Raw genomic sequence first — 57,671 nt, forward strand, 5'->3', positions numbered from 1 at the left:
ATGGAAATCGTTCCTGATAATGACATGCTGATTGTCACCGCGCGGGTTAGTCCGAAGGATGTCGACCAACTGTTGACGGGCAAGGATGTCATGCTGCGTTTTTCGGCATTTGAAATGCAAACAACCCCGGAAATAATGGGAACCCTGTCGAAAATTGGCGCCGACCGCACAACGGACGCGCAGTTGGGAGTCGCATATTATCCCGTTGAAGTCAGCATTTCGAAACAACAGATTTCGAAATTGGGTTCGCTAAAACTTCGCCCCGGAATGCCGGTCGAAGCCTTTTTTAAGACGGGTGACCGCACTTTATTCGCATATTTGTTCAAGCCGCTCATGGACCAGATTGCTCGCGCTTTTAGATAGAAAATCATAGGGTTAAATTCCCTAACGCATTTTTTATTTCCGTTAAGCATCACGTCGGTATAAACAGATTGCTCCCATAGACGTAAAACATCTGGGATTTATGTGCGAATTCCGATATGGTAACCCAAAATGGATAACAAAAACAGGTCAGAGGTAAACGCCAATCTTCGGCGCGCTCCATCTCAAGAACCTGTTAAAGGTTCGAAAATTGCTGGAGAGGAACGGAATATGCAGGCCATTTCCGATATATCATCGCTAAATGACACCCAACGTCCGGTGTCGATTGTGGGATGGACTTTCGCGTTCATCGTCGGCGCCGCAATTTGGGCCGCGATCTTTTACGTGATTTAGAATTTGGACCTGGGTTCTGGACCTAATATGATCCCTTGGCCCCTAATACAGCGGGCACCGTTTTAAGAACGATAGTCATATCAAACAGAAATGACGCTCTGCGCCGATATTCACAATCCAGCTGAACGCGCTCATCGTAGCTCACATCGTTACGACCATTCACTTGCCAAAGACCGGTCAACCCGGGTTTTACCGCGCAATAATCCGAAAAAAAGCTGCCATATTTCAGAATTTCCGCACGCACGATCGGGCGTGGCCCGACAACACTCATTTCTCCCGAAAGAATGTTAAGCAATTGAGGCAATTCGTCGAGGCTCAGCTTGCGAATTATGCCGCCTAACCTTGAAACGCGTGGATCATTCCGCAACTTATGGTCCAAATCCCATTCGCGTTTCGCTTCAGGAGAGGACGCCAAGAGTTCGTCAAGTAACCGCTCTGCATCTTCGTGCATGGTGCGAAATTTGTAGCAATTGAACATCCGTCCACGCTGCCCCACTCTCTGCTGTACAAAGAACAGGCGTCCGGGGCTATCAATCTGAAGCGCAATGGACAGTAAAATAAGCATCGGGAAAGAGACAATCAGGAACATAGCAGCAAACACAATATCAAATGCGCGCTTCAATATTTGTTCGTGCTTACCAAGATGATCCCCTTTTGGATCACCGCCGACTTCTGGCATAAAGTTGTCAGCGGAACGATTCTGGGTCGATGGTGCTATCGCAATTAAGCTACGGCAATAATCCACATCGGTTTCAAGCAGAACTCTCTGATTGAGCTGGTCAGTCGTCAACATTAACCTAACTTCCCCATTTGATATTCGGCCCATTCGTTTTTTTGGCCGATCTAATTTTCAGTCGTGTTTTTGAAGAGCCGCTGAAGTGCTTTCAAGGTCGAGCATGATCGCCGCCATTAAGTTTCTATTAACTGGGGAGTGTTGCGGTATTTTTACAAAGCGCAATTTAACAATCGAAGTTGGAAATTAAATATTCACTATATTCAACATACTAATTTTAATAGAAAATAAAAAGGTTCGGTCCCAATAAATGAACTAGGCCGTGAACTCATAATTATTCGAATACAGACTTAGGGTCAGGACCCGACTCTAGAACACCCGATCAGGTATGCGCACGGTGTCCCCCGGTTGAACGGCCGTTGCGCTGGTCAATCGGACGGCTTTCTCTTCGGTTTCATCTTCACGACGAATGAATGCGTAAGACTGGTTTGCGCGGTATGTGAATCCACCGGCCTTTGCGACCAATGCGAAAACGCTCATTCTTTCCGAATAATTGAACTCGCCCGGTTTGGCGACTTCGCCTAATATGTAAACGGGCCGGAAATTCACCATTTCAACCGATATCCGAGGATTGCGAAGATATTGCGATCCGAGCCTCTGGGTTAAATCATCTTTGAATTCCGTGACAGTTTTCCCGCCAACAGGAACATCGCCAACAAGGGGAAAGGCAATGGTTCCTTCCGCGTTCACCGCGAATTCGCCGGATAATGTTGATTCGCCAAAAGTCTGAATTTTAAGCCGGTCACCCGATCCAATCCGGTACACATAATTTGCTACGCTCGGACCTTCCGTCATGGCCACGGGGGTACATGCTCCAAACAGAATGAATAACAACACTACACAGAAACGGGTCATTGGTGATTCTCTCAAACAATATCAAAATTCCAGACTGTTCTTCTATGACAGCTATATGTCATTTGTCTGACACGTGCCGTTTCCAGCGAGCTTCAGGCCCTGAACTTTTACAAATGTCGCGGTTGAATGAAGTCGCATCTTTCGATGCGATGTCCACAAAATGTCATCATGACGTGCCATTTGGCGGAGGCAGCAAATAAGGATTTTGCGTGTTTCTCAAGAGTTTCAAACTTACGACCCTTTTTGCGGTTTCACTCTCCACGTCGCCGGTTTCGGCCCAGACCGCAGGTGAAAATGGCAACACTCCGCCTCCTTCTGTCGGATCAGATTTGGAGCGTGCGTCCCATTGCCTCTCTCTAGCTATAGCCTATGAGGCTGGATTTGAGCCCGCTGCGGGCCAACAGGCCGTTGCCGAGGTCATACTCAATCGGACACGGCATCCGGCCTACCCGAAAAGCGTTTGTGGCGTGGTTTTTCAGGGTTCTTCACGCAGAACGGGTTGCCAATTCACGTTCACATGTGACGGCGCGATGAAACGCGCACTGTCTGCAAAAGTGATGCAGAATTCGCGCGCGATAGCCGAGCGCGTTCTTACAGCAAACTTTACCCCCTATGTAGGTGGGGCGACCCATTACCACGCCAATTATGTCTCGCCCTATTGGGCGCCGAGCTTGGTTAAAGTGGGCCAGATTGGCGCGCATATATTCTATCGGGCGCCCGGCAGTTCGGACCGACCCGCACGATATAATGGGGGGATTGAACCTTTAGTGGGTGGATTGGGGAATTGGGCCAACGCACCAGATTCGCTTACCCAAAAAAGCACGAGCAAACCGGTCCAAGTCGCACAATCGGAGAGCAAACCTGCCGCGTTCGCGCCTTGGGGCCTTCCCGCCCTGCCTTAGGGTCAGGACCTATTCAAAAGCACGAATGATATATGGCCGTGCATCGGCGCCAGTTAGTTCGACGATAACTTGCCGTTTTGAACGCGCGCCATCGGGACGCACCGCCTCGGTCGTTATTGTTAACGGACGTCCGACCAGATCAACGGCATCGCCCAGTTCGATTGCCGTTCGTTGCCCGTCAAGTTCACGCTGCCGGTTTATGGCTGCCGGGCTATCCGCGCCGCCATCAAGCATCACGCCGATCGCACGCGGATGGGCATAACGCGCATCAAAGCCACCCGTGCCGAAATTGACGGTCACAAAGGGCTTCAACTTCTTCACCATTTCCGGATTAAACCCGCGTATCGTCGCCAACTCGTCTATCGACTGAAGCGGGCCATTACGTGGACGGATTCCCCGTGATTGATAAAATTCGACCTCGGCTCCATCGGGCCGCGGTTCCTCGTCATCGTCAATCCAATCCACCAACGAATCTGCGGCGGTTCGTGCAGACCCGCCGTAACCCAGGCCGATTGCTTCCATCAATCGAGCCGCCAGTTCGTCATCCAGTAAATTGATCGGAACCTTTCCGCGTTCATCTTCGATCCGGATTTGCAAACGCGCTCCGTCAAAGTTGGCCGTTCGCGTCCTGCCATCGATGGACCATCTATTTGCCCTGTCTTTCACAAGCAGGCCATTCAGGGCAATTGCCAAACCCGCATCGGCCGCCGCAGCAGCCTTAGCCTGACCGACTTCGGCATTTACGAGGACAATTTCATTCTGGTTCGCTTGAACCAAGGCCAATGCCATTAAAGCAAATACAGCAATACCTGCAACTGCAGCGACCATGGCATAGCCTTGCTCGCTGTCGGGCGGTGTCACGGAATACGGCCTTCGGTTTTAAAAGGTTCCAATGTGCGAATTTTTGCGCGCAATTCTTCTGTTACCGCACGCGCATCATCCGCAGTCCGCAAGACATGAGGCTTAATCAATATGATAAGCTCAGTGCGGTTCTGGACATTTTTCTGATTCCCGAACAGCAAACCCCCCAAAATAGGAATGCGCGACAATATGGGCAGTCCATTTTTACCGAAACTGTTCGAATCCCTGAACAGCCCGCCCAACGTAATCACCTGCCCGTCTTGCACCGCGATTGATGTCGAAACGCGGCGCGTCGAAATGATAGGCGAACTGATGCCTTGAATGGACCGGCTGGAAAGGTCGCTTACTTCTTGTGCGATATCAAGGAGCACGAGTCCGCTTGCATTTACCCGCGGCGTGACTTTCAGAATAACGCCAGTATCGCGATACTCGATCGCATTGACTATTGGTGCATCCGGATTTTCGATGCTTTGTGCCGACTGCGTCTGGATCGGCACCTGATCGCCGACTTGTAGCGAGGCGGTCTGGTTATTCAGAACCACCAGCTTGGGCGCTGAAACAACCTTCACATTGGTACGTTCCTCAAGCGCGTTTAAGGTTGCGCTGATATCATTGCCCGAAAAGAAATAGGAAAATCCAGGCAGAATTCGCGTGGGATTGGCCCCAGTTCCCTGCGTCAGGGCGAAGTTACTGTCGCCGGTTTGGAAATTCCATTGTACACCAAAGCGCAAGTCGTCCGTCAAAGCGACTTCGGTAATCGCTGCCTCGATTAACACCTGATACGGCGCAACATCCAATTTCCTGAGTGCTTCTTCGACCACAGCATAGTCGCGTGGGCTGCCGAAAATGATAACGGCATTGTTGGTTTCATCACTGGTGATCGAAACAGGCGGGCCACGACGGGCGGCGTTGCCCGCCTGCTCATATCCACCCGATACCGTTCCTTCGCCGCTATTTTGTCCGGCGGTCGGCTGTGCCACGCTATTCGCATTACGCGCACCCGTTGAACCAGATGGGCTGACATTTGAATCATTGTCACTCCGGTCTGTGCCACTTTCCTGACTGCTATTTCCGAATGCGGAATTTATAGTCTTGGCAAGGTCGCGGGAACGGCCGTTTTGCACTTTGTACACAAAAATGCGGGGCTCGTTATTGGCTCCTTCGCGGTCGAGAACCTCGACCCAGCGGCTGACGTCTTCCAGATATTGTCGCTGTGCACTTACCGCGATTATTCCGTTCAAGCGCTCCATCGCGATTAGCCGCACGAGATTCCGGGTCGGCGCATCAGGCGCGTTTATAAGTTTTTCAAGCTCGGGAACAATCAATCGAGCATCAATGCGTTGCGGCGTAAAATACGCAAATGTCATGTTGCGAAGCCAGTTGACGTCGAATTGTTCGATCAGGTCACGCGCACTTTTCCGCTGCCCGGCTGTTCCAGCAATCGTCATCGTATTTCCAGCTGGATCGACCGACATCACGACGTTGGGTATGACGGAATCCAGCAATTTTTTCAGCTCGGTGGCGTTGATAAATGCAAGGCGGATAATCTCTGTGCTATAGCCCAGATTTGTAGGCCCGGTTACACCCGATGATTGCGCTGCCTGCACAGTCATGATTGTAAACCCGCCATTTTGCGGCACCAACGCAAGATTGGCCGATGCCAAAGATTTTTCGAAGACGCCCAAAACGGAACTGCGGGCGATCGGGCCAGGCGTGACCAATGATATCTGGCTCGTCACCCCCGGTGCAACCGTATAGGGAACACGCAACAAATCACCCAAAACGGCCTTTGCGACAATTTGCACATCTGCCGACGGAAAGTTTAACCGGATATCACCCGGCTTTGTCGGGTCGAGTGACGTAACCGGCGCGACCGGTACCGGCGCTTCACCACCTATGATCGTTACACCCGCCTGGTCATTGGCGTCGGTATCCCCAACGAAAACTTCGGCGGCAGCAGCACTTGGCAAAGGTACGGGGGGGCGTTCATTTTGCAGAGCGCAACCGTGCAGCAAAAGCACTATTACAGGTGTCGATAAAATTGGTTTGCAGACAGGCATTTTCATTATTGTTCTTCCTCATATTCTGCGGATTGTGGCGGCCCCTGAACGGATCTGGCGCCGAAATTCAGGATCAACTTCTGCGCGCCCTGATCGAAGTGCGCGGCATTTGCCGTTAAAGCACGCAGTCGCCATCCTTCGAAAAATCCACCAACACCTAATCTGGTGATCCGTCCATCGGGTCGTTGTATAACTGCATAACTGCGACCCTTTATGGAAACAGCGCCGGCGACCACTGCTCCCCCCAATGGCGCTGATGCAGCTTCGCCGGCTGCGTCTAACGCTGTGCGGCCGGGCGAAAAAATGGAATTTGCGCGCAAAATGGGGGGAAGAGGCTGGCCACTAATCGAGGGGAGAACTGCGCGTGCCTGCCCTCCGGTCGGGCTATCTTCCGGTATTTCAACGCCGCCAGTCAATGTGAGTTGCAGCACCAGGCATAGCGCAAGGCCGCCAGCACAAATCGCCGGAAACAAGGCGCGGTTAGCGCGTGTTGGTCGGGCTAATGATAATCGAAACTTCAATTTTCACATCCATTAAATCTAAACGACCTGAGTTAAGCGCGCGATCCGCAACAATGTTCAACGATTCCACAACGAGATACGGTTGCTCATTGTTGAGGATCGTGAGCCACGCCATGAGTTGTTCATTTGATACCAATGCAGTTGCGCTGGCCTGTGCCCAGCCGGATTGGGCCGTGTCACTTTCGGTTGAGCGAAGTTCCCCACCTACTTTGGACAGGCTTGTTTCCAGCCGCTCTTTCAATAATTCACCGGCCTGTTCGGCATTTGCGGCTTTGATTGTATATTGCGACTGAAAACTTCGCTGTTCTTCGGCAGTGCGACGAAGAGACGTAATTCGCGCAATTAGTCGCTCATTTTGTGTGTAATTCTGTTGCAACTCGGCCCGCCGTTCAGCGTTGGCCGAAAAAATGCCGTAGATAGGCGAAACCAGCCCGAGCCAGAATATCGCGAAGGCCGCGAAAAGCAGCCCTATTGCGACCAGCTTGCGTTCGCGTGCCGTCAACGGTTTCATTTTGCACCTGCGTAAAAAGTCGCACTTAGGTCGAACGGTTGCCCGGTGGGGACCTCCGCCAACGCCTCCGCATTGGCTGCACGGACATCCTTCAAATAAGGCGATTTTCGCAGCGCGCCGATGACATCTGTGCCTTCTCTCTTGTAACCCGACAATCTTATGCTGCGTCCATCCCAAGAAAACCGCTGAATCCAAGCGCGTTCCGGCAAAGCCTGCGTGACCGCAGCCAGAACGGTAAAAGCATTCCGATCTACGCGCCGGTCGGCAAGAAGCTGCGCCGATTTTTGAGTGTTGGAAATTTTCTTTGAAATTGAACGCGCAACATTCACCGCAGGTGCTTGCGCCGCAACAAGAGCCTCGAGATTGCGGACACTTTCCACATCACGCCATACAAGTGCGCCAATGTTGAGCGCGAATAGAAATGCAACCACCGCCCAATAAGCTGAAGCCACGGGCCGGATAGCCGCGGTCAAACCGGCTGCAGCACAGCCCGGTGAAAAATCGATAGCAATACGGCCCGGCAACGCGTGATCAAAAAGGCCAATCCGCTCTGGCGGCGCAAAACCCCCGGCGCGCGCTTTTTCGAGCAATTCGGCGACTGTCTCCTTACGTAAGCCTGCAACCGTTACGCTTGTGCGATTTTTGGCATCGGCTTTGGCCCCGACTATCAATTGTTCGGCGGGAATTGGCATTATCCGGTCCGCGTCAAGCGCAACCACACGCGCAAGATCGGCTTCACCCAGCGCAGGAAGTGCAATCTCGCGTACAAGGCACATCGCCGGGTCGACAAGAATAGCTTCGGGATTTCCCCGCCCATGCGAGGCTAATGTGCCGTCCTTTTGGTAATGGAGATAGCACGCGAAAGCGCGGTCCCTTTTGGCAAATGCAAAAGGCACGATATTGCGCATTTCATCAAGCCACCAGGCAAAACCAGACCGGAACCATCCCGTTAAAGTCGCCATATCTGCATCAAGAATCGAACCGGTTGCCATCAAATCGCCTCGCACCGGCCCGACGAACGCTGGATCCGGCAAGCGGCATTTACGGTCGCACGAGGGCGAATAACCAGATCAGGCCATTGCCGCGTATCGCCTTGCCCGAACCGGAGGCGAATCCGTATCAAAGCAGGGGGCTGTGGACGATCAATCCAGAATTTCTGCCAACGTCCGGACGCACTAAAACGATCGGGGCCGAAATAGGAAATTTCGATGTCTTGTACGCCGCGCAAAAGGCGATTGGGTTGCCATCCAATCAGTGCGCGGTCGCGTAAATCAATACGATCATCAAGGCTGCTCGCGGTATAAAGCATCAGGTCGCCCGCGGGCGTAACGATCAAGCGATATTTTTGCAGCGCATCCGGGCCAAGTCGCGGCAAAGGCGGCGCGGCAAAGCTCAATATTCGCGAATCGCCTTGCGTATCGACAATGGGTTCGGAAGAATCCAACCGCACCGCCGCAGAGAGTCGTTCGATCCTTCCGCGCAACACAAGCTGCGCGGCCACGACACTTTGGTCGTCATTCCCGCGCTTTTTTTGCGGCATAGCGAGCCAGGCACTGTTCAAGGTGGCCGTCATCATTGCGGCGGCCATTCCCAAGACTGCCAAGGCTACGAGAAGTTCGATAAGTGTGAAGCCGTTTTTCGCAGGCGGATTTAAGCGCAAGACGGAAATCGGCAGGAAAATGTTACGGGAAATTTGGGTCATAGGATCAGCGCGCCAACCGCAAGCTTTGGAGCGTGACGATAATTTTTCCGTTTGCGGAATCGATAACGGCAACGCTTATCTTCTCAAGACCTTTGCTATTTTCTTTGGCTGATTCAGCCAGTCGTTCGACATTCGATCGCCAAATGAAGCGCCCGACACGACCATCTTGTTGCAAGGCCCCCACGCTTTCTTCGTCCTGCAATTCGGAAAGTGCGGATTGGGCGATCATGATTGCGCGTCTGCTATCGGCCAGATGCCTTTTGGTGAGCGCAGTCGAATGGACGGTCTGGAAAAGTAACGCGGACATGACCGCAAAAATGGCAAGAGCAACCATCGCGTCGACCAACGCAAATCCGTTCCGATTTTGTGTCGGTCTTGTCGGGTTCATCGGTTGCTGCCGATAAGGCCGGTTGCAGAATCAACCGTAAAACTTGCCTTACGGGGTCCCATCATAACTTGGATGGCACCGCCACTTGCGCTTCCGTCGCGATAAAAGCGAATGCCATCACGGGTCGTCGTCAGGGTAACGTCATCCGCCAATTGCGGCGGCACGAACCGGGTTTCTTCACCTTTGCCGATGGCGTTGGCCCGCGCCCCCGTCAAAGCAGACTCTACTGCGCCGACCGCCATGTTAAACCTTTGCATCGCCAAATTGCGCTCGATCGCGGGAAAAGCAATTCCCGACAAAAGGCCCATCACCGCCAGAACAACCAGCATCTCGATTAGCGTGAAGCCGCTGCGTTCACCCTTTCCAGTTGCCGACATCTTGCGCCTCTCCGCTCCCACCAGTTACGCCGTCAGAACCCAGCGAATACACATCAACTTCGCCATGCTGACCCGGAACGCGCAGCAGATAGGGCTTTCCCCAAGGGTCGGTGATCGCCGATGCGTCGGGCAAATAGGGCCCATTCCAAATCGGGACCGACGCCGGTGCCTTGACCAGAGCCGTCAACCCTTCGGCATTTGTCGGGTAACGCCCTGCATCGAGGCGGAAAAGTTGCAGCGATGCTGCAATGTTTTTCACCTGAACCTGGGCTGTTTGTGTTTTTGAACTGCCGAGATAGCGGATCACCTGCGGCCCAACGATCGCTGCCAATAGCCCCAGAATTGCAAGAACAACGAGCAACTCCAAAAGCGTGAAACCATTTTTTTTGATTTTATTTTTCATGATGAAATAGCCAATTCGTTAAAGCCCATAATCGCGGACATAATTGCGGCGATAATTGCCGCAACGCTTGCGCCCAAAATGATCGTGATGATGGGGGTAAGAATGCCGATTAAACGTTGAATGCGGATTCCTACGTCACGATCAAGAACGTCCGCCAACCGACCCAGCATCGGCCCAAGTTGCGACGTTTCCTCGCCGGTTCGCAAGAAGCCGATTGCAAGTTTGGGAAACACATTGGCCGCAGCCAGCGGTGTGGCAAGACCGCCGCCTTCCCTCACCCCGTCAGCAACCTGCGCGATTGCGTTGCCGATATGGCTGTTGGCGACAGTCTTGCGCGCCAATGCCAACGCATGGGGTAGCGGAACATTACCGTCAATCAACACGCCAAGCGTCCGCGCAAAACGGGCGGTTTCGATATAGCGCACGAGCATTCCAAGCTGGGGAACGCGCAGAACAATCCTGTCGATGACCAATTTCATTGCCGGACGCGCAAACAATTGGCGGACCATGAAGCCCAAGCCGACCATTGCGGCAAGAAGCCACCAGCCCCAATCGCGAACAAAACGGCTGGCGCCCATGACGAAAGCAGATGCGGGCGGCAACTTATCCTTGGCCTGACCAAACAGACTTTCAAACTGCGGAACAACAAACAACAACATGAGCAGGATAACACCAACAGCAATAATCGTAAGCGAAATTGGATAGATCATCGATGTTGCGATCAACCGGCGCAATGCTTCGGCCCGCTCCAGCATTTCTGCAAGACGGGTCAGGGCAAGGCCGAGCGCCCCATTCGCCTCACCTGCTTCCGCCATGGCTGCGGCTGCGGGTGAAAAGATATCTTGCCTTCGCTGCATTGCTTGCGACAAGGGAACGCCGGTTCTGACTTCATCCAGCAACGCGGTAAACTGGGCCGCCGCGGCTTTGTCCTCGACATTTGCAATTGCAAGTGAAAGCGATCGATCCAAAGGCAATCCGGCATTTAACAAAACGGCAAGTTCACCGATTAAATTGATGGATGCCAGCCGGATCTTTCCGTTGACCTTGAGTTTAGGCTGCGTCGCTGCTTTTTGATCAACAGCGGTGACCAATATCGGGCGGGCGCCGCCACGCCTGAGCGCCTGTATCGCCCCTGCGTGATCCGTCGCCTCGACAAAGCCGGTCCCGACTGTGCCATTTGTCAAAATCGCACGATAGCTAAACGTCGTCGCCACGTTCAATCGCCGACCGTGACGCGCACGGCCTCCTCAATCTCGATTATGCCCGACTTGGCTTTTGCCAATCCATCGCTCCGCAAGGTTCGCATCTTCGCGGCAAGGGCCGCATCGGCGATTTCGCGCGTGTCTGCCCGCTTTAATATCAGCTTTGAAATCCTGTCATCAATTGTCAGAAATTCCAGCAAAGTTGTTCTTCCGGAATAGCCCGAACCTTCGCAACTCGCGCACCCCTTTGCACGATAGAATGTCACGGTTTCGTCAGAAGAAAGCCCCAGCTCCACCAGCAATTCAGGCGATGCGCTATATGGTTCACGGCAGGACGGGCACAGTTTGCGGACAAGGCGCTGGGCCAAAATTCCGCTGAGTACAGAGCTTAAAAGAAAGGGCTCAACCTCCATATCGATCAAACGGGTCACCGCGCCCGCCGCGCTGTTTGTATGGAGCGTCGAAAGAATCATATGGCCGGTAAGCGCCGCCTGAACCGCGATCTGGGCGGTCTCTGTATCGCGGATTTCACCGACCATCATCACGTCGGGATCAAGCCGTAGAAATGACCTTAAGGCCGATCCGAATGTAAAGCCGATCTGCGGATTGACCTGTGTCTGGATGACACCGGGCAATCGATATTCAATAGGATCTTCAACCGTCAGCAATTTGCGCGAACTGGTGTTTAATTCGGCCAATGCGGCATAAAGAGTGGTAGTCTTCCCGCTGCCCGTCGGCCCTGTGACCAGAACAATACCATAGGGCCGGTTGACCGCGTTGCGCAGTTGCTGCGTTAATTCCGGGTCGAACCCCAAGGCCACAAAATCAAGCGCCAGCTTTGATCTGTCCAAAATCCGCATGACGACACTTTCGCCATGAATTGCCGGCGTTGTTGCTACACGCAAATCAATATCATGGCCGCGAACCGCAATCTTCAAACGGCCGTCTTGCGGTAAACGCCGTTCGGCTATGTTCAGGCCCGCCATGACCTTTATTCTGGAGACAAACGGCCCACGCATGGCCGATGGCAAAGGCTCACGATCTTGCAGCACACCGTCAATCCGGAACCGGATGGCCAACCTGTCTTCGGTCGGCTCTATATGAATATCCGATGCACGCGCATCTGAAGCAGCCGCGATCAACCGGTTTACGGCCCTGATAACGGGAGCATCGCTGACCAGATCCTTCAGCCGTTCGATATCGTCATCGTCGGCGAACTCGTCGATCCCGTCGCTGGCGGCAACCGAGCCATATAGCCGGTCGATAGCGACATCGATGTCGCTCGCCCTTGCCAAACGCACATCGACCTGACGGGCAAACACAAACCCGATCGATTGCCGGACAAATGCGTCAAAAGGATCGACCAAAGCGACAACAACTGCAGAATCGCTGATCGACAAGGGGATCACCCGATTATCCCGCAAAAAGGCCGTGGATAGCATGTCAGCACCAACGGGATTTTCAGGAAAGTCGTGAAGTTCGGAAATTGCCAGCCCGGTAACAGCGGCCAGCTTTTGCTGCAAAACCGCTTCGGAAATCAACCCGAGACGGGTCATCACGACGTCAAAGCGTTCGCCGCTTTCCTGCACCGCCAAACGCAGCCGTGCCATTGCCTCGTCGCTTAATAGCCCGGTACTTTCAATCACGGACTCAATCGTCAAATGAGCCGGATCCACAGCCATCGTCAACACGGATGACGTGGCCGATCGTGTCGCAATTGCAGGCATTATTTTCTCGGGCACCTTTCAGCCTGTTCGATAGACTTCGAATGCTACAGTTTGTTTGCAATCACCCCTGACAATGCATGGGCCGCGAATTTTCCGGAACAAAAAGACGCGAAAAATAATTGTTGAAAAATTCGCGGCGGAATTAAAGCGCAGGCAAATTTTAATCATATAATTTAATATTTTAGGTCGGAATTCTGCGGTTTCCAGCGACTTTTACCAACCGCCACACTTCACAATTCTGTCATTAAATATAGATAGCAGCGGAGTCGACGAAAGCACAATCAATTGCTCGAGTCTATTCTGAAATATTAGTGCAATATTTGATATTTTCAGAAACACAGATTTATAATCATATTGTAACTTTTACAAATGTTTCAGTGTTATTACATATTTGTGTAACAAGGCAGTACAAAAATCAACAATACTTAAATATTATCATGCACTTTGATAATATACTTTTTCTTTTGGCGAAATACGAATTCTATTGTGTTTTTACTCAAGAACAAAGTCTCCTTTTTGTAATATGACCTAATTTTCAACCACTCGAAGGAATATTTTTCCATGAAAATTTCACGCATTCATCTTTTAGTGGCCTGTGCCGCTTCAAGCTTTGTTGCCACTGCAGCTAATGCACAGGTAGCAATCCCCGCCGTAGAACTCCGCGGCGCTGGCGCAACCACCGTTGGTGACGTCGCCGTTCGTTCGCTGAACTGCATCGGTAACCCAGGTGCTGGCCTCAACCAATATGGTACGAACTCGAACCAGCTTTTGACAATCTCGACTGGTCTGTATTCGCCAACAACACCTTCGGCAACCAACCCAGTGCTCGATTGCGCCACGCAAGAAATCCAGCCTAATTTCGAAGGCAAGTATATCGGTACAGGTTCGGGCGCAGGTCGTCAGATCTGGCGCACATTTGCAACCAACCCACCTTTGACCGGCGCTGCTGGCAACATCAACCCATTCGGCACCTGGACCAACACACAGTTCGCATTTTCGGAAGCTCCTGCTGCCGTTAGCGATATCACCGCCTATAATGCGGCTGCAAACAATACAACCAACGGCGCTGGTGCTGCTATCCAGGTTCCTTTCTACGTCATTCCAATCGCGTTTGCCTATAACCCAGTTTATGGCAAGAACGGCGCAGCTGACATGACGTTTAACGTTAAGGTTCCTGCTTCGATCAACGGCGTTGTATCGGGCGGTCTGCGTTTGAACCGCTCTGCATATTGCAGAATCTTCAACGGCGAAATCACCAACTGGAACGATGCTGCTTTGCGGATACTGAACAGCAACCAATCATTGCATGACACTGTTGATGATACGCTCACTCGCTGGAACGCTGAAGGCGCGCCAATCCGTCTTATCGGACGTGCCGACCGTTCAGGTGGTAGCGACGTGTTCACACGTGCAATGGCTGCACAATGCGATACCTTTGTTGCAACCAACAAGTTCGACAGAGCTGCTGAATCGTTGCCATTCGACAACACCAGCGCAATCGACATCCGTCGCCTGCGTCCTGACGCACGTTATTTCCCAACGTCGTCAGCCTCTAACTTCTCGGGTACTGTTCAGTCGCTTGGTGGTCTGGTTTATGACCGCGTAACCGACAACATCTGCCTCTGGAGCGAAGTAAACGCGACAACTGCTCGTTGCGATGCAACACTTGCACCAGGCGGCGTGTTCACCAACACACCAACTGCTGGTTTGTTCACAGTTGCTGATGGTTCGTCGGGCGTTGCTGAAGCAATCGAAACAACCGTAAACAACTCGCTGATCAATTCGACAACAGCCGGTATCACGCTTAACGGTAAGTTCGGTTACATCGGTGCTGATTTCGTGCGGCCAGTTGCCGGACGCAATCTGTTCTCGGCCGCTGTACAAGTTGCTGCATCAGCCGCTTATGCAATGCCAAGCGCAGCTAACGCAGCAGCAGCATTCGGTACGATTCTGCCACCGCAGGCTGTTGCTGGTTCAGGTGCATACAGCTTGTTGGACACACGTACACTTGGTGGTAACGATCCTTACTTGATCATTGATCCAGTAACCAACCCCTCCACACCGATTAACCGTGCAAACCCACTTCACTGGGCAGCTACACTGTATAATCCAAACGTGCCAATCACATCGACACTTGCTTCGCCTGTAAAGGGTTATCCAGTAACCGGCGTTGCATTCATGCTGACATACACCTGCTTCAAGGCTCCTGTCGCTGCTGTACCTGGCGACAACCCAAGCCGTTTTGGTATCGTCCAGTTCATGGCATCGACATTTGGCAAGATTACCCGGAACAGCACAAATGGGTCAGTAAGCGCCAACACGTTCAAGGGCACAGGCGCAACTTCGCTCGGCATTTTGTCGCAGTCGAACACCGCGCTTCCATCGGCTGGTTGGCAGAACGCCATCACCGATACATTCCTCAGGAAAGGCCCAACCGCTGTTGGCGCCCTTAACTTGTGGATACAGGATACCTATCCAACAACAGCTACCGATGTTGATGCTATCGATCAGGCAACTGACTCGAACAACAACCCAGGTTGCGATCCTACCAAAGGCGCATAACTTTCGACCCCCGAAAGTAGACTTTCGGCCCCGGAGCAATCCGGGGTCGTTTTTTTATCGCATCACCATGCGATCACCTTTGATTTGCAACGACTCAAGCTGCGACAGCCAGCTTTGGCCCAGCAATGAAACGCCTAATCCTTCGCTGGCAATCACGGCATCAACATCACGCCGTTCCGTCGCGGCCGCCGTCAAAGACGCAAGCTTTGTGCGCGCCATCGCAGTTTTCCCGCCAGCGGTATCCGCACTTTCATTGTATGCATCATTATCCGGCAACACCCCTGCCCGCGCGGCATCATTCTTTGTGAGCACGATTGTCGATGCCCCTGTGTCGACCAAAAAGCGCACCGGTGTGCCGTTTACGCGGGCGTTGATGTAGAAAAGACCATCGGGTGCACGCAGGATTTCGCCGGTATCCAGAACCGCCCGCGGGCTAATATCCACAAAACCCATATTCCTGATGGCAACGGCACCGCTTGCCACCGAAGGCGGAACTGCGGCTGGTTTAACATTTACAGGTGATAATGCAGGCAATGCGAGCAAAGCCCATTTGCCCACCTGCCCGCCAGCAAGCATCCAAAAACTCATAGCATACCCCCAATTCAGGGGAGCATGATTAACGCGGCAATTACCAAAGCCAGGTTATGCAGTATCGTTAACGCCGCAGAGCATTTGCTATTTTTACTCCGGTGTGCACTGCCCATTTGCATCGGGCTCTTTTCCATCGGGACATGTGTCACTGCCACCGAGATAGCCAAGAACGTCAACGAAAATCCGCGATTGGCGATCCGCACCTTGACCGGCAGCATCGTTCGCCCGGAACGCATTGGCCGCGATAGCAGATGCCGCACTTGCCGGAGCCGGCGGCGCGGCCGTAGCACCAATGCTGGGTACACCCGAAACCGAACCACCCGCTTTGAAGTTGTCGGCGTTGGTCACCCGCGCGGCAGCCACGAAAACATCGCCCGATGCACGAACACCCGCATCACCTGCGTCCACCGTTCCAACAGGCGCGATCAACCGGACCGATGAAGGCTCGATATCCAACGAGGGACGGAATGCCGCGATACCAGCGCCAGAAACGCTGCCTGCACTGTCGACTTCGGAAAATCCGTTAGGATTGAACCGCAGCGCGACGGGCGGGAAGTTCGACGAACTTTTCGGACCCTGACCTGCGTTCAAATCGCCATTGGATGACCACAAAGTGATGTCACCACCGCGTTGTGTGAACAACCGGCTTTGATTGAGTACGAAGCTTCCGTCTGTAAAGCCCCTGACTTCGCCACCGCGCAAGGTCAAAATGCCCTCGGCGCCCAGCGGAATGCTGCTTATCCTGCGGGCAGCGGTCAGTAATTCGGCTTGATTTATGATGCCCGTACCGCGCGTCACCGCGCCACGTCGCGACAATTGCGATTCCGTGCGAACTACCGAGCCAGCGATGAAATTGCCGCCGGGACCAACAAGGGTGATGTTGCCACCCCGTGCTGTCTGGATAGTTGCAAGACGTAAATCCACGTTGCCGGTTTCGATTGCGGTTGCAACCAGAGGCTGGCCATTGACCAATATTTTGGTGGGCACACCCGCCGGATGATCGGCGCTGATTGTTGAAGGATCTGTTTCATAGGTCGATAAGTTATCAGTATATCCCAGCCGCGCCGGGAACAATGTTTCCACCGCGCGATAGCCGCGGATAAATTGATTGAACGACGCGCTATTTGGATCGGACGCGGCCGCAAGTTCACCGAAATACAACTGGTCGATCAAGAACCGGTTGCGGGTAATTTGGCCAAGAGCGGAAAACGCGGCATAAACGTCCGCATATCGGCTGTATATATCCGCACTCGTCGGTGCAGTCGTGCCAAAGACCGAGGCGAAAGCTGCTGGCTCATTCTCTTTCAACCAGGCAGCAAGAACGGGCGCGTAGGTAAAGCGAGAACGATCCGCTGACATATTGCCAAGTTCGTCTTCAACTTGTTCGAACAAATCGCCGTCAAGCCGGGCAAGGTTAGCCGGGTCAAGATATGTGCTTTGCAAAGCGCCATATTGGATGCCCTTGCCTACCCCGAAAAACGCGTAAATGTCTGCGCCTTGCGGATCAAGCCACGGGTTTGCTTCATTGCCAATGGTGCGGATGCCGCCCGCTTCATTTCCGGTCGATGTCAAAAACGGACCGAGATCACGCCCTGCTTCGACAAATAGCGCGCCTGCGCCGCCGACAAGAATGGAGTTGCCCTGAACAATGCTTCTGCCGCTTGTCGTCGGGTTGGTCCCGACCAGGGTTGATCCGACAATATCGCGACCCGCGGTAATGCGCGTTACGTCATTAGCGCGGACATTTTGCCCTTGGAAATAAAGGTCGATTATATCGCCACCAGCGGTAATCCGTGCCTGTTTCGGCAAGGAAATATCCGCAAGGTTTATCGTTCCGGCTGCAAATATACGCACCGGTTCCGGATCCGATAAATGTGTGATCCGGCGATTGTGCAAAAGCCTGAGTTCATTATCGCTGCTTGAGTTGCGGAAAGTCGGGAATCCGGTTGTCAAATTGGTGTCGCCGCCGAAGAAGACGGACGGCACTGCATCGCTCATTGCCAGAACGAGATTGGAAATATCTCCGCCCGCGAAAAGCGAGAGCTGACCATATTCGCTCGCGTACATAACATTTGATGTGAACAGATTTTCGCCGGCAATATTGCCAAAAACGATATCACTATTGATCGAATTTAACGCAAGTGATGGCGGCAGGACCATGCCCGATACGTTGTTTATCACGGTCAATGTCTGGTCGACTCGGTTACCGACAATTGTCACATCGCCTGATCCTGTTAGGCGCACTCCGGCTATCGATGAAAAGAAGCCCACATTGGACAATTGCGCGGTCTGCAATAGAGCGCCGGAAACACCGAGTGCCCCAAGACCTCCAATTGTGACGGCTCCTCTTGCTGTCAGATCAAATGTAGCATCTGCAATGCGAACACGTAAAAGGTTGCGATCATCAAGCTGGAACGATCCCAATGTCGATGTCGTGCCAGCCGCATCAACATTCCCGCCAACATTTGCGAATGCGCTTCCCGATGCGATGTCGAACTGACCACCATTGATGTTTCGGCCGGTGACGATCGATAGGTCTCCGCCGCCCAGTGTCACAAGAGTCTGGGTTCCATCGATCGATCCCGTTACGAGGCTATTGTTCAGCGCAACCGTTAAGTCGGAAAGATCGCGACCGGCACGGATACTGACATCTCCACCACCAAGCGCGCCAACGCCCGATGTGAAAAAATTCGGTGCAATCGAGGCTATCGTGTTCGTGTTGGTTGCAAAACCATAGCGCCAGCGTTGATTTGGCGAATTTGACCCGAATGATGTCGGAACACTTCCGCCGATCGAAACATCGCGCAACGAAGGCGAGAGTAACGATCCATTTTCGCCGTTGATTTCGTTCCATACATCGCGTCGGCCCAGGATGTCATTCCCTGCCTCTAACGAAATGCTGCCACCGTCTTTTGAGAATACCGGTGTGATGCGAAGTCCACTGAATGGACCAGGTACATAATTTGTGACCAATTCTTGTGGTTCGGGAAGAATTGCCCCCGCCAAATCATTTGCCGAAGCCCTTACACCAGCAGTATATACCGCTGTTCCGCCCACTTGTGCTGAAACAGCGTTCTGTGCTTCAGACCGCAGCACGGCGCCTATCGTTTTACGAAGATCAATATTATTGGCTGCAGCAATGTTTATCGTGCCATCGCCGGTTCGCACTTTGGTTCCGACATAAACCGTTTCGGACCGCAACGCGACGGTCGGCGTCAGGATATTTGCGACGGACGTATAGCCCGGGAGTTTCTGCGTGACACCTTGGCTATATGCTTCCGCAAATCCTGAATCTTTCAAAAACGCGACTACATCTCGCAACCGGGCCTGAACTCCGGTCGGGTTAGTGCGTGGCCCCAGGAACAGATTGCCGCTTTGAAATGCCGCATAATTGCGGGCCCGTGTCCGGGCTTCGGCTGCCGCGCCCGTCGTACCTGCACCCCAGTTCAAGACCGTATAGAAATCTGCGTTGAATTCAGGGTCCGTCCCGCTGTCCAGCAGATCGAGCAATTCGTCGAGCGAGTAAAGGGCGCGATCGGCATTGCCGACTTCAGGGCCGTTGAACCCAAGTTGAAACGCGCCGGCCAAGCTACCCGTGCCGCGCGTGCCTTCGATTTTATAGCTTGTCTCGCCGGAGATCGTCACCGAACCTGTGCGCGACAGGCTGATTTGCAAAGGATTGGCCGACCCGGTTGTTGCTCCCGAAACGAAGTTGATGCTGGACGAATGCGCTGCGGTTCCATCTGAAAACAGGGGGAACAATTCAGCGATACCAAACGGATCGCCCGTACCCCCTGCTGCGGCTTGGTTAGCCAGCGGATTGTAGGGCGCATTGATATAAGACGGGGTGGTTTCAGAACCTTGTTGGGCAGCACCAATCTGAATGGTTACCCGCGTCGCAGGCGGCCCTGCAATAATAGTGGGCGTGATATTGCTAAACAGTTCCGAGTCAGAACACAGCGCCGCTTCCCCGGCCCCGCAACCCAGATTGAGCGACGGGCTGTATGTCCGGTTTCCGCCACCCAGTTGATAGTTGATGTAATCCGGGTTCGTTGCATCGTGGAACGCAAAGAACCCGTCACTGACGCTATTGCGGATGTCGAGATTGCCTTCCGAGCGCAGGGTGACAACGGGTGCCTCACCGCGGACATCTCCGTTGACCCGATATGTCATGTCGATAAATCGTTCAAAAAGCTCGGCTTCTTTTCCGAAAACAACCTCATAACGCGGTTGCCCGGCCAGCGGTCCGGATGTGTAATTGCCAAGCGGAGATTCAACAATCAATCCCGCTGCAATGGCGTCACGATAACCGGGTGTTCCGTCAGCATTTACAATCTGCCCCGCACCCAGGTTCCAGTTGCTCAGCAAGCGGACATCATTGAACGAATTTAACTCGACACCAGGACGTAAGCGATAGTCTTCCAGCGCTTCGCCATTTGGACCGGTCACCGAGAAATTCCGGATGAAGTCAGGGATTGTCCCCGGCGCAACATCGCTCAGGAAGTTTGCCTTACCCAGCCTGATTTCACTCGCATCAAGGGTAATTACATCGGCAGGGAATGCCAGCCTTAGCCCCACGCCTGAATAGACGTCGCTGTTGAAAATGGCATCGAGGTCGAACGTGCGATACGCCTCGATAGACAGATCCCGCGCGCCCGAAATTTGCCCACTGTTAATGAAATTGATGCTGTTGTCAGAAAGTAGCGGCGCACGGAATGAAACTAGCCCACCACGGTCGCCCTTCGCCAACCGGTAAACCGTTGACTCGATCCGGGTAAGTTGATCGGTTATAAATTCACTGACCAAGCGGTCATTGGTCCGGGCCGCACCCACATTTATCTTCGCGCCATCGGCAATGGATAAAAAGGCTTCAGTTCCGGATGTTTCGGGTATGCCAATGCCAATCGTGACATTACCGCCACTCGCTTGGCGCGCATCACGTGCGCCGTAACCGGTCGTGGTCGACACAAGCGAAGCGGTTGCCGCTAGCGAGACTCCATTACGGCCAAAAATCGAGATGTTCCCACCATCAATCCGCGCATTTTTGTAACGTGGATCGGTCAGTGCGATGTTGGTAACGTCATCGCCGGATGTGTCGATCAATCCCGCGATTGAGACAACGCCACCGTCTGCGGTCAGGCTGACACTGTCCGCAAAGATCGACTGCCCCGACGCTAGGTCAAGATTACCCGAGCCTGACCGAATGGCGATATCGCCCTGAAAGCGGGTTCCATAATTTGAAACAAACTCGCCCAGCGCGAATGCGGATTGTCCCGCGTCGAGGAATAATGATGCGCTGCGTCTCGTTCCCGCAACAATTGCAGAATTGAGATTGGCCAATAAGGTCACCTCACCCTCAGCCGCCGAGATTTTCAAAGTGCCCGCTTGACCGACGCCATTATCAACGATCAACGAACTGGTCGCCGATGTGTCAATGACCGTACCAACTCCGGTCGAGATCAAGCTGATCGTCCCGCCATTTGCCGAAACAATGGTTTTGTCGATACCATCGTCAAATGTACGGGTATATCCAGGTGTCTGGATGGACGCTTCGCCCTTTAAAAAGATTGATCCTTCCGCAGTGACATCGACAGTACCGGCGGATGCGCGAATGATCGTCCCGTCAATGGTAATGTTCGATGAAATGGCATTGAACGCATTACCGGCATTGAACGCAATCCGCGCGCCAGGTGCAGCGTCACCCTTGAATGCAGACCCGGTTCCGGCAAGCTTTGTGATATTGATCGCACCGACAGTGGAGAAGCTATAATCGGGGCGGATGTAATTTTGCCGCGGATCCGCGACGTTTGACCGGTCAATGATGAACGGCGTTATCAGATTGATCGGTGTCTCAAGATTTTCGTCAAAATTGACCGAACTGAACCCACCTGCGCCGGTAATATACATCCCCTCGCGCGCCGCCAAGGTAACACCCGTTTCGGCAAGTCCAGCGTCAAAGCCCCAAGTCCTGAATTGTCCGCTGGCGAACGTGATGTCAGTTGCGTCTATGGTGAGAGTACTAAGCGCGCCACACAGACGGGCGCCTGCATCTTTGCATGCCCCCACGTCTTTGGATGAATTCCCCAGAGTTACGTTGTCGGCAAATATCGCCACATCACCGGTCACTGCATTCAACGGGATCGGTTGCGACAAACCGATGCCGGCGGCATCAATAGTCAAATCCTTGTACCGATAGGTTCCGGGATTAAAATTGATAATGTCAGGTGACCGCAAAGTTAGTCGGCTTGCCAAACCAAATTGCGCCTCAATTTCCCGACGGAATGTCAAGCTACCGATCCGCAGGGCATCAGCAGAAAGCGCGAGAGTGAATTCACCACCGCTCGTTGCCGCGCCAATTTTCGCAGTGCGATCAATTGCAAATGTCCGGCTGGTATCCAGCGTGATTGCAGCAGCACCCAAAGTCGCCCCTGCGCCGATATCAAGCCGCGCGGGTAACAGGCTGTTGCGAAGCAGGAAATCGCCCTGACGGGTAACAAGACGCTCCGAACCATTGGCCAACCGTATCAACGCGCCTGACCCGGTTGGGTCTATGCTGCCGGAAGAAGAGCCAACAAGCCCATTTGCGTTGATGATATAGTCACCCGTCCGCGTGTCATTCAAAATGCCGGAGGCGGTTAGCACCGCGCCCGTGCTGCCAACAGCCGCATCTTCAATAGTGAGCGTCGAGCCAGGGCCGCCTACCGCTAACAACAATTCGGGAGCTGTAAAGTTGACATTGTTGTCGACCAATAGCGTGTTGGTAACGACGTCCAAACGGGTCGTTCCATCGGCGTTATTGTTCCGGATGGCACCGATCGAAAGACTTTCTGCATTGAAATTTGCAAGCGTATCGGTTGTCAGCAACACATAATCCTGTGTTGCGGCCTCTGCCAACGCACCCGCGGCTGCGATACGAATTTTGGTACCGCCCAAATCAACTTGTGCGCCCAAACCACCAGCCGATGGTGCCGTTGCAAAGGCACCTGCGACCCGTAACGAGGTTAGCGGTGCAAGAACAATGCGAGCGGCATCGCGCGGTAAAAGCGGGGCAACATTATTGCTTCTTTCGGCCAATTTGATAGCGGATGCCGTTCCCGATGTTACTTCAATGCGCGAATATTTTGTGAAAACATCTTTGGTCTGGATCGTAAATGATCGCCGCTGGGATTCGGCAAAATCGGTGCCTGCGGTGGAATAAACACCGCCGACCAGAACACTGCCATCCAGCAATGTCGTCGATGTGCCAATTGTCGGCACGTCCGCGCCCGTATTCTCTACGATCCTGAACGCACCGGGCAACAGAGCGTAGCGAGCGGGCAGTAGAATATATTCCCCAGCCGCGATCCCCGGAGCTGCATCAAGGGTTACACTGCGTCCGGCATTTGCACCGTAAATATCTCCACCGGCGGTGGTGCCATAATCGGCTGAATATATGGGATCGAACAGGGCGATGGTTGCGCTATTCTTGGGCACCAGGGCATAGACTTGGCGGCCATCAGCATATTGGAAGCCATCGTTGCCACTGAAAATATCAGGGTTGAACCGATCAAGAACGTCGCGTGAACCGCCTGTTCCTGGAATAAATTCAAAGGCAAAAACGTCACCGCCGCCTCGTGCATCGACACGCACTTCACCAGCCGCATTGCTGTCAATGAAGATATCACGGCCCGCCAAGCGCAATTCGCCAACAGGAGTCGATGTCAAAACAGCATTCGTTCCCGGAGAGAAGAAATACTCGATGGTGTCGGTCGTGGTTCCGTATGGGATCAGTAGCGCGTCGTTGGAGTTCAAGTTGGTACGGGCGGAAACCGACGTGAGACTATCTGCACCAAATTTGAGCGAAATCGTCGCCGGTGCGTTGACCGTGGAACTGACCAGGGTGGACTGGTTCGCACCAATTTCAAGCAAACCCAAGGGTGCCCTTAAAACACCGTTTTGTTCAATATTCGCACCCAAGATCCGAAGATAGCTGCCGGCCGAATAGGGCGCATCGGGAATGGAACCCCCCTGCCCTTCTATTTTGACCAGACCATTAACATTGCTGGATGCAACCGTGAAAGGATTGGCATTGTTTGGACGACCAGCGCGGCGATTTTCAATAAGCTGCTGGAGATTTCCGGTACCCGTCGTCGCATAAACTTGCGCGGCTTTGAACAGCAGATCGCCGTTCGAAACGAGTTGACCCGAAAGTCCGGGTAAAACTTGCCCTTCGGTATTGGCTTGCAAGGTTGTGCCGATCAATCGGATATCACCGGTGGCATCAAAGCTGACGCTTCCCCGGTCAACGCCGTTTGTCCGGGACGATACGTTAAATTCGACCGCGCCAACGATATCGATTGCCTTAGCACCGAAACTGATATGCCCGGCGCCAGTTGACACACCTTGCCCGCCAACAATTTGGTTGCTGCTCGCAAATCGGATGTAAGGCGCGAGGATCGACGCATCTGAACCGGCAGCCGCATTGATAACCAGATTGCCAACCGAACGACCACCGTTCACGAAATCTGTAGTCGCGATAAATGCCTTGCCTAAATTGAGGGTGACATCACCTACAGTTGTAAAGCCGCCGCGTGCCACCAATGTCTGGAAACCGGCGTCCATAATCTGCTGAGCAAAAAGGGTATTTCCGGCATTTGCGGACCCGTCATCGCTTTGGCGAATGGTCGGTGCAACCCAGTCAAGAAACCCGCCATTTGCGCGCGTTTTCGTTACATCTGAATCTCCGTCATCGCCGCCAAAGGCCGTGATTTCAGCTCCGGTTAGCAGTGCCCCGTTGCCGATTATCATGCGACCGGCGTCACTCCACTGGGCGACCGCTCCAAAACTGGTTTGGGAAATGCGCTCGTCAAACTGGCCACTGCTGCCGTTCAGATTGATAACAGACCCGGCGGCGGCGAATAATTTGTTGCTGGGGTCAATTGGCGACGTATTGCCTGTTTCATTGAAAACGCCACCAGAGCGCGCAGTTGATATCAGCCCCCCGCCGACGAGCCGCCCAATACGTTGTTGATTGCCATTGGCCAAAAACGGCGCTCGCGGATTGTATAGTGCTGTCCCCGAAAGATCGGTAACGCTTGTCGATGTTAAATGAATACCTTCATTCAGGGCAACGCGGCCGGTAAATATCAGATTGACGTCATCATTTCCTGCGGTTGCCGGATTGACGAGGCTGAATAGCTGTCCATTGGTAAGTTGCTGGATACCGGCGCTATTGGGATACGCATCGATCAGCGATAGGGCATTTTCATCAAAGCCATTCGATTGACCTGCGGCAGCGCCGCCGAAAATTTCGGTAAAACCACCGCCGCCAAGTGAAGCGTCCTGAACGCCGACAACACGCGACGCACGCGACGCAACGCTTAAGATTTCATCAAGCGTGTCATTCTGTATAATAGATCCGCCCGCGATCCGTATCGTTCCCGCATTGTAAAGCCTTGGTAGCGTAATGGTTGCGCCAGCCGCACCTGTAATCGAACCGCCAGCTTCGACGTCAAGCTCGGTCAGGCCGCCCAATCGGAGATTGGCAGCTTTACGGTCCCAGATATCTGCAGGAATGCCCGGAGTGAGGATCGAACCTATATTTGCGCCGGTGGCCAGCGCCGTCAACGATGTGACCGTTGCCGTGTCCAGCAAGGACGGCAAAACGGACTGTGTCAGATCGAAGGTTTCGCCGGCTCCGATCCGGAATATTTCCGTCTCCAGAAACGCCGAGTTACCGCCATTGCCATTGTTGAATAGTCCGGACACAATACGGGATTTGAAAGCCGACAGGTCTAGCGTTCCGAAACCTGTTTTCTGCAAGAAATCCAAACCGATACGCGGACCTTTGCCCGTTACGTTTGAACCCATTGCGATGTCAGGCGCGACGAGTTGGAAGGTGCCGCCGCCTCCAAAACCAAATCCTTTAAGAGATCCCGCTTCAAAGCTGATTTCCGAAACAAGACGGTCGGGAACAAGCGAAGGCGTGACGCGTGTCTCACCGACATTATATGGCGTGAATCCGACAGTCTGGTTTGTACCGCCAAGGGGAAGGTCGGCGTTTCCGGTGTTGCTCGTATCGGTGTCCGTCAGGACCGTAGCTGCATATCGTGTACGGTTTATAAGCGAGATATCACCGCCTTTAGCGGTAAGATCGAGCGTGCCGTCGGATGCAATATATCCGCCAGAAGAAACGTCGAGTAACGCGTTCCGTGCAATACGGATACTTCCGGAAAGGTCGATTGCGCCTGTCAGATTACTGGTTGTCGTACCTATACCGGCAAAGACATTTGGTGCCACGGTCAGGCTAATCGTTCCGCCATCACCCCAAGCATTTCCTAATGGGCTGTCCGGGGCAATGAAATCATTCACCCACAGGCCCGCTGTAGACAGGGTTCCGTTGACCAATATATCAAACGGATTCAATCGCGGATCGACGGAAAAGAATGCATCCAGATCATCATCATCACGAAACGGCGAGCCCTCACTGCCAAGGCTAATGCCACTTGCGGCCCCAAAATCAGTGGTGCGAGCGCGAATAGAACCGGATGCAGCAGTTATGTTGCCGTCAAATTTAATACTACGTCCGGCCTCAACGCTAAACACACCGCCATTTGCCAGCGACAGATTGCTGCCAGCTTCGAGAAGAAATCCACCGCTTGTCCGTAATGACAATGCCGAGAGGCCGGCAGCGGATAAAGCGGCATCGCTAAAGACGATCGAGCCGGTCGGTGCTGCTGTGAGACCGCGGCCAATGATGATATCGCCACTTAATTCGTTTGTGTTCGTCCGGTCAAACGCGCCGACGCGAAGATAGCCGCCGGATGGTAAATCGCCGGCATTGGCCTGCAATTGCCTTAAGTCCCCGGCAATAGTGGACGATATTCCAGGACGACGTCCATTTTGAATTTGGCGCGCACCTGCAAAGGCGCTGCCCCGCAACGTACCTTCGATAGTTGCCGCCGATGCGCTGATAATCAACGAACCCGCATCGCGACCTTCATCATATCCATATTCAAATCGACCGCCTTGCAGGATCGAATTGGCATAAGTGCGCGAAATTCCGAATTTGGATTGCACTTCGGTAAAGCCATCGCCCACGGCGACAAATTCATCATTCGGGTTCGCTTGCCCGATGTCCACAATGCGGCCGTCCGATGTCAAAAGACGGCTGGTCCTCACAATTCCGTCGGCATACCGGACCCAACCGCCTTCGAAATCCAATGTCGCGCCGCGGCTAATCGTGATTTTGGGGGCTGTCGCCAAAGATGCCGCGTTTTCCAGTATCGCAACGTTCAGGTTCAGATTTCCACCCTTGGTCATCAACTCGGCTGCGGTCACGCCAATTTGGCTTGCTGCGCTACCCGATTCGATCAGCGGCGATCCGACATAAGCTACGCCATCGTCGCGAACTCCGGTGATCCTGGGATCAACATAAACCGCTGCGCCGTTGAGCGTAAATTCACCATTCGTATTGGTTTCCCGATAGTTCGGGGTGTCGCGCAGTTCGTTCCGTTTTACAGGATCAATCAACAAACTGTTGCGCGACGCGTCAAGCAATACATCCTTCACACCACCAACGTCGATCAGAACACCGTCAGCAATATCAATCCGGCTAGCCGCCAATGCCGCAAATGCATCCGGTATTTCTCCGCCCTGGAAACGGCTGCGGACAAAAGTCTGCCCTGCCACGCCGCCCACATCGACATTTGCGCTGGGAGCATAGATTAAAGCATTTTTTCCAATGCTTACGGCGGCAGGACCAAATTCGCCCAAAGGCGAAGTCGCGCCTGCAAATGGATTGAGATATACTCCGCCGATCTGAATCCGCGACGTTTTGAAATTAGCAGGCTCGGCCGAAGTACCTTGCGGAACGGTTTCGCCATTCTTGTCAGGCGTTATAACCAGTCCACTGGCTTCGCCTTCAATATCCGCACCGGACAAGGTGATATTCCCACCCAATAATGAGATGCTGCCGTTCCGGGATACGCTTGTCGTCGCAGCGATAAGGCCTGCGTTGATAATGCTGCCTGTCAGGCCCGTTCCAAGGGATGCATAACCGCGTGCCGTCTCAATCAGGCCGGAGTTGATTACCGTGTCGGTTGCTGCACCAAAGGACGTCCGGAGTATTAGGCCGCGAACCAGAGGATCGACTGAATCAGTGCCACCAGTAGATGCGGTTGCGGTGATAGCCCGGCCCGCCTGCAGGCTAACCTGACCCTCAGATGCGGTGAGATATCCGTCATTGGATACACGCGGCCCCGCCAATATAACGAAACCGCCTGTTCCAGCGGTAATATTCGCGCCGCGTTCAACCGTGATCGCGGCATCAGGATTAGCATTGAATGCCGTACTGATTGTGGAGGCTGTATAGAAACCCGATACTTCGGCCGATACAATCGTGGGAGCGAGAACCTGATCGCCCTGACCGACGGAAGATTGCAGCAAACCATTTTGTAAAAAGCTGATATTACGTTCGTTTAAGGTTAGCCCAACGAAGCCATTTTCGATTGTGCCGCTGGGCGCGATGACACGTCCCGTTTTGACAAAATTTCCGATTTCCAGACTACTGGCCAGCAATGAATTGGCGCTTACTTGCGCGCCATTGCCGAACATGACGCCATTACGGTTTAAGACAATAACCGTGCCATCAGCTTTAATAGACCCAAGGATTTGCGAAGGAGAGGCGGCCGCGTCGACTACTCGGTTCAGCGCAACCCAATCCTTGTTCTTACCCTGATCGAATTGAAGGGTTGTGTTGCGACCCACATCAAACCGGTCCCAGGACAAAATAGCACGCGATTCATTCTGAACAATGGTCACAAGGGTGCTGCCGCCCGTTACCGTTTCGGTTGGTAACGCTGCGCCCTGCCATGTGACGCGGCCCGTTGAATCTTGCGCGGCCCGCAATGCACCGGCGGCAAGCGCCTCGCGCGTGACGCCGCGCGCAATGACCAGACCTTGCAAGCCTTCGGGAACTGCCGTGCCGCCCGTCGCGGCAGTCCGGGCCTGTTTGACAAATCGCTGGATATCATCGGCACGTACTTGTGTGGCAACCGAACGATCGAGAGCCTCGCTAGCGGCACGTGGCCGTATCTGACCGGGAACCGCGCGCGGAGCAACCACCGGGGCCGTCGCTGTAGCGCCGCGACGTGCCGCCAATTGGGCATGCGCCGCGGTGGGATCAATCAACGTCGCAAGAACAGCTACGCTTGCAGTACGCATCAAAATCGAACGCGTACCAACCCCTAGCCGCGTCAAGCGGACATTCAAATCAACCATGTCAAATTACCCATTTTTTTAGAAAAGCCGTTTCGAAAAAAGTTACGAATCGGTTAATTTCAACAGCTAGGTTAGATTTGTTTCTTTCTTTTGACCGTTTTGTTGCGGCCTAAAACTTGGCAACCAAATCAACTTGCAAAACGTCGATAGAAAGGGGTGGGCCGGATACTTCATTTGCGCTCATCCAGCGGGTACCGACGAAGACACCATCATATAAACCGTAGTTTACCCCGACGAAATATCCCTTGGAATTCGTTCCTCCAAGGTGGAAATCGCTGTCGGTCAATGCATCAAGAACGGCGTCGCTTTCAAGGTAACGATACCCGGCAAGTACGTTCCATTCCCCTGCTTTTTCAATATTTTTACGGCCCAGAATAGCCTCGAAGCGATAGCCTGTATCACCGCCGACAAACTCTGCTGGATCAACCGCGGCACAGAATATTCCGCCACCAGCGGCATTGTTGTTATAGGGACGTCCCAATAGTCCGTTGCGGCAAATATCGGCTTCGTCAAAACCGAGATTTTTTACATAACTTCCCGCCAACGTTACTTCGATATTGTCCGTAATCGGGACGTTAACTGAAGCGTTCACGTCAAGAATATTATATTTGAAAGTATAGCCGACCAATTGCGGGAGGTCCGCATTTGGATTGACGGTCACAATTTGACGAAGCGGCGACAAAGTGTTGCCCTTGGTCAGGAACGCCGGTTGCAAAAAGTCGGTTGAACAAAAGCTGTCCGTCTCGACCCGGCAAGGCGTGGAAAGCTCGCCCTGCAGATTTTTGAACATATGATAGCCAGCGCCAAGCCTGACCGAAATATCGCCGAATTTTGCGGACGCTTCGATCTCGCCCGCAAAAAGATATTTTTGGGGCGTATCGATCTTGTCAAACTCGAACAATGGCGCGCTTGGAGACCCAAAATCAAGTGGGAAGGCTCCTCCGCGTGCGGCTATGCTGATATCTTCACCCAACATGGTTCCGGAATTTATATCCGCTGCAATCCCGTCAAGGTTAACGTCCTTGTCATATAAAAGATCGCTCGAACTGAAAGGATTTTCAAAGCGTCCGAACGTGACATTTCCCCATGAAACAGGTGCAACCTTCAGCCATGCTTTATCCAACCACAAATCGCGTTTGAAAAAGCCGCCGCCCAATGAGGCGTTCGTTGAAATCGGGCCTTCATTTTCGCCGGTGGCAATTGTTATGCCTGCAGTTACACCTGTCGCAATCGTAGCCTCGACCCCAAGGCGCGCACGCAGGCGCAAGTTATTCCAGCGATCATTGCGTGCGTTCAAAATGGGCAGCAAAAGACGCGGGTCATCGATGCCATAAGGGCTGAGCGCATTGATTGTCGCGAAATCGATAATTTCATTAGAGTTCGTCCGTGCATAAAGCTCGGATTGCGAACGCACCCGAACATCGCCATGCAATTTAATCCGCCGAGTCCAATCGGGCGCAGCCTGATCCGGCGCGGCCCAACGTTCGACACGCGCTTCTTTCATCACTTCGTTGCGAAGCTCGTCCTTGATCTGGGCCCGAACAGTTTCGGGAATATATGGCACGCGAATGGCCCCATTGGGTGCCGGTGGCAGTTCGCTAGAAACGCTCCGCTGGTTGGCGGCGCGCGCCTGTGCAGCTTCAGCCTCGGCTTGCAGGATCAACGCGCTTCCCACATCGGCGTCTAACGCGCCTTGCTTGACAAGGGCACGGACAAGATTGACCATCGCACTTTCCGACGGTGCATCCGCTTGCGCCAATGCTGGAAGCGGCATCAAAAGCACCGAAGCAAGTACAGCCCTTCGCAAATGCCGACCGAAAGTCGAAATGTTAGTGTTCAATCCCATTTTACTTTCCTTTTTAATTTAACATTCGGCTTTGAACCGATAAATTTCAAAATCGCTTGCGCCCCACCTTGACGCGTTGCGGCGATGGCAATGATTCCGGTCGGGGCTTCAATCCGCGGGCGGTCAGGAGCAGGGCCAACACCGTTTGGTCGAGCTTTGCGTTACCACTTGATCTTACGATCTTCGCGCGCGTCAGAACGCCGGAAGTACTGACCCAGACATCGTATTCACTTACAAAAGCGTCCACATTTACTTTTTTGCTGTTTTCAACGTGAGTTTCGAGAGCATTGGCAATGTTACGCCCCCAAAGTCGGTCAGCACCCGGGACCGTTTTTGCTGGCGCACCACAATTGGCACCGATGCACGTTCCCTTGCTGGACGGGGCACCCATGCCGCCTCCGCTTCCCGATGTTAGGCCGAATGAATCCGATCCTGCCTGGGCCGGGCCATCTATCTGCATCGGCGCAGGCGTCGGTTTGTCAGGCGTAGGTGCGGGAGTTGGTTCAGGCGTCGGATTTGGCTTATCCGTCGGCTCGGGCGGCTTTTCCTGTGGCTCTGGTGGCGGAGGGGGCGGTGGCGGCGGTGGCAACATATCGATTGCGGTTGGCGGTGTTTGTTCAACCGCCACACCCGGTACAGAATTCCACGACGTATATATAAACCAGATCAGGCCCAATAGAGCACAAACACCCAGCGCCATCGCCAGATAGGTTTTGGGACCTTTTGAACTCGGTTCCTGAAATGCGGGGGCCTGTGCCATGATGGATTTCAATCGCCTACGACGCGGCTTGCTTGCCAGTGACCAGACCGACTTTGCTTAAGTCAAGCCGGCGGCACAGATCCAGGACTTCCATGATCTTACCATATTGCGCGGTTTGATCCCCCTTCAATACAATCGGCACTTCGGGATCGGTCGCTTTTGCGTTCCGCAATCGGGTTTCCAGATCCGGTATGGTTACCGGAAATGCATCCATATAGATCTGGCCGTCATTGCTGACGGTCAACGCAATCGTTTTGGGCTGCACCAGACTTTTCGCGGAACTTGCCTTGGGCAAATCCACTTTAATGCCCTGAACAGAGGCTGTTGCCATCAGAATGAAAATAACGAGCAACACATAGGCCAAGTCCAACATTGGCGTGATGTTGATTTCGTCATAGGCCTTGCGGCCGCCACCGACTTGCATGGTCCAATCTCCCTTTATTCAGCAGCGATTTGGTAGGGGGGCGGAGTTTCCGCGGCATCGGCCTGCATTTCCGCGAGCCGGGTGATCAAACGGTCAACGAATACCCGCATTTCATCGGCAGCCGAAGAAATGCGACTGTTGATGTAGTTGTACCCGAACAAGGATGGAATGGCGCAGGCCATGCCGGCAATGGTTGCCAACAGAGCGGCTGCAATTCCGGGTGCGATTGCGTTGACATTGACATCGCCAGCCATAGCCACGCCGCCAAATGTGCTCATAACCCCGATCACCGTGCCGAGCAGCCCGATGAACGGACCACCGGAAATGGCTATGGTCAAAATAACCATCCATTTGTCGAGCTTCTGGTTTTCATCTACAACAACGGCGTCGACGGCTGCGCGCATCGCTTCGACGGCTTCGCCAGACAGCGGTCGCGATCCTCGGCTTTTTTGGCGGACTATAAGTTCGTCAATACCTGTTTCATACAAGCGGCCGAGCGGAGATGCCTTGATATAAGCGACTTCAGCTGGATCGATGCCCTTGATGTCCGCAACCGGCACCAATTCCTCGTGCATTTCCATAAAGCGTTTTTTGAACACTTTATTCGTGCGATCCGCCTTATTCAGATCGCGGATCTTGGTGAACATCAACCAGATCGCAGCCCCCAAGAGCAGCATGCAAAGACCGATGATGAATGCGTCAAGGGCGTGGATCTTGCCAAGAATAAAGCCCAGAACTCCGCCGCCGCTTCCTTGCTTTTCGTTTGATTCCGATACGCTGACCAATTTACCGGAAGGCCCTTCTGCATTGGCCATCGCCAACATCATCGCAGCAGGACGCGCAACTTTTGACAGGCGGACTTCGTCGATCTCGCCGCCAAATGGAGCCCCTTCGGCTCCACCAATCAGGATCGGGCCGTCAATCGCCGGAAGCGCAGCTGTCGCCGCCCCTGCTTCTATCCCGTTGACGTAAATCTTGATCGTCGTTCCGTCCGCGACAACGGCTATGTGACTCCAGTCAGCTTGCTTGACCGCCGAGCTAGCCTGTGTCGATGCTCCGCCTAATGCAACATAAGGCGCACCTTCGTTAATGCCGATAACCATAGGTCCACGCGCAAAAATAGCCTGATTGCCGGCAAGCTGGTCCGGCTTTACCCAAGCGCTGAACGTAAACGGCGCACCGGCCGCCATTGCAAGCGAAGGCGAGGCAGGGATAGTAATGGCGCCCTGCCCCGGAAAACGTGCGCTACGGCCAATTATTCCATTATCATTCACGCCCGGAGGAGCCGTTTGTGCAGCATTCGCATTTGCGGTTTTATCGGCAGGCGCGACGCCGGGGCCTTCACTAAAATGATACGCGGCCATGTAATCGGCATCAAAGCTGCCGGCGACATCTTCGCCGACTTTCGCATTGGCATTGCCGAAATAAAGCCATAACTGTTTTTTCTCGCCACCGTTCAACGTTGGCACCGAGACCCAGATTGTGGCGATGCCGGTCTTGGCGTCAAAGCTCTCGATATGATATGGCAAGGGCGACTTATCGTCTGTGTCGACGATACGAATGTCGGCTCCGTTTTCCAACGCCTCGGTAAATGTGAAATTGCCGCTGTGCAGGCGAATAAGCACAACGGTGCGCCCCACAGGACCGCTGACGTTTACACCAGATGCTGTGGTGTCCACCGTGACTGCCTTACGATACTCCCAATCCTTATTCCACCAAGCATGAGCAGGTGAAGTAAAGACGATTAAAGAGAAAATAAGTACTAAGAGTTGCCGTATCATGTTAGATTTCCTGAACCGAAGACATTTTTTAGAATTCACCCTTGACTGCAAAAGTATAGCGTGGGTCGCCTTTTTTAGTATCATTGGTACTTGCAACAGGCACGCCCACCATCACTTCGCCTGTGAAGCGGCCGAGTATCTTTATGCGGAGGCCGCCACCGAATGAGCCGATGCGGAATACCGACTGGGCATCAGGCAACGGGTCGATAACCGATACAATTCCGCTTTCCATGAAGCTGAAAAAGCGAAGCTCATCGACAAATGTGCCGACATAGGTCGCCAGTGATGGTGCACGAAACTCAACGGACCCTGCGATACCGCGATCACCCACTGCTTCCGATTGATAATATCCACGAACGGTCGAAAGCCCGCCAATCGAGAATTGCTCATTGGAAACAAGGTGGCTGTCGGCATATTGACCGGAAAACTTCGCTTCTGTTACCCAATCACCTGGAAAGCTCGCGGTATAGGTAAGGTCTACATTCACGTGTGCGAAGTTCTCGGTGCTATCCACCTCACGATTCGTAAATTGATCTTCCGGAAGGCAAATCGCCGCCGTCGGGTCAAAGCAGCTGATTTTCTTAATGACCCGCAAGCCGAGCGTTGAACTGACGCTCAGGTCCAGTGACGCTTTTTCCCTGCTTATCGACGCATTGTAACCCAGCGTCAGCGGCACATAGCTTATAGGTGCATTACTGATCGTGGTGCCACGCAGTCCGATGTCCTGCTTGAAATCTTTATAATCCACGCCAACCCGGAATGCGTGATAATCCCGGTCGAATGGCAATTGGTAAATGGCCTGCACGCCAACCTGGTAACCATTGCCCAAAACGTTCGTACCGCCGAGCGACGCAATATTGCTATTTGATTTATAGCCGCTTAAAATTAGCGTCCAGGGCGTACCGATAAGGGGCGCAGAATAGGATCCAAAAATCGCAGCACTGTCGGACCGTTTCTCCGGTGCGATCGAAAATCCAGCCGAAATCGTGTGCCCGATCTGCCACAAATTGGTGTAACGTGCCGAGCCGGTTAATCGCAACGGTACGGTATTGGGGCTGTTGTCGTTGTTCAGATCAAATGAAGCGTGAAGCGGAAAATCGCCTCGTACTCTCAAGTCAACATCAATTGTGCCTGGCACCTCGCCTGCATCGAATGACGGCGTGACTTCACGATCCGGAAAGCGATTGGCTGCGGCAAGTTCGCGTTGCAAATCTCTGAAATTAAGCGGTTTTCCTGATTTCACCGAAGGCAATTGACCGAGCAGTACAAGCGCAGAGTGATGTTTTGATCCCGACACTTTGACATTCGCAATCGGCGCTTCGCCGACCCGGATCTGTACCAGCCCCCGCGCAAAATCTTCTTGCGGTTGGGGTGGAACTTCAACGACGACGGCTTCAAAGCCCTGCTTGGCATAAGCGTCTTGAATCGCCTTACGCGCCAGCTCGACATCTGCGGGTGTCTTACCTGGTCCAAGGAAAGGGTAAATGGTTCGCTCAACATCAGCTTGCGAAAGGCTGGTGACCCCAACCACATCGATAGCCTGTATCATGAAGCTTTCAGGAGGAGCGATGACTTGCGCCGGATTGCTCTCTACCTCCTGTGCACAGGCAACATTAGGCACTGCCGCAATTGACAGTCCAAGCGTCGCACGGGACAGGTGTGCAAATATCGCAGATCGACACAGCATAGAAGCAGCAAAATCCCTGACGGTTTATTGAGATGTTAGAACTCGGGTCGAAAAACCCTCTGCGCGGCGTTCATGTAGATTCGAAGGCACCGGCATTTCAATTCTGTGACTAACAGAATTTTAACCATCAAATTTGTGTAAGAATTCCTGCCAAATTTAATGCAGCAGCGCGCCAGGTAAACTGACTTGCCTGATTTACCCCCGCTTTTACCAACTGCGAACGATATGCTGAGTCACTCGATAGCAGGGCAATCGCAGCAATCCATTCTTCTGCGTTATCTGGCGCACCATAAAGTGCCGCGTCGCCGCACACCTCTGGCAGCGCCCCGCAAGGCGCAACAATCGCCGGACACCCAAGAAGCATCGCCTCCAAGGGGGGTAGACCGAACCCTTCCGTGGTGGATGGAAACGCCAGACAAAGCGCGTTTTCAATCAGCCCGCGCAGTTCACCGTCACTCACCCGCCCTGCAAAAACTACATTGGCAGGAACCTCTATGCCCAAAGCCTCGAATGATTCTCGGGCGTTTCCTCCGAACAAGACGAGTTTGACGGACGAAAGCCGGCTATCGGCGAAAGCCTTCATCAACAAACCAATATTCTTGTGGGCCTGCACCGTCGAAAGCGCCAGAACATAAGGCGTCTGGTCCAATTTGAATTTACCGATGGTCGAATAATCCGGAGCCACATTCAAAACATGGTCCACGCCGTTATGGACGACCGAGATATGGTCAAGACCGCACAATCCTGCCTTAGCAATTTCCTGACGCGAAAATTCGGATACGGTCAGAATATGCCGATGGCGCTTTGCCATCAATGGCTGCACCGCATGATACCAAAGCCGAAATCCTTTCGAATAGGATTTAGGCGAAAGATGCACTTGCACGTCATGGATCATTGTCACGGCATCGCGCGCGATAACCGGGCCGATATTGCATAAATTCAGCAATGTCGCTTTACCTGAGTTCAACGGCAGGCTGATCTGTTCCCAAGGGATGCCTCGGAATGGCTTTATCACACGGATAGGCAAACGCATCGCATTTGACCGTTCCAAGCCATCATACGGGATGGCGACTTCTAATTTCAGACCCCGCACGGCTTCATGATTTTCAAACACTAAATCGGCCAGCGCATTCCCCAATTCTTGCGCTACACGGTGCACCCCCGTCGGGGCTGCCGACAGGAACTTACCGTTGAGCATGATGTTTAACCCGGTCATTGAAATCCCAAATATTTATTAAGGCCAAGCGCCCGAGTTATGCGTTCTATGATTAACGGTCCAAAGAGACCGGCGAAAACGCAGACTGCCAATAAAAGAGCAGGATGAGTTATGAGATCCAAACGGATCAGGACAATGCGCGTCCCCGCCAGAAACATCACGTGAAGAACAAAAATCGGCATCGTCATGCGGCCAAGCCATAACAGGATGCGCGAATCCGCCACACGCGGGAGACTTGCAAATCCCATGACCGCCACAACAGCAAATATCGCTGCAGCCATTGCTGGAAAACGCCACGCCAAATTGGCAATTTCCGGGGATCCTGCTGTAAACAAAGCAATGTCTGCTCCATATCGCGGCACGGCGGACAATGTTGCCGCTATCGTAGCCACGGCAACCAACGGTGCCACCACAGACTTTAACCACGACCCCCGCTTTATCACCAGTGCTTCCAATCCTGCGGTAGTCAACCAGACGCCAACCGCATAAAAGAAAAGATGACTGCAAACGAGCTTTAGCGGCACTGGCAAAATCAGAATCAGCGCCAGCGCCTTGAGTGCAAGTGCGAACAAAACAAAACCTTCACGACCCAGGCGGGATATAAGCACTAAGGACAATATATGCATCCAGAACAACGCATATAGAAACCAGAATTGCGACACTGTATTCCAGGGGAGCGATAAAATGACCGGCCAATAGCTTTCCGCCGGTCGGTTGACCAAAGTTCCAAGTGCATAAATGATCGTAAACTGGATAAACGACCACAAAAAATAGGGCCACACAATCGAAGGTAACAAACCCCGAAGGAAAACCCCCTGCCCTTTTTCGAGGCGCTGCGTGACCATCAGGCCGGATAGCAGGAAAAAAAGCGGCATATGAAAAGTGTAAATCGCAAAAAACAATTGCCGGAAAATATCCTGGTTTGCGCCCAAGGTAGAATCTATCAGCCCACCCAATGCATGGCCGATAACCACCAAAATTATTCCCAGCCCGCGCGCTGAATCAAGCCACTTGATCCGGTTCATGCCTTTGCCAATCCGGAACGGTTTCGGCCGACGAGGTAGCGTCCCAGATTGATCCCCGGACGTTCAATCATGTTATAACCGACCGCCGAAAGTATGATGGTCAGTGCTAACGCAGCAGGCACTTTTGCCCATGCGACAAAATATTGATCGGCTGCAGCGTTGGCAATCGGGTGAAGCAAATAGATTGAATAGCTGATTGTCCCGGCAAGAGGCAGGAAACCGCTGTTGATAATTGGAGACAGTCGCACGCGATTGACGAGCAAGATGGCAAAGAACAGCAACGGTGCAATCGTCCAAGGTCCCAGTGCCTGCGCCAAAGTAATACTGGGATGCGTGAAAAGGCCATATGCGATGCTGTTGGTCACCCAGCTGACGGCCAAAAAGGTTCCCAATGCGAACATCAAACCGTTACGAGACAGCTTGCCTGCATGAAATTGATAGGCCTGATATCCCAGAATTGCCGCATATATCATGGCAGGCCGTCCAAGCGGAATACGCGTTTCCAGCCACAGCGACACGAGACCAAGAGCAATTAAAATTGATGGCATCATAATCGCAAGCACAACCGCCGCTCGTTCCTTAAACGCCAAGATCGCCAGCGCAAACAACGCATACCAGATCATTTCAATAATCAACGTCCAGCTAACGCCCAGTATGGCGGGGACTCCGACAAAGTCCTGAATAAGCAATAAATTGGCGGCCCAGCGCCACAGGCTAATTTCCGGCACAAACCCCCATTGGCCGAGCAATCCGGTCCAACCTCCAACGGCAACCACACAAATTGCGGCCAAAAACAGCGGGTAGATTCGGCACAGACGTCGCATCAAAAATGCTCTTAGATCGAGCCCTTTGCGGACGGAAAAAGGAATTACATAACCGCTGATCAGAAAAAACAGCACGATACCCATGACGCCCGGGCCAAGTTTGACCAACCACCGTGTCGACAAGGTCGGGTATTTTTCCGCCAGATGCTGAAACACGACAAGCGCAGCTGCAAACAGCCGCAACGTATCGACAAAAGCAAGTCTGGAAGATTCGGCACTAGACATTTTCAGGTGCAGCTAGCAAAAGAAAGCAATGGCACGCAACTATTTATCTTATAGTAATAATAATGTAATATTTCACTTTAAACATAAGTTATGTAATTTGCATAAAAATAGACTATATCATGACTAAACTACAGAATATTATTTATATATCTGGATCTGGAAGAAGCGGTTCCACGCTTTTAGAAAGAATTATTCATTCTTCTTATGGAGTTTCCGCGCTTGGCGAGTTTCATTGCTTATGGCGCTTACATGAAAATGACATAACTTGTTCATGCGCAACACCATTCATCACCGATGGATTTTGGCAGCCCGTCTTAAAAAATGCGGGAATTGATCCGGCAGCACTCGCCCAATTGAGGGATCTTGAAGACAGGGTGTGTCGTACTTCTTTTATTGCGAGCCATCGCTTTGATATCAAAGCCCTTCGTAAAAACCCGGACGTGCAACGCTTTCTGGACATCCAGTTCCGGATTTATGAGGCCGTAGCAGATGCATCTGGCAGCACAGTCCTTGTCGACAGCTCCAAGGCCGGACCGCGGGCATGGCTGATGGCGTGCCATCCGATGGTGCGGACGATTCATTTGTATCGCGACCCAGCCGACGTCATCCTTTCATGGCGATCTGCGAAATTCGACCCAGGCATGGGGCAAGAAATGAAGCGCATGACCGTTGCAGCCGCCGCAACAGATTGGTGGAAAGTTGAATATCTCGTCAAACGTTTGGGCCGGAACACACCCGTTGCGCGGATGGATTATAGCGAATTATGCGCGAATCCCGAACACACAATAGGCAAAGCACTTGCAAAGCTGTCGCTATCCTCGGACCCGGTCCCTGCCTGGATTGACCCCACTTCTGTAAAATCGAAAGACAATTATCACTCGCTGAACGGCAACCCGGACCGATTTGACAAGGGACCGATCCGCATTTCCAAACGCGAGGCGGACTGGAGCAAAGTGAGCGCTGCAGAACGGCTGAAGATCGCGTCGGTGGCGAAAATATTACGGGTAATCTTGCCGAGCAACCCGACGTCATAAATTTGAGAAATTCTGCGCTTATTTGGACCTTCTGGAAGGTGAAACAAGCTGGAAAACGAACAATATATAGTTCCCGACAGGGAATGTGGAAGCTGCACGGCATGCTGCAAGGAATTGGCGATTCTCGATGACGGGATGCAAAAGCTACCGGGTGTCATGTGCCAACATTGCAGCCTGGGCGAAGGGTGCGGTATTTACGCCAGCCGGCCCAATGTGTGCCGCGATTATTATTGCTTGTGGCGCAGCTTGCCTGAAATGGACGAAAGCTGGCGGCCTGATATCAGCGGCATCATGATGATACCGACAGACACGCCGCCACCGCCAGGTCATCATTTCGGCGTGACTTTAATACTTACAGGCTCGCCTGAAACTTTGCGAACCGACAAATTTGCAGGGATGCTGGCAGGTTTTGTCGAAAGCGGGACCGCTGCCTATCTTGATGTACCGCAAGGTGTAGGGCTATTTTCCCATCGGTCATTTCTGAACGATCAGCTGGCTCCGGCTATATCGGCACGCGATCTGGCGGCTGTTAAGGCGTTAATCTGGAGCTGTTACGAAGCTTTAATGGCAAAGCCGTCAGTCGCCCTGCCTGACGACGCGATCAACGGCGGAGATAGAGTTCCGCCATCGCATCTATGATGGCATCCTTATCGAGGCGATAGGCGTGGTAAAGATCGGGCAAGTCTCCGGTCTGACCAAAGCGGTCCGTACCCAGCGGGCTCACCCGCATAGCGCGCACTCCGCCGAGCCATGATAGCGCCGCAGGGGAACCGTCTATCACGGTTACTATCGACGCGTTGGGCGACAACTTCGAAAGCAGCACATCGGCATGGCAGGCGGTTGCTTGTCCGCCGGTCCAGCGCGCGGCTTTGGTCGCCGACCAATCGCGATGCAAAAGGTCAGGTGAGGTCACATTCAGGACACCCAGACCGGGGATGTCATATTGCAACTCTTCCCAAGCGGCCAGCACTTCGGGTGCAATTGCGCCGGTAAAAACAATAGCGGCTTCGGTCCCTGGCGCCGGAGGGCGCAGCCAATATGCACCTTTCAACGCATCTTCCTGCCACGTCTCGTCGGTTCGGCCTTCCTGAGATATTTGTCGGGTGCTCAGCCGCAAATAGACAGAGCTACCATCCGGTTCCTGCAAATATTCGAATGCCCAGCGCATGAACAAGGCAACTTCATCAGCATAAGCCGGTTCGAAATAGGCTAGTCCTGGCTGACCCATGCCAATCAGCGGCGTGTTTATCGACTGGTGCGCTCCGCCTTCAGGTCCCAAAGTCAACCCGGAAGGGGTTCCGACCAACAAGAAGTGGGAATCGGAATAGCATCCATAGTTCAGCGCATCCAACCCGCGGGAGATAAACGGGTCATAGACCGTCCCGACAGGAATTAAGCGCGTGCCAAAATGTGGCGCGGCAAGCCCGAGCGAAGTGAGCAAAAGAAAAAAGTTATTTTCTGCAATACCCAGTTCGATGTGCTGACCCGAAGCATGCGCAGCCCATTTTTGTGCGGACGGAATCTTGGCCTCACGAAAAATATCGGCGACTTGCGACCGGCGAAACAGGCCACGTTGATTGACAAATCCCCCCAAATTGGTGGTCTGGGTTACATCAGGGGCGGTCGTAACAATCCGATCCGCCAATTCTTCGGACGATTTTGCAAGATCGAGCAAGACATGCCCAAACGCAGCTTGCGTCGATTGAGTTTCACCCGTTGGAACAGGAAAATGTGCCGGTACTGGGACCGGTTTGGGTAAAGCCTCCAATGGCTTTTTTGCGAGCACACTTTCATCGACAAAGTTTTTCAAACGCGCCGCCATATTGCCGCCTAGACCCGAAAACGGATCCCATTCTTGCCCTGCTTTTATGCCCAACGTTTCGCGGAGTTGATCGATCTGCGCAGGGTTCATCATTCCCGAATGATTGTCCTTATGGCCCGCCAGCGGAAGGCCATAGCCTTTAACGGTATAGGCAATGAACAATGTCGGCCGGTCGTCATCCGCGCTGTCAAATGCATCCATCAACGAAGCAATGCAATGCCCGCCCAAATTGGTCATCAAAGCGGCAAGGCCGTCATCGTCAAAGCTATCAAGCAGCTTCTTGACATGAGCCTTGCTGCCGATGTCAGCGAGCAACCGTTCACGCCACGCCGGACCTCCTTGATATGTGAGCACGGCAAAATCGGCATTCGGGCAATTTTCAATCCAGTCTTCCAAAGACTTTCCGCCGGGGCGGGCAAATGCCGCGCGCTGCAATTTGCCATGCTTCAACGTGACAACGCGCCACCCGCACGTTTCAAATATGTCATCGAAACGTCTAAACATCCGGTCTGCTGTGGTGCTATCAAGCGACTGCCGGTTGTAGTCCACAACCCACCAACAATTGCGGATATCATGCTTATAACCTTCGATCAGGCATTCGTAGATATTACCTTCATCGAGTTCCGCATCGCCCATCAGCGAAATCATCCGTCCGGCATCCGATTCCGCCATCGCACCGTGCGCAATCAGATAATCTTGGACGAGGCTGGAAAATGCCGTGATTGCAACGCCCAAGCCAACTGACCCGGTCGAAAAATCGACCGGAATTGTATCTTTGGTCCGCGATGGATAGCTTTGCGCGCCCCCTAATGCCCGAAATTTCTGTAGCTGTTCCAGCGTCTGGTTGCCCAGTAAATAATGGATTGCCTGCAACACTGGTCCGGCATGGGGCTTTACTGAAACCTTATCTTGCGGACGCAAGGCATGAAAATAAAGGGCCGCCATAATGGCCGTCATCGACGCGCAACTTGCTTGATGGCCGCCAACTTTCAAACCGTCTCGTTTGGACCGCAGATGGTTTGCGTTATGCACCGTCCATGCCGACAACCAGCGTAATCTCGCGTCCAGCGCTTCAATCGTGGCAATTTTTTCTTCGCGCGTGTCCGCGATCATTGTGGTCATGTCGGCGTGTCTCTCTCGGATTTGGCATATTATTAACTGCATCGCTAAGGCATGTCCTTGCGTATAGAGGCAATATTGGGCAATGTTTTGGCAAACTATGCCAATAAATATATCTCAGGTGGATGATTATGCCAGAAAGCACAATTGATGCGATAGACCGCAAAATTATAGATTATTTGCAATCCGACGGACGCATGTCCAATCAGGATTTGTCCGAGCGGGTGGGCTTGTCGCCAAGCCCTTGCCTTCGCCGGGTACGCCATCTGGAGTCGACCGGAACCATCGCGCGATATGTCGCTTTGGTCGATCCCGATAAAATGGGGCTGTCTGTTACCGCCTTTGTTCGCGTGCGTCTCGATCAGCAAGATGATCGCCATCTCGAAGATTTCGAAACAGCTGTCGCGCAATTTCCTGAAGTTATGGAGTGCTATCTGATGACAGGCGAGGCCGATTATCAATTGCGGATATTGGTCGCATCGTTGACGCAATTTGAAGATTTTCTGCGCCGTCGCCTGACCCGCGTAAAAGGCGTGGCAAATGTTACAACAAGCTTTGCCTTACGACCTGTCATTTACAAGACTGCCGTTCCAACGCTAGAACCACTTTGAATAAGGGGGATAATGTGATGGAACCAAGCGCAACAGCACCTGATGAGTTAAGCCGGTCATTAAAATCGCGCCATGTTTCGATGATAACTTTTGGCGGGATTATCGGCGCAGGACTTTTCGTTGGATCATCAACCGCAATCGGCAATATCGGCCCGGCTGCAGTGATCAGCTATGCCATTGCCGGTTTTCTCGTGCTGCTTGTCATGCGGATGATCGCGGAAATGTCGATCGCGATGCCCGGCACGCAGACATTCCCCGATTTCGCGCGGCAAGGGGTCGGCGAATGGGCCGGTTATATGGTTGGCTGGCTCTACTGGTATTTCTGGGTCGTGGTAATCGCGATTGAGGCCATTGCCGGTGCCAAAATCATCAATGGATGGTATCCACAACTCGAAATCTGGCAAATCGGCGTCGTGCTGATGGCGGTGTTGACCGCAATCAATCTTATGTCGGCGAAATCCTACGGCGAATTCGAATTCTGGTTTGCGTCGACCAAGGTTGTCGCGATCATCGTCTTCATTCTTGTGGCCGGGGCTTACGCGACCGGGGTGACTTCGCCATCCGGATCGACCTTTGCGAACCTGACAGCGCATGGCGGGTTTGCCCCTGCCGGAGCGGCCGCGATTTTTGCCGGTGTTGCGACAACGATCTTCTCGCTTTGCGGCGCTGAAATCGCGACGCTGGCTGCAGCGGAATCTGAGGAAGGTTCAAAGACAATCGCGAATATGACCATCTCGGTATCCTTGCGGATCCTGATCTTCTTCGTGTTGTCCATCTTCCTGATCGTCTCGGTTGTTCCCTGGACCGAGATTGAGGCTGGCACCTCACCTTTTGCCCATGCGCTCCGGCAGATGGGATATCCCGGTGCCGACCTGATTATGGAGGGCATCATCCTTGTTGCCGTACTTTCATGCCTGAATTCAGGTATTTACATCACATCGCGCGCGATGTTCGGCCTGGCCCGCAACGGCGATGCACCGCAATCCTGCGTTAAGCTGAGCGGTGCACGCGTTCCGGCAAGAGCGATTCTGATCGCCAGCCTGTTCAGCTATTTTGCCCTCGCCGCTTCGATCCTGTCGCCAGATCAGGTATTCAATTTTCTCGTGACGTCCTCGGGCGCCATCATGCTTTTCATCTATATTCTGGTGGCAGTTGCCCAGCTTCGCCTGCGCGCCCGGTTCGAGGCAGAAGCGCCTGATCGGTTACAGGTGAAGATGTGGCTATACCCTTATGGCACATGGTTCGCGATCGCCGGAATGGGCGGCGTGCTCGTGATGATGGCATGGTCACCCACAAGCTCAAAGGAATTGTGGGCCAGCATCATCGTGACTGTCGTCTTTCTGCTGGGTTATTGGGCGAAAAGCCATTTTGTTCGTGATCGAAGTAAACGTGATTGAAAGCAAAATTTTCCAGTCGGAATAAAGATTTGAGTCGCGCCGAATTCAATGACCATTGCATAAGCTGCAAAAGCTGAGTGCCGGAGCCTAATTATGAAACTCGAAAATGACCCATTAGCTGCGTTTTGGATGCCGTTCACCGCGAACCGGGCATTCAAGGCGACCCCGCGACAGATGACGACTGCCAAGGACATGCATTATACCAGCGATGACGGGCGGCAAATCCTGGATGGTACCGCTGGACTGTGGGCGGTCAATGCTGGGCACTGCCGTGCACCCATTGTCGAGGCCATCCAGAAATGCGCGGCCGAACTGGATTATGCACCGCCTTTCCAATTGGGTCACCCGCTGGCGTTTGAACTGGCGTCCCGACTGGCGACGATCATGCCCGAGGGACTGGACCGGATTTTCTTCACAAATAGCGGATCAGAGTCAGTCGACACCGCGCTGAAAATCGCCCTCGCCTATCAACGCGCCATTGGCCAAGGCACCCGCACCCGCCTGATTGGCCGGGAACGGGGCTATAATGGTGTCGGCTTTGGCGGCATTTCGGTCGGCGGCATCGTCAACAACCGTCGGCAATTTGGCACTTTACTGACCGGTGTCGACCATCTGCCGCACACGCATAATCTGGAACATAACGCCTTTACCAAGGGGCGTCCTGAATGGGGCGCGCATCTGGCCGATAATCTGGAGACGATTGTCGCATTACACGGCGCAGAAACGATTGCCGCTGTCATTGTCGAACCGATGGCAGGATCGACCGGCGTGCTCGTTCCCCCCACGGGATATCTTGAAAAGCTGCGCGAGATTACGCGCAAGCACGGCATTGTCCTTATCTTCGACGAAGTCATTACCGCCTTTGGCCGGGTTGGCGGCACGACAGCTTCGGAAACATTGGGCGTCACGCCCGATATCATCACGATGGCCAAGGGCCTGACCAACGCGGCAGTGCCGATGGGTGCCGTTGCCGTCAGCCGCCATATCCATGACGGCGTGGTCGAAGGTGGCCCCGATGGCATCGAACTGTTCCACGGATACACCTATTCAGGCCATCCCCTCGCCGCTGCGGCCGGATTGGCGACGCTGGACCTCTATAAATCCGAAGGCATTTTCGAACATGCCGCGTCGTTGCACGGATATTGGCAGGAGGCTGTTCACAGCCTCAAGGGCAAGCGCCACATCATCGACATCCGCAACATGGGTATCGTCGCCGCAATAGAATTGGCTCCACATTCCGGCGGCGTCGGCAAACGGGGAATGCAGTTGTTCCACAAATGCTTCGACAACGGACTATTGGTGCGCGCGACCGGAGACATCATCGCCTTGTCCCCGCCGCTCATTCTGGAAAAGCCGCATATCGACGAAATGATCGGGCGGATCGGGGATCTGGTCGAGACAGTGGACTAGGGTTTAGCGGGATGATGAGGATTTAGCTAACGCCCATGGTGTCGGTCAATCTCGTCTCTGGAAAGTCGGAGAAATCGCGCGGCATTGTTATAAAAAATATCACGTTTCTGCGCCTCATTTAGGAATGGAGCATCGTGGATCGCTTTCACAGCCGGAGTTATGACGCCAGGCCAAATCATCTGGTCTGATCCAAACATGATACGATCACCATATCCAGCATCGACAATTTGCTTCAAGAAGTCATAGAATACAGGCCGGGGTTCGGTGTAAACGATGCTTCCAATTTCGGCATAGACCTGTGGGTAACTGAACATCAACGCCCGAAGCCGTTCGGCCATCGGATAAGCTGCGTGCATGATCGAAACACGAAGCTTTGGATATTTCCTAAGCACCGGCTCTAGCAGCAATGGATCACCGAGAGAAACGCGATAGGCCCCACTAGAATAAGGCTGGCCCGGCTCGCCCGGCCCCATATGAATGGCGACGGGGACATCCAGTTCAACCGCCAACGCCCAAACGGGATCCATGCGAGGATCGTCGACAGCCACACCTTCATATTGAGCCATGATTTCTCCGATCACTGCTAATTTTCCAGCGTGATGAAGCGCACGCAACTCATCGATTGATTTGGGTGCGACATGTTCTACGCCCGAAGTTCCCGGCAATCTGTAATCGATAGATGGTATGAACCGGGTAGGCGCAGCCTTAAGCCATATGTCCAACAAATTTGGCTCCCCACTAACAACACCAAAGATATTGTTCACCTCCATTTCTCTGATTGTTCCCTGAAGCACAAGATCATCGCTCGAAGCCGGAGGAATAGGTGAAGAGCACGGCGAGCCGTTGAATTCCAAACCTTTATAAACACCGTTTTTGGCATCGCTCCGCGGCATGATATCAAATGGAGCACATAAAGGTGGAGCATCGCCGGTATCTGATACGGTACGAGCATGAAGATGCATGTCGATGATCGGCGGCATTTCAACCGAATGCGTCGCTGCCTGGGCCGCAAGGGCACCAATCGTGAGCAAGAACGACATATTGCACCTCCTTAGATGGGGACACCCCAGCACTGCATATTAGCAGGGCTATCTATGCCACGCTACAAATCTGAGCATGACCGCGTTCAGGCGTTGGCGAGCGAGATCGATATGACTGCTGTGTTGATCATCGTTCGCCCGCAACATCGGTCCAAGCCATATTGCACAACGAACAGGACAAGAAGCCTTGTCACCCATTACAAAATTAGCCAAGTTGCCGCGTGGTTCAAATCGCTTACCAATCGGCGCACGGCGCTTCGCCCACTTTGCGCCTGCCGATGTCGCGGCGGTCCATGATTGTCGCAACCCTATCGACAATTGTTGAATGGTATGATTTCACGCTTTACCTATATTTTTCGACGGTGCTGGCCCGGGTCTTCTTCGGAACAGGTCCACAGTCCCTGACGGAAACGCTCGGCGGCTTTGCAATCGCCTATTTGATGCGTCCCGTCGGGGCGCTGGTTTTTGGACATTTTGGCGACCGGTTGGGCCGGCGGGTGACGATGTTGGGTTCGATGGCGTTGATGACCGGCGCAATGCTTGTGACTGCCATGCTTCCAACTTATGCCCAGATTGGCCCGCTTGCAGGCGTGTTGCTGATCGCGTTGCGCTGTCTGATGTCGTTCTCGGTGGGTGGCGAATATACCGGCGTTGTCGCATATCTGATGGAAGGTGCCCCGGACAGGCGGCGCGGATTGATCACCAGCTGCGCATCGGCGGCAAGCGAAATTGGCGCCCTGCTGGCGGCTGGTGCTGCGGCGCTGACCGTTTGGGCTGTGCCCGAAGAGTCGCTTGTCACATGGGGATGGCGCCTGCCCTTTCTGTTTGGAGCGGCGCTGGCCGGATTGGTCTTGATTACACGCGCCACGCTTGAAGAAACGCCGGAATTCCTGCGTCAGCGCAACGCAGGCACAGTTCCGGAACAGCCGATCCGGCAGACACTGTCGCGGCAGCGGAGCGGGATTGCGCGCGGCTTTGCGATCTCCGCCCTGGGTTCCATCACATATTATGTCGGCATCACATATGTACCGGCATTCCTTGATGCCACAGGAACCATGCCGGAAACGCGCGCGCTGTCGATCTCTTTCCTGGCCGCGCTAACGGTTATTCTGGTCACTCCGATGATAGGGCTGGCGTCTGACCTTTATGGTCGTCGCCCGATGCTTTTGGCGCTGGCACTGTGCGGGATATTTTTGCCCGCAGGCATGTTTGCGGCCATGGCCAGCGGTGGAACTGCGACTTGGGTCGGCGCCGTTATCATGGCTGCGCTGGGCGGGGCAGTTAGCGCAGTTGGCGCAGTTTCGACGGCCGAGCAATTCCCCGGTGAAGGCAGGCTGAGCGGCCTCGCATTAGGCGCGACGACTGCAACCGCCATATTTGGTGGCCTCACACCCCTGGTGGCGCATCTGTTGGTGACGAAAAGTGAATGGGCTGCTGCACCCGGAGCCATGATCGCCATCGTGGCCGCTTGTGTAATCATGGTGTTTTGGCGCATGCCCGAAACGGCACCCGCGCGCGCCAGACCCTAGACCCATTTTGCGTGTGGGAGGGGGATTTCAACCCCGCCTTAAATATAGCCGTCACGCTGAACTTGTTTCACCTGCGGTGACTGCGTTCCAGGGTCCATAGTGCAACGGCACCCTTAGCGTGAAATATAACGCAACCGTGAGTCCCAGTTTGGCTTGCCACACACGGGGCAGGAATTGGCTGACAAATGGACCCTGAACCAAGTTCAGGGTGACGGTAAAGGCACGGACTCTTTAGATTTCTCTCCTTCCCTCCCGCGTGCGAGAGGGGCTGTGGGAGGGTGAATCGGCCAGGGAGCGAGGCCGCGCCTGCGGCACGCCCCCTCCCCTAACCCCTCCCGCAAGCGGGAGGGGTGATTGACGCCTTCTTCACGTACTCCGCGAACTCGCGTGAACCTGATAACGCCGCTTTTCTGTTTCACGCAGAGGCCGCAGAGTTCGCCGAGATTGGAAAGGCAGTCACCCGCGACAAATGTCCTGTTTCAGGGTGTCCGAGAACAACCCGCGTTAACTTAGAGCAACAAAGGATATATTTTCAGTACGTCTTTGCGTATCTTTTGTATCCTTTGGTTCGGGGCCGCCTAAAGAACCAAAACAATTTTCCCCACATGGCGCTTTGTCAAAAACGCCTCCTGCGCTGCGGCGATGTCGGTAATGGGATAGGAGGCGGCGACCAGAGGTTTGATTTCACCGCGTTCGATATAGCCGATCAGATTGGGAAACACTTCCGGCTCCAGCACGGTGCAGCCGATAAGACGTAGGTCCTTCAGGTAGAGCGTCCGCAAATCTAGATCGACCACCGGACCGGAAATTGCCCCCGATACGCCATAGCGCCCGCCACGTTTAAGGGTGTTAAGGATGGGTCCGAACTGCCCGCCGCCGACGATATCGACCGCGGCGTCGAAATATTCGGGGCCGAAAAGCGATTCCAGATCGGCGTCGCGCGGGACGACCTGGCTTGCGCCAAGGCCGCGCACCGTCTCTGCCTTTGCATCGGCGGCCATGGCCGTCACTTTGGCACCGCGCCGCTTTGCGAGTTGGACAGCGGCCGAACCGACGCCACCGGATGCACCCGTGATCAGCACGCGTTCGCCCGCCTGCAACCCGATGCGGGTCAGGATATTTTCCGCGGTGGCATAGGCGCAGGGAAAGCTTGCAAGTTCGACGTCGGAGCAAGTGGAGTCGATGCGGTGGGCGTGGACCGAGGGGACCCGGGCATATTCGGCAAAGCCCCCATCTACTTCAGAACCGAAATAGCGGATGTCGAACCGGCTCCTGCCCCGAAACACCGGCTCGACCAGCACCCGCTGGCCTGTTCGGGAAGGATCCACACCCTCACCGACGGCGACAATCTGCCCACAGGCATCGGCGCCCTGAATCCGCGGAAAAGTGAACGCAGCGCCCGACCAGCCATCGTCGCCTGCGCCTTCGATGCCCGTTGCTGCCCCCGCATCGGTGGCTTCTGCAACCGCTTTCGAATACCAGCCGATCCGGGTGTTGATGTCGGTATTATTCACCGCCGCCGCGCCGATCCGGATCAGGACATCGCCCTCTCCGGGAAGAGGCACGGGTACATCGGTTCGCCATTCAAGCTTGTCATAACCGCCATAGCCGGTGAGCAGAACGGCACCCATGACAGCGGGTACGGTCATTCCGCCCGCGCAAGCCCGAACTGGTTCAGATACCATTTCTGGAATTTGATGACACTGCCTTCCTGATCGGAATATCGTCCGGGTCGATAGCGGGTAGACATGATACCGGTCTGGTTATTCTCGGTGATGACTTTGTCCTGCGTGGTTGTGGCGTGATAGCCCCAGATCATCTTGTCGATGTCGACCTCGTCCTCCCCTGCCCGGCCGTCGACAATCCAGATCATCTCGACATCGGTTTCCAGCGCGCTGCGCGGTGTGAACTGGAACAGGATCGCGAAATGATCGTCAGCGACGATCTGGCTGAAAGGGCTGAAGCTCAAATGCATCCGGCCGCCATCGGCTTTGCTGCGTTTGCCCATCAGAGGCGCTGGCGCCGATCCGTCCCGCGTTTCCGATGACCAGCCATCCTTGTTCATCCGCTGCATTAACAAACGCAAATGGCTGCTGTCGGGGGCATCGTCGATATTGCCGATAGGACGCCCGGCGGCGGCGGCGCTTTCTTCCCATGCCTGCAATTTGGGGGTGAAGCTTGCAATCGCATCGGCAGGTCCGGAACTTGGCCCTGCGCCTACCGCCACAATCGATTCCGCCGCATGCATCGAGCAGAATTCGGGGTGGGACGGGACGCAATGATAGCATTCGAAGAAATTCTCAACCACCAGCTTCCAGTTGGCCGTCGTGGGGTAGCTTCCCGCATGGGCGATGCGCGCAGTATCAAACCCTTGATATTCAAGGATCTGTCCCATTTCGCCAAAGGTTGCGTCAAAATCGACCGGCTCGTCTTCGCTCATATTGATGAAGATCAGCCCGTGGAAAACGCGGATATGGCAGGCGAACAGACTGTTTTCCGCCTTGTCGAAATCCTCGGGCATCAGACGCGCGGAGAGAAGCTTGCCATCAAGGCCGAAGGTCCACGCATGATAGGGGCAAACAAGGCGCGGCGCATTGCCGCTTTCGGCCTGGCAAATGGTTGATCCGCGATGGCGGCATACGTTGAAATAGGCCCGCACGCTGTCAGCATTTTCGCGGATGATGATGATCTGTTCGGCGCCAACGCGGAACAGGAAATAGTCGCCCTTGTTCGGGATGCGGGAGACATGTCCGGCCAACAGCCATTTCTGGCTGATGATCTTATCCATGTCGGCCTTGAACACCGCTTCGCTGGCGTAAAATTCCTGATCGAAACTATACCCCACGCGGGTATTGGCGGCGAGCCGGTGCATCAGTTGGCTTTGGGTTTCGGTCATCAGATTTTTATCCGTGCGTTGCTGGGGTCGTAAAGAGGTTTGAGCGAGGCCAATGCGGGATAGCGCACGCCGGCAATCTCGATTTCGAAATCGTCGGCTCCAATAGCGCCGACAACGCCATCGTCCGGCGCGGTAATATAGCCAAGTCCGCACGCACCGCCCAGACCATGGGCGTACATGCCCGACCGGATATAGCCGGCAATCCGGTCGCCCTGCCAGATCGGCTCATTATGGTAGAGCATCGGCTCTGGCGATTTCAGCAGGAACTGGACGAGCCGCTGTTTAAGCCCCGTCTCCTTCTGCCTCAGCAAAGCCTCTCGCCCGATAAAGCCGCCTGCCTTGTCCATTTTTACCGCGAAGCCCAGACCTGCTTCAAGCGGCGTGTCTTCATCGGTGATATCATGCCCCCAATGGCGATACGCCTTTTCCATCCGCAGCGCATTGAGCGCATGATATCCGCAATGCTTGAGCCCAAAAGCAGCGCCAGCCGCGACAATCTCATCGTACACACCGGTCATGAACTCGGTCGGAATATAAAGCTCCCACCCTAGTTCACCGACATAGGTAATCCGTGACGCCCGCACGAGAGCGTAGCCCAATTCAATTTCTTGAGACGTCGCAAATGGAAATACCTCATGCGACAGATCATTGGGGCAGATCGACTGCAATAAATCGCGTGCATGGGGCCCCATGATGGAAATCACGCCCATGGCCGAGGAAATATTGGTCAGAACGGCGTGGGCGTCGTCCGGAATATGCCGCTTCAGCCAGTTGAAGTCCTTCACCTCTGTTTCAGCGCCTGTGACGATCAAATAGGCGGTTTCCGACAAGCGCGTGACCGTCAAATCCGCTTCGATGCCGCCCTTTTCATTCAGCCATTGCGTGTAGACTAGGCGTCCGGGTGCGACGTCAACATCATTGGCACACACCCGGTTCAGCACGGTCATGGCGTCACGGCCTTCGAGCCGGAATTTTGCGAAGGAGCTTTGATCGAACAGCCCGACCGCTTCACGCACCGCTTTGCATTCTGCGGCATTGGCCTCAAACCAGTTTTGCCGCCCATAGCTATATTCATAGCGCGGGCTGCTGCCCGGTTCGCCATACCAGTTGGGCCGTTCCCAGCCATAAGCCTCGCCGTGGCAAGCGCCGGCAGCTACAAGCCGGTCATGGATTGCAGACCGGCGCACCCCCCGCGCGGTTTCATATTGTTTGAAGGGGTAATGTGTTGCGTAGAGCAAACCGAGGCTTTCAGTCACCCGCTCCCGCAGATATTTGCGGTTGATCTGAAAGGGCATGTTCCGGCGAATATCGACCGTCCATAGGTCCGCAGGCGGAATGCCGTCGCGGATCCAGTCCGCCATTACCTTGCCTACGCCACCGGCGGATTGAAGGCCGATGGAATTCAAGCCCGCCGCCACGAAGCAGCCTTTCAATTCCGCGCTTTCACCCAGATGATAGCGTACGTCGGGGGTAAAGCTCTCCGGTCCGCAGAAGAATTTCTGTATCCCCGCCTTTTCCAAAGCAGGCACACGGCGCATCGCGTCCATCAACAACGGTTCAAAATGTTCAAAGCTGCCCGCGATTTCGTCGAAGCAGAAATCTTCGGAAATGCCGTCCATTCCCCAAGGTCGGGCGTTGGGTTCAAAGGCCCCGACCAGTAACTTTCCGGCGTCATATTTATAATAGCCGCAATAATCATAGTCGCGCAAAACGGGCAGCGTGGAATCTATCCCTTCGACCCCTTCGAACAGCACATAATAATGCTCGCACGCATGAAGTGGCGCGGCCACCCCGACGCTAGCGGCCAGATCGCGGGTCCACATGCCACCGCAAATGACAACATAATCCGCGTCGATCGATCCGTCGTCCGTATCGACCCCCGTCACCCGTTCGCCATTGTGCCGGATTTTGGTGACCTTGGTGTTCTCGAAAATGCGCGCGCCGCCTGTGCGTGCGCCCTTGGCCAAGGCCTGTGTAATATCGACCGCATTGGCATAGCCATCGCTGGGAATATGGATGCCGCCCACGACATCGTCGACATTTACGATATGGGCGAGGTCTTTGATTTCTTGCGGTGTGACCACATGAACCGGTAAGTCGAACACCTTCGCCATGGAGGCGCTGCGCTTCAGTTCCTCGAAACGCTCTGCATTGGTTGCCATGGATATGGAACCGCATTGGCGATATCCAGTTGCCTGCCCCGTTTCCGCCTCCAAACCGCGATAGAGTTCGCCGGTATATTTGGCGAGCTTCGTCATATTGATCGACGGTCGGAGCTGTCCGACAAGTCCGGCTGCATGCCATGTCGTTCCACTCGTCAACTGCTTGCGTTCGAGCAGGACAACATCGTCCCAGCCGATTTTGGTCAAATGATAGGCAATCGAGCAGCCGATGACACCGCCACCAATGATGACGACCCGCGCCTTTTTGGGAAGTTCAGCCACGTCTTAAACCTTCATTTTCGCATTGTCGGGGTCATAGGCGGGATGCTCCAGCACCGTCGCCGAGCGGCGCTCGCCCTGCAGATAGATGTCGAACGTCGAACCGGGCGTGGCATGTTCCAAAGGAACACAGGCGAAGAATAGGCTCTTTCCAACGCGGTGGCCATAGCCCCCTGAGGTGGTCAATCCTATACAGTCGTCGCCAATCAAACAGGGTTCGGCGCCGCGCACATCCACATTGCTGGCATCAACCGAGCCATAGACGATGCGGGACCGGTCGGGTGCATCCAGTGTCGCTTGCTTGCCAACAAAATCATCCTTATTGAAGTTGATGAACCGCGGCATGTCGGCCTCGATCATGGTCAGCTCATTGGTCAGTTCGCTGCCCCAGGCCTTGTAGCCCTTTTCCATCCGCATCGTGTTGGCAGCGTAAAGGCCATAGTTGACGATGCCGAACTCCTGCCCCGCTGCCCACACAGCGTCGTAGAGTGCCGCCAGATCATCCATCGCCGGATGCAATTCCCAGCCGAGCTCGCCCGCATAGGACACCCGAAGCGCACGCATCTTTATGCCTGCGATGGTTATTTCCTGCCCGCTCAGCCAACGGAAACCCTCGTTACTCAGGTCTGCATCCGTTAGCTTTGCCAGCACATGACGCGATTGCGGGCCGTTGAGCACCAGCACGCCAAAATCCATGGTCAGATTGCGAATGGTTACGTCTTCATTCGGCAATTTGCTCTGGGTTAGAAAATCCCAGTCCCGCTGTTCGGCTGCGGCCGCCGACAGGCAGTAAAAATGGTCATCGGCAAAGCGCGTCACCGTCATTTCGCCATAGATACGGCCCTGACGGGACAAGGGATGTACAAGCCCGATTCCGCCCTGCTTCTTCGGCATCCGGTTAGCGCAAATGCGGTTCAGAAATGCCTCGGCATCCGGTCCGGTCACATCATATTTGGCAAAGCCGGATAGGTCGAGCACACCGACACGTTCCATGACGGCCTTTACCTCGCCCGCAACCATTTCAAAACTGTTGGTGCGCTCATATCCGCCCCGTTCGGCCGCACCGTCCAGGGCAAAATATTTCGGCCGTTCCCAACCATAGGTTTCACTATAGACCGCACCCGCTGACTTGAGCGGTTCGTAAAGCGGGCTCGTTTTGCATGGCCGACCGTCCGGCTCTTCTTCGCCCGGCAAGCGGGTCGTGAAGGTCATGCGATAGTCGAGAAACACCTTCTCGCGGCTATAATCCTCATCCGCAAACGCCCCGTAACGGCGCGGATCAAATTCGGTCATGTTGATGTCAGCATCACCATAAACCATCCACTGCGCCAGATATTTGCCGGAACCGCCACCCTGCGCGATCCCGAACGAGGTTCCGCAACATTGCCAGAAATTTTTGAGACCCGCCGCCGGTCCCAACAATGGGCCGCCGTCCGGAGTATGCGGGATCGCACCGTTTACAATCCGCCGAATTCCAACCTCCCCAAAAACGGGCATACGCTCTATCGCGCGCTCCAGCCACTTGGAGATACGGTCCAGATCATCGATGAACAATTCGCTGGTCGATTCCCACTCCGGCTGGCCTTTGGGTGCCCAGGCTTCGGCAAGTCCGATATTTTCATAAACGCCGATCAGGCCGCTTTTCTGCTCCTGCCGGAAATAGCCCGAAACATAGGGGCAACGCATGACCGGCATCTCTTCTTCCCGTTCCATGAATGCTGGAATGGGATCGGTCACGATATAGTGATGCTCCATATTGGTAACCGGGATATCGATGCCGGCCATTTGCGCCACTTGACGGGCATAACACCCCGCCGCATTCACAACGATCTCGGCGCGTACAACGCCTTTTTCGGTTGCCACATCCCACTCACCCGACGGCAATTGGGTTAGTCCGGTGACACGGTTCTTGCGGACGATCTTCGCGCCCATATTTTTGGCACCAATGGCCAACGCATTGCAGATGCCTGACGGGTCGGCATGGCCATCACTGGTTGTGTAGGCCCCTGCGATCACGCCTTCAGTTGTCAGGAACGGGTTAATCCGGCGGATTTCCTCCGGATCGATGATCTCCATATCAAACCCGATGATTTTGGAAAATCCATGGACATATTTGAACCAGGCCAGCTCGCGTTCGTTTGTCGCAAGGCGGATGCCGCCGGATTTGTGCCAACTAACATATTGGCCCGTCATGCCTTCAAGGCGCGGATAAAGATCATTGCTGTACGCGTGGATCTTGGCAAGATTGTAACTGCCGGTAATACTGGGACATTGTCCGGCCGCATGCCAAGTGGAGCCCGACGTCAGCTCGTCTTTTTCGATCAACAAGCAATCTGTCCAGCCTAGTTCGGCAAGGTGGTAAAGCAACGACGCCCCCATGATGCCGCCGCCGATAATGACAACCCGGGCCGATGTTTGCATGATAGACCATATCCTTAAGGCTTTATTCGACCCGAACTCTAGGCCTTGTTTAAGGTCATACACAAATGGGGAATATGACGGGATCGGTTAAAAAAATTTTTGGATCAATGTTAACTGCATCTGTATTGAAACGCCGCGTGATATATGTTTGGGGGAAGTAAGATATGAAAGTTGCCTTGGTAACCGGTGCCGCGCAGGGCGTGGGTTTTGCAACTGCCAAATTGTTCGCGAAAACGGGCCATCATGTCGTGATGACGGACCTCCAAAATATTGAGGCGCAAGCAAACTCTCTGATGGCATCAGGTGCGAAAGTTACCGCACTTTCCGGTGACATATCATCTGAATCCTTTGTTTTGGAATTGGCCCAGAAAATTGCATCGGAACATGGGGCTGCGGATATTTTGGTCAATAATGCCGGTATCAGTTTGATCCAAAGCGCCGAAAAAACCACGATCGAACAATGGCAAAAAATAATGGCCATAAACTTGACCGGCCCGTTTTTGCTGTGCCGCGAAATGGGCAAGCAAATGCTGGCGCGTGGGCGCGGGAACATTGTCAATGTGGCTTCAATAGCGGGCCTGCACGGCGTAATCGACCGCGCGGCCTATAATGCATCCAAGCACGGATTGATCGGACTTACGCGCACGCTTGCCGCTGAATGGGGTGGTCGGGGCGTGCGGGTTAACGCCGTTTGTCCAGGTTGGATCAAAACCGAAATGGACGTTGCCGATCAG

Annotated in this window: 40 protein-coding genes (1 of these 40 running past the window's edge); 11 read left to right on the plus strand and 29 right to left on the minus strand. The window is 53.8% G+C overall.

The genetic code is table 11. From position 1 onward, the window contains the following. Nucleotides 1-363: HlyD family efflux transporter periplasmic adaptor subunit (locus tag ACKVOS_RS06025; RefSeq protein ID WP_409211113.1), on the plus strand; the 363-nt coding region annotated here is incomplete at its 5' end. A gap of 129 nt (nucleotides 364-492) precedes the next feature. Next, nucleotides 493-714, plus strand: coding sequence for a hypothetical protein (locus tag ACKVOS_RS06030; RefSeq protein WP_409211114.1), 222 nt, complete (start codon nucleotides 493-495; stop codon nucleotides 712-714). Between the two features lie 22 nt (nucleotides 715-736). Here ACKVOS_RS06030 and ACKVOS_RS06035 read toward each other — a convergent pair whose 3' ends face one another. Continuing rightward, on the minus strand, nucleotides 737-1,507 hold the full coding sequence (locus ACKVOS_RS06035; protein ID WP_409211115.1) for a sugar transferase: 771 nt from the start codon (nucleotides 1,505-1,507) through the stop codon (nucleotides 737-739). A 309-nt stretch (nucleotides 1,508-1,816) separates the two neighbouring features. Continuing rightward, nucleotides 1,817-2,302 (minus strand): polysaccharide biosynthesis/export family protein, encoded by a 486-nt coding sequence (locus ACKVOS_RS06040; protein WP_373475802.1) that lies wholly within the window; start codon nucleotides 2,300-2,302, stop codon nucleotides 1,817-1,819. 269 nt (nucleotides 2,303-2,571) lie between these two features. Between ACKVOS_RS06040 and ACKVOS_RS06045 the strand changes: the two genes are divergently transcribed. Beyond that, entirely contained in the window at nucleotides 2,572-3,264 is a 693-nt protein-coding gene (locus ACKVOS_RS06045) for a cell wall hydrolase (RefSeq protein WP_409211116.1), read from the plus strand. Between the two features lie 9 nt (nucleotides 3,265-3,273). On the opposite strand, the gene ACKVOS_RS06050 is transcribed toward ACKVOS_RS06045, so the two are convergent. Genes ACKVOS_RS06050 through ACKVOS_RS06100 form a run of 11 tightly spaced genes read right to left on the minus strand, consistent with a single transcriptional unit; the run spans nucleotide 3,274 to nucleotide 12,971 of the window. Then, complete coding sequence (locus tag ACKVOS_RS06050; RefSeq protein ID WP_409211117.1) at nucleotides 3,274-4,125, minus strand: general secretion pathway protein GspK; 852 nt, start codon at nucleotides 4,123-4,125, stop codon at nucleotides 3,274-3,276. Beyond that, on the minus strand, nucleotides 4,122-6,191 hold the full coding sequence (gene gspD, locus ACKVOS_RS06055; protein ID WP_409211118.1) for a type II secretion system secretin GspD: 2,070 nt from the start codon (nucleotides 6,189-6,191) through the stop codon (nucleotides 4,122-4,124). The genes ACKVOS_RS06050 and gspD overlap by 4 nt, the downstream gene beginning before the upstream one ends. Then, nucleotides 6,191-6,616 (minus strand): hypothetical protein, encoded by a 426-nt coding sequence (locus ACKVOS_RS06060; RefSeq protein WP_409211119.1) that lies wholly within the window; start codon nucleotides 6,614-6,616, stop codon nucleotides 6,191-6,193. Before ACKVOS_RS06060 ends, gspD begins: the two co-directional genes overlap by 1 nt. 49 nt (nucleotides 6,617-6,665) lie before the next feature. After that, nucleotides 6,666-7,217, minus strand: coding sequence for a type II secretion system protein GspM (gene gspM, locus ACKVOS_RS06065; protein ID WP_409211120.1), 552 nt, complete (start codon nucleotides 7,215-7,217; stop codon nucleotides 6,666-6,668). Continuing rightward, complete coding sequence (locus tag ACKVOS_RS06070; protein WP_409211121.1) at nucleotides 7,214-8,209, minus strand: PilN domain-containing protein; 996 nt, start codon at nucleotides 8,207-8,209, stop codon at nucleotides 7,214-7,216. The genes gspM and ACKVOS_RS06070 overlap by 4 nt, the downstream gene beginning before the upstream one ends. Further along, nucleotides 8,209-8,919 (minus strand): prepilin-type N-terminal cleavage/methylation domain-containing protein, encoded by a 711-nt coding sequence (locus ACKVOS_RS06075; protein WP_409211122.1) that lies wholly within the window; start codon nucleotides 8,917-8,919, stop codon nucleotides 8,209-8,211. Before ACKVOS_RS06075 ends, ACKVOS_RS06070 begins: the two co-directional genes overlap by 1 nt. A 4-nt stretch (nucleotides 8,920-8,923) precedes the next feature. Then, nucleotides 8,924-9,307 (minus strand): type II secretion system protein, encoded by a 384-nt coding sequence (locus tag ACKVOS_RS06080; RefSeq protein ID WP_409211123.1) that lies wholly within the window; start codon nucleotides 9,305-9,307, stop codon nucleotides 8,924-8,926. Further along, the gene (locus ACKVOS_RS06085) at nucleotides 9,304-9,684 is read right to left on the minus strand and encodes a Tfp pilus assembly protein FimT/FimU (protein WP_409211124.1); all 381 of its coding nucleotides are present in this window, start codon (nucleotides 9,682-9,684) and stop codon (nucleotides 9,304-9,306) included. Before ACKVOS_RS06085 ends, ACKVOS_RS06080 begins: the two co-directional genes overlap by 4 nt. Beyond that, on the minus strand, nucleotides 9,662-10,087 hold the full coding sequence (gene gspG, locus ACKVOS_RS06090; RefSeq protein WP_409211125.1) for a type II secretion system major pseudopilin GspG: 426 nt from the start codon (nucleotides 10,085-10,087) through the stop codon (nucleotides 9,662-9,664). Before gspG ends, ACKVOS_RS06085 begins: the two co-directional genes overlap by 23 nt. Further along, complete coding sequence (locus tag ACKVOS_RS06095) at nucleotides 10,084-11,301, minus strand: type II secretion system F family protein (RefSeq protein WP_409211126.1); 1,218 nt, start codon at nucleotides 11,299-11,301, stop codon at nucleotides 10,084-10,086. Before ACKVOS_RS06095 ends, gspG begins: the two co-directional genes overlap by 4 nt. A 2-nt stretch (nucleotides 11,302-11,303) precedes the next feature. Then, the gene (locus tag ACKVOS_RS06100; protein ID WP_409211127.1) at nucleotides 11,304-12,971 is read right to left on the minus strand and encodes a GspE/PulE family protein; all 1,668 of its coding nucleotides are present in this window, start codon (nucleotides 12,969-12,971) and stop codon (nucleotides 11,304-11,306) included. Between the two features lie 606 nt (nucleotides 12,972-13,577). Here ACKVOS_RS06100 and ACKVOS_RS06105 point away from each other — a divergent pair. Then, on the plus strand, nucleotides 13,578-15,578 hold the full coding sequence (locus ACKVOS_RS06105) for a substrate-binding domain-containing protein (RefSeq protein WP_409211128.1): 2,001 nt from the start codon (nucleotides 13,578-13,580) through the stop codon (nucleotides 15,576-15,578). Between the two features lie 54 nt (nucleotides 15,579-15,632). On the opposite strand, the gene ACKVOS_RS06110 is transcribed toward ACKVOS_RS06105, so the two are convergent. From ACKVOS_RS06110 to ACKVOS_RS06155, 10 genes are all read right to left on the minus strand, one after another. Further along, nucleotides 15,633-16,166 (minus strand): TIGR02281 family clan AA aspartic protease, encoded by a 534-nt coding sequence (locus ACKVOS_RS06110; RefSeq protein ID WP_409211129.1) that lies wholly within the window; start codon nucleotides 16,164-16,166, stop codon nucleotides 15,633-15,635. Between the two features lie 93 nt (nucleotides 16,167-16,259). Continuing rightward, complete coding sequence (locus ACKVOS_RS06115) at nucleotides 16,260-29,429, minus strand: filamentous haemagglutinin family protein (protein ID WP_409211130.1); 13,170 nt, start codon at nucleotides 29,427-29,429, stop codon at nucleotides 16,260-16,262. Nucleotides 29,430-29,538: 109 nt separating this feature from the next. After that, nucleotides 29,539-31,275: a putative porin gene (locus ACKVOS_RS06120; protein WP_409211131.1), complete on the minus strand. Its 1,737-nt coding sequence runs from the start codon at nucleotides 31,273-31,275 to the stop codon at nucleotides 29,539-29,541. Between the two features lie 46 nt (nucleotides 31,276-31,321). Then, nucleotides 31,322-32,035, minus strand: coding sequence for an energy transducer TonB (locus tag ACKVOS_RS06125; RefSeq protein WP_409211132.1), 714 nt, complete (start codon nucleotides 32,033-32,035; stop codon nucleotides 31,322-31,324). A gap of 16 nt (nucleotides 32,036-32,051) precedes the next feature. Beyond that, the gene (locus ACKVOS_RS06130; RefSeq protein ID WP_373475820.1) at nucleotides 32,052-32,459 is read right to left on the minus strand and encodes an ExbD/TolR family protein; all 408 of its coding nucleotides are present in this window, start codon (nucleotides 32,457-32,459) and stop codon (nucleotides 32,052-32,054) included. A gap of 14 nt (nucleotides 32,460-32,473) precedes the next feature. After that, on the minus strand, nucleotides 32,474-34,240 hold the full coding sequence (locus ACKVOS_RS06135) for a DUF2341 domain-containing protein (RefSeq protein WP_409211133.1): 1,767 nt from the start codon (nucleotides 34,238-34,240) through the stop codon (nucleotides 32,474-32,476). 28 nt (nucleotides 34,241-34,268) lie between these two features. Beyond that, a complete protein-coding gene (locus tag ACKVOS_RS06140; protein WP_409211134.1) occupies nucleotides 34,269-35,927 on the minus strand; it encodes a ShlB/FhaC/HecB family hemolysin secretion/activation protein in 1,659 nt (552 codons plus the stop codon). Nucleotides 35,928-36,054: 127 nt separating this feature from the next. Next, nucleotides 36,055-37,143 carry a glycosyltransferase family 4 protein gene (locus ACKVOS_RS06145; RefSeq protein ID WP_409211135.1) on the minus strand — a complete coding sequence of 363 codons (1,089 nt, stop codon included), beginning with the start codon at nucleotides 37,141-37,143 and terminating at the stop codon, nucleotides 36,055-36,057. Next, nucleotides 37,140-38,168, minus strand: coding sequence for an acyltransferase family protein (locus ACKVOS_RS06150; RefSeq protein WP_409211136.1), 1,029 nt, complete (start codon nucleotides 38,166-38,168; stop codon nucleotides 37,140-37,142). The genes ACKVOS_RS06145 and ACKVOS_RS06150 overlap by 4 nt, the downstream gene beginning before the upstream one ends. Further along, nucleotides 38,165-39,217 (minus strand): acyltransferase family protein, encoded by a 1,053-nt coding sequence (locus ACKVOS_RS06155; RefSeq protein WP_409211137.1) that lies wholly within the window; start codon nucleotides 39,215-39,217, stop codon nucleotides 38,165-38,167. Before ACKVOS_RS06155 ends, ACKVOS_RS06150 begins: the two co-directional genes overlap by 4 nt. A gap of 119 nt (nucleotides 39,218-39,336) precedes the next feature. On the opposite strand from ACKVOS_RS06155, the gene ACKVOS_RS06160 reads away from it, so the two are divergent. Both ACKVOS_RS06160 and ACKVOS_RS06165 read left to right on the plus strand, forming a co-directional pair. Further along, the gene (locus ACKVOS_RS06160; RefSeq protein ID WP_409211138.1) at nucleotides 39,337-40,251 is read left to right on the plus strand and encodes a sulfotransferase; all 915 of its coding nucleotides are present in this window, start codon (nucleotides 39,337-39,339) and stop codon (nucleotides 40,249-40,251) included. Between the two features lie 135 nt (nucleotides 40,252-40,386). Then, nucleotides 40,387-40,890, plus strand: coding sequence for a hypothetical protein (locus tag ACKVOS_RS06165; protein ID WP_409211139.1), 504 nt, complete (start codon nucleotides 40,387-40,389; stop codon nucleotides 40,888-40,890). On the opposite strand, the gene ACKVOS_RS06170 is transcribed toward ACKVOS_RS06165, so the two are convergent. Next, nucleotides 40,853-43,195 (minus strand): transketolase, encoded by a 2,343-nt coding sequence (locus ACKVOS_RS06170; RefSeq protein WP_409211140.1) that lies wholly within the window; start codon nucleotides 43,193-43,195, stop codon nucleotides 40,853-40,855. The two genes, ACKVOS_RS06165 and ACKVOS_RS06170, sit on opposite strands and share 38 nt — an antisense overlap. 122 nt (nucleotides 43,196-43,317) lie before the next feature. Between ACKVOS_RS06170 and ACKVOS_RS06175 the strand changes: the two genes are divergently transcribed. From ACKVOS_RS06175 to ACKVOS_RS06185, 3 genes are all read left to right on the plus strand, one after another. Continuing rightward, nucleotides 43,318-43,803 carry an Lrp/AsnC family transcriptional regulator gene (locus ACKVOS_RS06175; protein ID WP_409211141.1) on the plus strand — a complete coding sequence of 162 codons (486 nt, stop codon included), beginning with the start codon at nucleotides 43,318-43,320 and terminating at the stop codon, nucleotides 43,801-43,803. 17 nt (nucleotides 43,804-43,820) lie between these two features. Continuing rightward, nucleotides 43,821-45,200 carry an amino acid permease gene (locus ACKVOS_RS06180; RefSeq protein WP_409211159.1) on the plus strand — a complete coding sequence of 460 codons (1,380 nt, stop codon included), beginning with the start codon at nucleotides 43,821-43,823 and terminating at the stop codon, nucleotides 45,198-45,200. A gap of 93 nt (nucleotides 45,201-45,293) precedes the next feature. Next, entirely contained in the window at nucleotides 45,294-46,610 is a 1,317-nt protein-coding gene (locus tag ACKVOS_RS06185; RefSeq protein ID WP_409211142.1) for an aspartate aminotransferase family protein, read from the plus strand. 26 nt (nucleotides 46,611-46,636) lie between these two features. Here the strand turns inward: ACKVOS_RS06185 and ACKVOS_RS06190 are convergent, their stop codons facing one another. Further along, nucleotides 46,637-47,650 (minus strand): amidohydrolase family protein, encoded by a 1,014-nt coding sequence (locus tag ACKVOS_RS06190; RefSeq protein ID WP_409211143.1) that lies wholly within the window; start codon nucleotides 47,648-47,650, stop codon nucleotides 46,637-46,639. Nucleotides 47,651-47,943: 293 nt separating this feature from the next. Between ACKVOS_RS06190 and ACKVOS_RS06195 the strand changes: the two genes are divergently transcribed. Then, nucleotides 47,944-49,179 (plus strand): MFS transporter, encoded by a 1,236-nt coding sequence (locus tag ACKVOS_RS06195; protein WP_409211144.1) that lies wholly within the window; start codon nucleotides 47,944-47,946, stop codon nucleotides 49,177-49,179. Between the two features lie 578 nt (nucleotides 49,180-49,757). Here ACKVOS_RS06195 and ACKVOS_RS06200 read toward each other — a convergent pair. The 4 genes from ACKVOS_RS06200 to ACKVOS_RS06215 are packed head-to-tail and all read right to left on the minus strand — an operon-like array spanning nucleotide 49,758 to nucleotide 56,937. Next, on the minus strand, nucleotides 49,758-50,828 hold the full coding sequence (locus tag ACKVOS_RS06200; RefSeq protein WP_409211145.1) for an alcohol dehydrogenase family protein: 1,071 nt from the start codon (nucleotides 50,826-50,828) through the stop codon (nucleotides 49,758-49,760). Further along, nucleotides 50,825-52,075 (minus strand): aromatic ring-hydroxylating oxygenase subunit alpha, encoded by a 1,251-nt coding sequence (locus ACKVOS_RS06205; RefSeq protein WP_409211146.1) that lies wholly within the window; start codon nucleotides 52,073-52,075, stop codon nucleotides 50,825-50,827. The genes ACKVOS_RS06200 and ACKVOS_RS06205 overlap by 4 nt, the downstream gene beginning before the upstream one ends. Then, nucleotides 52,075-54,519, minus strand: coding sequence for an FAD-dependent oxidoreductase (locus ACKVOS_RS06210; RefSeq protein WP_409211147.1), 2,445 nt, complete (start codon nucleotides 54,517-54,519; stop codon nucleotides 52,075-52,077). The genes ACKVOS_RS06205 and ACKVOS_RS06210 overlap by 1 nt, the downstream gene beginning before the upstream one ends. A 3-nt stretch (nucleotides 54,520-54,522) precedes the next feature. Further along, nucleotides 54,523-56,937, minus strand: a complete 2,415-nt coding sequence (locus tag ACKVOS_RS06215; RefSeq protein WP_409211148.1) for an FAD-dependent oxidoreductase — start codon at nucleotides 56,935-56,937, stop codon at nucleotides 54,523-54,525. 164 nt (nucleotides 56,938-57,101) lie between these two features. On the opposite strand from ACKVOS_RS06215, the gene ACKVOS_RS06220 reads away from it, so the two are divergent. Next, nucleotides 57,102-57,671, plus strand: the 5' portion of a protein-coding gene (locus ACKVOS_RS06220; protein ID WP_409211149.1) for an SDR family NAD(P)-dependent oxidoreductase. 213 nt of this gene lie beyond the right edge of the window; the window shows 570 of its 783 coding nt (coding positions 1-570); its start codon is at nucleotides 57,102-57,104; its stop codon lies off the right edge, out of view.

It is taken from the genome of Sphingorhabdus sp. (assembly GCF_046154385.1).
Taxonomy (GTDB): Bacteria; Pseudomonadota; Alphaproteobacteria; order Sphingomonadales; family Sphingomonadaceae; genus Sphingorhabdus_B.

Bases quoted from the DNA above. Each gene is read 5' to 3' on its own strand.
- ACKVOS_RS06190 (WP_409211143.1), bottom strand. From the start codon at position 47,650: ATGTCGTTCTTGCTCACGATTGGTGCCCTTGCGGCCCAGGCAGCGACG.
- ACKVOS_RS06170 (WP_409211140.1), bottom strand. From the start codon at position 43,195: ATGACCACAATGATCGCGGACACGCGCGAAGAAAAAATTGCCACGATT.
- ACKVOS_RS06215 (WP_409211148.1), bottom strand. From the start codon at position 56,937: ATGCAAACATCGGCCCGGGTTGTCATTATCGGCGGCGGCATCATGGGG.
- ACKVOS_RS06140 (WP_409211134.1), bottom strand. From the start codon at position 35,927: ATGCTGTGTCGATCTGCGATATTTGCACACCTGTCCCGTGCGACGCTT.
- ACKVOS_RS06085 (WP_409211124.1), bottom strand. From the start codon at position 9,684: ATGTCGGCAACTGGAAAGGGTGAACGCAGCGGCTTCACGCTAATCGAG.
- ACKVOS_RS06180 (WP_409211159.1), top strand. From the start codon at position 43,821: ATGGAACCAAGCGCAACAGCACCTGATGAGTTAAGCCGGTCATTAAAA.
- ACKVOS_RS06115 (WP_409211130.1), bottom strand. From the start codon at position 29,429: ATGGTTGATTTGAATGTCCGCTTGACGCGGCTAGGGGTTGGTACGCGT.
- ACKVOS_RS06120 (WP_409211131.1), bottom strand. From the start codon at position 31,275: ATGGGATTGAACACTAACATTTCGACTTTCGGTCGGCATTTGCGAAGG.
- ACKVOS_RS06100 (WP_409211127.1), bottom strand. From the start codon at position 12,971: ATGGCTGTGGATCCGGCTCATTTGACGATTGAGTCCGTGATTGAAAGT.
- ACKVOS_RS06105 (WP_409211128.1), top strand. From the start codon at position 13,578: ATGAAAATTTCACGCATTCATCTTTTAGTGGCCTGTGCCGCTTCAAGC.
- ACKVOS_RS06195 (WP_409211144.1), top strand. From the start codon at position 47,944: ATGATTGTCGCAACCCTATCGACAATTGTTGAATGGTATGATTTCACG.
- ACKVOS_RS06030 (WP_409211114.1), top strand. From the start codon at position 493: ATGGATAACAAAAACAGGTCAGAGGTAAACGCCAATCTTCGGCGCGCT.
- ACKVOS_RS06150 (WP_409211136.1), bottom strand. From the start codon at position 38,168: ATGAACCGGATCAAGTGGCTTGATTCAGCGCGCGGGCTGGGAATAATT.
- ACKVOS_RS06070 (WP_409211121.1), bottom strand. From the start codon at position 8,209: ATGGCAACCGGTTCGATTCTTGATGCAGATATGGCGACTTTAACGGGA.
- ACKVOS_RS06075 (WP_409211122.1), bottom strand. From the start codon at position 8,919: ATGACCCAAATTTCCCGTAACATTTTCCTGCCGATTTCCGTCTTGCGC.
- ACKVOS_RS06125 (WP_409211132.1), bottom strand. From the start codon at position 32,035: ATGGCACAGGCCCCCGCATTTCAGGAACCGAGTTCAAAAGGTCCCAAA.
- ACKVOS_RS06135 (WP_409211133.1), bottom strand. From the start codon at position 34,240: ATGATACGGCAACTCTTAGTACTTATTTTCTCTTTAATCGTCTTTACT.
- ACKVOS_RS06175 (WP_409211141.1), top strand. From the start codon at position 43,318: ATGATTATGCCAGAAAGCACAATTGATGCGATAGACCGCAAAATTATA.
- ACKVOS_RS06155 (WP_409211137.1), bottom strand. From the start codon at position 39,217: ATGTCTAGTGCCGAATCTTCCAGACTTGCTTTTGTCGATACGTTGCGG.
- ACKVOS_RS06110 (WP_409211129.1), bottom strand. From the start codon at position 16,166: ATGAGTTTTTGGATGCTTGCTGGCGGGCAGGTGGGCAAATGGGCTTTG.
- ACKVOS_RS06035 (WP_409211115.1), bottom strand. From the start codon at position 1,507: ATGTTGACGACTGACCAGCTCAATCAGAGAGTTCTGCTTGAAACCGAT.
- ACKVOS_RS06200 (WP_409211145.1), bottom strand. From the start codon at position 50,828: ATGACCGTACCCGCTGTCATGGGTGCCGTTCTGCTCACCGGCTATGGC.
- ACKVOS_RS06160 (WP_409211138.1), top strand. From the start codon at position 39,337: ATGACTAAACTACAGAATATTATTTATATATCTGGATCTGGAAGAAGC.
- ACKVOS_RS06165 (WP_409211139.1), top strand. From the start codon at position 40,387: ATGCAAAAGCTACCGGGTGTCATGTGCCAACATTGCAGCCTGGGCGAA.
- gspD (WP_409211118.1), bottom strand. From the start codon at position 6,191: ATGAAAATGCCTGTCTGCAAACCAATTTTATCGACACCTGTAATAGTG.
- gspM (WP_409211120.1), bottom strand. From the start codon at position 7,217: ATGAAACCGTTGACGGCACGCGAACGCAAGCTGGTCGCAATAGGGCTG.
- ACKVOS_RS06185 (WP_409211142.1), top strand. From the start codon at position 45,294: ATGAAACTCGAAAATGACCCATTAGCTGCGTTTTGGATGCCGTTCACC.
- ACKVOS_RS06080 (WP_409211123.1), bottom strand. From the start codon at position 9,307: ATGAACCCGACAAGACCGACACAAAATCGGAACGGATTTGCGTTGGTC.
- ACKVOS_RS06205 (WP_409211146.1), bottom strand. From the start codon at position 52,075: ATGACCGAAACCCAAAGCCAACTGATGCACCGGCTCGCCGCCAATACC.
- ACKVOS_RS06130 (WP_373475820.1), bottom strand. From the start codon at position 32,459: ATGCAAGTCGGTGGCGGCCGCAAGGCCTATGACGAAATCAACATCACG.
- gspG (WP_409211125.1), bottom strand. From the start codon at position 10,087: ATGAAAAATAAAATCAAAAAAAATGGTTTCACGCTTTTGGAGTTGCTC.
- ACKVOS_RS06040 (WP_373475802.1), bottom strand. From the start codon at position 2,302: ATGACGGAAGGTCCGAGCGTAGCAAATTATGTGTACCGGATTGGATCG.
- ACKVOS_RS06145 (WP_409211135.1), bottom strand. From the start codon at position 37,143: ATGACCGGGTTAAACATCATGCTCAACGGTAAGTTCCTGTCGGCAGCC.